The organism is Grylomicrobium aquisgranense (assembly GCF_033971865.1).
Lineage (GTDB): Bacteria > Bacillota_I > Bacilli_A > Erysipelotrichales > Erysipelotrichaceae > Bulleidia > Bulleidia massiliensis.
The window spans coordinates 57,672-107,416 of the sequence record NZ_JALBUR010000004.1 but is presented as its reverse complement, the minus strand read 5'-3'; the positions used below and the strand labels follow the sequence as shown (position 1 = coordinate 107,416).

At 47.3% G+C, this 49,745-nt stretch carries 42 protein-coding genes and 1 tRNA gene (1 of these 43 only partly in view); 12 read left to right on the top strand and 31 right to left on the bottom strand.

The window, feature by feature from the left end:
* The first annotated feature begins 1,617 nt into the window (after nucleotides 1-1,617).
* Nucleotides 1,618-2,838, top strand: a complete 1,221-nt coding sequence (locus tag MOZ60_RS03105) for a Mef(A)/Tet(V) family efflux MFS transporter (protein WP_002575857.1) — start codon at nucleotides 1,618-1,620, stop codon at nucleotides 2,836-2,838.
* A gap of 80 nt (nucleotides 2,839-2,918) precedes the next feature.
* Here the strand turns inward: MOZ60_RS03105 and MOZ60_RS03100 are convergent, their stop codons facing one another.
* From MOZ60_RS03100 to MOZ60_RS03065, 8 genes are all read right to left on the bottom strand, one after another.
* Complete coding sequence (locus MOZ60_RS03100; protein WP_445972109.1) at nucleotides 2,919-3,461, bottom strand: hypothetical protein; 543 nt, start codon at nucleotides 3,459-3,461, stop codon at nucleotides 2,919-2,921.
* A 4-nt stretch (nucleotides 3,462-3,465) separates the two neighbouring features.
* A complete protein-coding gene (gene brxC / locus MOZ60_RS03095; protein ID WP_445972108.1) occupies nucleotides 3,466-4,500 on the bottom strand; it encodes a BREX system P-loop protein BrxC in 1,035 nt (344 codons plus the stop codon).
* Between the two features lie 14 nt (nucleotides 4,501-4,514).
* Nucleotides 4,515-5,144, bottom strand: coding sequence for a DUF1788 domain-containing protein (locus tag MOZ60_RS03090; RefSeq protein ID WP_108775122.1), 630 nt, complete (start codon nucleotides 5,142-5,144; stop codon nucleotides 4,515-4,517).
* A gap of 1 nt (nucleotide 5,145) precedes the next feature.
* Nucleotides 5,146-5,748, bottom strand: coding sequence for a DUF1819 family protein (locus MOZ60_RS03085; protein WP_108775123.1), 603 nt, complete (start codon nucleotides 5,746-5,748; stop codon nucleotides 5,146-5,148).
* A 12-nt stretch (nucleotides 5,749-5,760) separates the two neighbouring features.
* Complete coding sequence (locus tag MOZ60_RS03080; RefSeq protein WP_108775124.1) at nucleotides 5,761-5,976, bottom strand: helix-turn-helix domain-containing protein; 216 nt, start codon at nucleotides 5,974-5,976, stop codon at nucleotides 5,761-5,763.
* Between the two features lie 319 nt (nucleotides 5,977-6,295).
* The gene (locus MOZ60_RS03075; RefSeq protein WP_108775125.1) at nucleotides 6,296-6,628 is read right to left on the bottom strand and encodes a plasmid mobilization protein; all 333 of its coding nucleotides are present in this window, start codon (nucleotides 6,626-6,628) and stop codon (nucleotides 6,296-6,298) included.
* Between the two features lie 2 nt (nucleotides 6,629-6,630).
* Complete coding sequence (locus MOZ60_RS03070) at nucleotides 6,631-7,710, bottom strand: site-specific integrase (RefSeq protein ID WP_370595611.1); 1,080 nt, start codon at nucleotides 7,708-7,710, stop codon at nucleotides 6,631-6,633.
* Nucleotides 7,711-7,712: 2 nt separating this feature from the next.
* A complete protein-coding gene (locus tag MOZ60_RS03065; RefSeq protein WP_108775310.1) occupies nucleotides 7,713-7,913 on the bottom strand; it encodes a hypothetical protein in 201 nt (66 codons plus the stop codon).
* Between the two features lie 157 nt (nucleotides 7,914-8,070).
* Here MOZ60_RS03065 and MOZ60_RS03060 point away from each other — a divergent pair, with 157 nt between their 5' ends.
* Both MOZ60_RS03060 and MOZ60_RS03055 read left to right on the top strand, forming a co-directional pair.
* Complete coding sequence (locus tag MOZ60_RS03060) at nucleotides 8,071-8,301, top strand: helix-turn-helix domain-containing protein (RefSeq protein ID WP_167836302.1); 231 nt, start codon at nucleotides 8,071-8,073, stop codon at nucleotides 8,299-8,301.
* Between the two features lie 21 nt (nucleotides 8,302-8,322).
* Complete coding sequence (locus tag MOZ60_RS03055) at nucleotides 8,323-9,264, top strand: hypothetical protein (RefSeq protein ID WP_108775128.1); 942 nt, start codon at nucleotides 8,323-8,325, stop codon at nucleotides 9,262-9,264.
* Here MOZ60_RS03055 and MOZ60_RS03050 read toward each other — a convergent pair.
* From MOZ60_RS03050 to MOZ60_RS03025, 6 genes are all read right to left on the bottom strand, one after another.
* Nucleotides 9,234-10,661, bottom strand: a complete 1,428-nt coding sequence (locus MOZ60_RS03050; protein WP_370595610.1) for a hypothetical protein — start codon at nucleotides 10,659-10,661, stop codon at nucleotides 9,234-9,236. The genes MOZ60_RS03055 and MOZ60_RS03050 overlap by 31 nt on opposite strands.
* Nucleotides 10,661-12,406, bottom strand: coding sequence for a site-specific integrase (locus MOZ60_RS03045; RefSeq protein ID WP_370595609.1), 1,746 nt, complete (start codon nucleotides 12,404-12,406; stop codon nucleotides 10,661-10,663). The genes MOZ60_RS03050 and MOZ60_RS03045 overlap by 1 nt, the downstream gene beginning before the upstream one ends.
* 1,275 nt (nucleotides 12,407-13,681) lie before the next feature.
* A complete protein-coding gene (guaA, locus tag MOZ60_RS03040; RefSeq protein WP_370595608.1) occupies nucleotides 13,682-15,220 on the bottom strand; it encodes a glutamine-hydrolyzing GMP synthase in 1,539 nt (512 codons plus the stop codon).
* A gap of 18 nt (nucleotides 15,221-15,238) precedes the next feature.
* On the bottom strand, nucleotides 15,239-16,855 hold the full coding sequence (gene pyrG, locus MOZ60_RS03035) for a CTP synthase (protein ID WP_425349072.1): 1,617 nt from the start codon (nucleotides 16,853-16,855) through the stop codon (nucleotides 15,239-15,241).
* A 141-nt stretch (nucleotides 16,856-16,996) separates the two neighbouring features.
* Complete coding sequence (locus MOZ60_RS03030) at nucleotides 16,997-17,851, bottom strand: undecaprenyl-diphosphate phosphatase (protein WP_370595607.1); 855 nt, start codon at nucleotides 17,849-17,851, stop codon at nucleotides 16,997-16,999.
* Between the two features lie 80 nt (nucleotides 17,852-17,931).
* Nucleotides 17,932-18,885 carry a 4-alpha-glucanotransferase gene (locus MOZ60_RS03025; RefSeq protein ID WP_370595606.1) on the bottom strand — a complete coding sequence of 318 codons (954 nt, stop codon included), beginning with the start codon at nucleotides 18,883-18,885 and terminating at the stop codon, nucleotides 17,932-17,934.
* A gap of 71 nt (nucleotides 18,886-18,956) precedes the next feature.
* Between MOZ60_RS03025 and MOZ60_RS03020 the strand changes: the two genes are divergently transcribed.
* Nucleotides 18,957-19,430, top strand: coding sequence for a peptidylprolyl isomerase (locus MOZ60_RS03020; protein ID WP_277655064.1), 474 nt, complete (start codon nucleotides 18,957-18,959; stop codon nucleotides 19,428-19,430).
* Nucleotides 19,431-19,498: 68 nt separating this feature from the next.
* Here MOZ60_RS03020 and MOZ60_RS03015 read toward each other — a convergent pair whose 3' ends face one another.
* The gene (locus MOZ60_RS03015; protein WP_370595605.1) at nucleotides 19,499-20,887 is read right to left on the bottom strand and encodes a 6-phospho-beta-glucosidase; all 1,389 of its coding nucleotides are present in this window, start codon (nucleotides 20,885-20,887) and stop codon (nucleotides 19,499-19,501) included.
* 133 nt (nucleotides 20,888-21,020) lie between these two features.
* Between MOZ60_RS03015 and MOZ60_RS03010 the strand changes: the two genes are divergently transcribed.
* Together MOZ60_RS03010 and MOZ60_RS03005 are read left to right on the top strand one after the other, a co-directional pair.
* On the top strand, nucleotides 21,021-21,839 hold the full coding sequence (locus MOZ60_RS03010) for a MurR/RpiR family transcriptional regulator (RefSeq protein WP_370595604.1): 819 nt from the start codon (nucleotides 21,021-21,023) through the stop codon (nucleotides 21,837-21,839).
* 21 nt (nucleotides 21,840-21,860) lie between these two features.
* Nucleotides 21,861-23,039 (top strand): D-alanyl-D-alanine carboxypeptidase family protein, encoded by a 1,179-nt coding sequence (locus MOZ60_RS03005; protein ID WP_370595603.1) that lies wholly within the window; start codon nucleotides 21,861-21,863, stop codon nucleotides 23,037-23,039.
* On the opposite strand, the gene MOZ60_RS03000 is transcribed toward MOZ60_RS03005, so the two are convergent.
* Nucleotides 23,014-23,775: an SDR family NAD(P)-dependent oxidoreductase gene (locus MOZ60_RS03000; RefSeq protein WP_370595602.1), complete on the bottom strand. Its 762-nt coding sequence runs from the start codon at nucleotides 23,773-23,775 to the stop codon at nucleotides 23,014-23,016. The two genes, MOZ60_RS03005 and MOZ60_RS03000, sit on opposite strands and share 26 nt — an antisense overlap.
* 291 nt (nucleotides 23,776-24,066) lie before the next feature.
* Between MOZ60_RS03000 and MOZ60_RS02995 the strand changes: the two genes are divergently transcribed.
* Both MOZ60_RS02995 and MOZ60_RS02990 read left to right on the top strand, forming a co-directional pair.
* The gene (locus MOZ60_RS02995) at nucleotides 24,067-25,053 is read left to right on the top strand and encodes an LD-carboxypeptidase (protein WP_370595601.1); all 987 of its coding nucleotides are present in this window, start codon (nucleotides 24,067-24,069) and stop codon (nucleotides 25,051-25,053) included.
* Nucleotides 25,054-25,081: 28 nt separating this feature from the next.
* Nucleotides 25,082-25,157, top strand: a tRNA-Ala gene (locus MOZ60_RS02990).
* A 252-nt stretch (nucleotides 25,158-25,409) separates the two neighbouring features.
* On the opposite strand, the gene MOZ60_RS02985 is transcribed toward MOZ60_RS02990, so the two are convergent.
* The 7 genes from MOZ60_RS02985 to MOZ60_RS02955 form a co-directional block, all read right to left on the bottom strand.
* A complete protein-coding gene (locus MOZ60_RS02985) occupies nucleotides 25,410-26,621 on the bottom strand; it encodes a MalY/PatB family protein (protein ID WP_370595600.1) in 1,212 nt (403 codons plus the stop codon).
* Nucleotides 26,622-26,732: 111 nt separating this feature from the next.
* Nucleotides 26,733-27,665 carry a lactonase family protein gene (locus tag MOZ60_RS02980; protein WP_370595599.1) on the bottom strand — a complete coding sequence of 311 codons (933 nt, stop codon included), beginning with the start codon at nucleotides 27,663-27,665 and terminating at the stop codon, nucleotides 26,733-26,735.
* Nucleotides 27,666-27,681: 16 nt separating this feature from the next.
* On the bottom strand, nucleotides 27,682-28,380 hold the full coding sequence (locus MOZ60_RS02975) for a CBS domain-containing protein (RefSeq protein ID WP_370595598.1): 699 nt from the start codon (nucleotides 28,378-28,380) through the stop codon (nucleotides 27,682-27,684).
* The gene (locus MOZ60_RS02970; RefSeq protein ID WP_277635666.1) at nucleotides 28,367-29,197 is read right to left on the bottom strand and encodes a haloacid dehalogenase-like hydrolase; all 831 of its coding nucleotides are present in this window, start codon (nucleotides 29,195-29,197) and stop codon (nucleotides 28,367-28,369) included. The genes MOZ60_RS02975 and MOZ60_RS02970 overlap by 14 nt, the downstream gene beginning before the upstream one ends.
* A 97-nt stretch (nucleotides 29,198-29,294) precedes the next feature.
* Complete coding sequence (locus MOZ60_RS02965) at nucleotides 29,295-30,656, bottom strand: Sapep family Mn(2+)-dependent dipeptidase (protein ID WP_108775151.1); 1,362 nt, start codon at nucleotides 30,654-30,656, stop codon at nucleotides 29,295-29,297.
* Nucleotides 30,657-30,701: 45 nt separating this feature from the next.
* Complete coding sequence (locus MOZ60_RS02960; protein WP_370595612.1) at nucleotides 30,702-31,457, bottom strand: exodeoxyribonuclease III; 756 nt, start codon at nucleotides 31,455-31,457, stop codon at nucleotides 30,702-30,704.
* Complete coding sequence (locus MOZ60_RS02955; RefSeq protein WP_370595597.1) at nucleotides 31,454-33,256, bottom strand: aminopeptidase P family protein; 1,803 nt, start codon at nucleotides 33,254-33,256, stop codon at nucleotides 31,454-31,456. The genes MOZ60_RS02960 and MOZ60_RS02955 overlap by 4 nt, the downstream gene beginning before the upstream one ends.
* A 112-nt stretch (nucleotides 33,257-33,368) precedes the next feature.
* Between MOZ60_RS02955 and MOZ60_RS02950 the strand changes: the two genes are divergently transcribed.
* Complete coding sequence (locus tag MOZ60_RS02950; RefSeq protein ID WP_370595596.1) at nucleotides 33,369-35,426, top strand: P-type ATPase actuator domain-containing protein; 2,058 nt, start codon at nucleotides 33,369-33,371, stop codon at nucleotides 35,424-35,426.
* A gap of 504 nt (nucleotides 35,427-35,930) precedes the next feature.
* Nucleotides 35,931-36,761, top strand: a complete 831-nt coding sequence (locus MOZ60_RS02945; RefSeq protein ID WP_370595595.1) for an NAD(+) diphosphatase — start codon at nucleotides 35,931-35,933, stop codon at nucleotides 36,759-36,761.
* Here the strand turns inward: MOZ60_RS02945 and tnpA are convergent.
* Nucleotides 36,747-37,223: an IS200/IS605 family transposase gene (tnpA, locus tag MOZ60_RS02940; RefSeq protein ID WP_108775154.1), complete on the bottom strand. Its 477-nt coding sequence runs from the start codon at nucleotides 37,221-37,223 to the stop codon at nucleotides 36,747-36,749. The genes MOZ60_RS02945 and tnpA overlap by 15 nt on opposite strands.
* Before the next feature lie 127 nt (nucleotides 37,224-37,350).
* Between tnpA and MOZ60_RS02935 the strand changes: the two genes are divergently transcribed.
* Both MOZ60_RS02935 and MOZ60_RS02930 read left to right on the top strand, forming a co-directional pair.
* Nucleotides 37,351-39,003 (top strand): hypothetical protein, encoded by a 1,653-nt coding sequence (locus MOZ60_RS02935; RefSeq protein ID WP_370595594.1) that lies wholly within the window; start codon nucleotides 37,351-37,353, stop codon nucleotides 39,001-39,003.
* Nucleotides 39,004-39,277: 274 nt separating this feature from the next.
* Nucleotides 39,278-40,588 (top strand): alpha-amylase family glycosyl hydrolase, encoded by a 1,311-nt coding sequence (locus MOZ60_RS02930; RefSeq protein WP_370595593.1) that lies wholly within the window; start codon nucleotides 39,278-39,280, stop codon nucleotides 40,586-40,588.
* 9 nt (nucleotides 40,589-40,597) lie between these two features.
* Here MOZ60_RS02930 and MOZ60_RS02925 read toward each other — a convergent pair whose 3' ends face one another.
* From MOZ60_RS02925 to MOZ60_RS02895, 7 genes are all read right to left on the bottom strand, one after another.
* Entirely contained in the window at nucleotides 40,598-41,476 is an 879-nt protein-coding gene (locus MOZ60_RS02925) for an RluA family pseudouridine synthase (protein ID WP_370595592.1), read from the bottom strand.
* A 1-nt stretch (nucleotide 41,477) separates the two neighbouring features.
* Nucleotides 41,478-42,585, bottom strand: a protein-coding gene (prfB, locus tag MOZ60_RS02920; RefSeq protein ID WP_370595591.1) for a peptide chain release factor 2 whose coding sequence is annotated in 2 segments (ribosomal slippage) — nucleotides 41,478-42,518 and nucleotides 42,520-42,585 — 1,107 coding nt in all. Because the reading frame shifts where the segments join, the coding sequence is not laid out codon by codon here.
* Nucleotides 42,585-44,954 carry a preprotein translocase subunit SecA gene (gene secA, locus MOZ60_RS02915; RefSeq protein WP_277634322.1) on the bottom strand — a complete coding sequence of 790 codons (2,370 nt, stop codon included), beginning with the start codon at nucleotides 44,952-44,954 and terminating at the stop codon, nucleotides 42,585-42,587. The genes prfB and secA overlap by 1 nt, the downstream gene beginning before the upstream one ends.
* 69 nt (nucleotides 44,955-45,023) lie before the next feature.
* On the bottom strand, nucleotides 45,024-45,656 hold the full coding sequence (locus tag MOZ60_RS02910) for a ComF family protein (protein ID WP_370595590.1): 633 nt from the start codon (nucleotides 45,654-45,656) through the stop codon (nucleotides 45,024-45,026).
* Complete coding sequence (locus tag MOZ60_RS02905; RefSeq protein WP_370595589.1) at nucleotides 45,634-46,245, bottom strand: helicase-related protein; 612 nt, start codon at nucleotides 46,243-46,245, stop codon at nucleotides 45,634-45,636. Before MOZ60_RS02905 ends, MOZ60_RS02910 begins: the two co-directional genes overlap by 23 nt.
* Before the next feature lie 627 nt (nucleotides 46,246-46,872).
* Nucleotides 46,873-49,455, bottom strand: a complete 2,583-nt coding sequence (locus MOZ60_RS02900; protein WP_370595588.1) for an InlB B-repeat-containing protein — start codon at nucleotides 49,453-49,455, stop codon at nucleotides 46,873-46,875.
* 53 nt (nucleotides 49,456-49,508) lie between these two features.
* A protein-coding gene (locus tag MOZ60_RS02895) for a DUF6273 domain-containing protein (protein WP_370595587.1) crosses the window boundary here: on the bottom strand, nucleotides 49,509-49,745 show its 3' portion. It continues 1,200 nt past the right edge of the window; the window shows 237 of its 1,437 coding nt (coding positions 1,201-1,437); the start codon falls outside the window, past its right edge; the stop codon is at nucleotides 49,509-49,511.

The window sequence follows — 49,745 nt, the reverse complement described above, 5'->3', positions numbered from 1 at the left end:
ACTCACGCCTAGGATGGTATCGGAGGAGTGGAATGGATGTGGTAAATTACGCTCTCAGCCCAAAAGTACTGGCCCTGCCAAGTAGGAAAACAGGTCGACCAGGACTGGTCAACCCGTTGGAATACTACCTCAATAATCGTAAGTAAATACAAACGTAGCGCCGTATACGGAAAACCGTACGTACGGTGCAACGGGAGGGTCGAGCCGCTAACGCGGCTCACTCTACCCTATTATTACACAAATTGTATATATTTCTATTCCAGCTCGATTGTATCAACTGTAAATATCATGCTTTTCAATTTTTTTCGTCGTGGTCAGTCCCACAAAAAGCACGGATTGCCGTGTTTTCCATCACGTCCACATCTTTTGTGGGGTCAAAATGGGGTCAGGAGTATGTCTTGTCAATAACGAGTTTTTTCTCATTATTGGTTTGAGCGTCAGAAGTCCTTTCTCCGACCGACACATTTGTTTTTATTTATGATTTTTCCTTCAGCATGTGAATATTGATTGGTATTCACATACTTCAACCGGATATCTCACAGAAGTGATATTAAACCGGCTGTTTAGGTCAGTTTACAAGGAACTACACGCAGACCGTGAAACGGGCTGCTGACAACAAACGGCGCTATGCTCCCGGCTGGGTGCATAGCACCTGTTTGTTGCGGGGGTTTCCAAAGGGGGCAGCGCCCCATTTGGCACACGACTTTGCGGAGCAAAGTGTAGTGTGTTATACGCTCTGTCGGCGTTGCCCTGAAAATACCGTTGCCGCCGGGGAGGGCAAGGGCATTTGACGCGGCAGGAAAGCAGGGCTTTGTTTGGGGCTGGTAAGCCGGAAACAAAGGGCTGATTTCAGCAGCAGACAGGGCGTATTATGAAAGCCCCCGTCCCTCGTCCTCCGCCCCCGGCCTATGGGACAAAAAGTACCAAAGCTCTGGACACCGTGACCAGATGTGTGGCCACACTCCGGGAAAAGTAGCAGGACGGCAGGAAACCGTCAAGGCTGAAATGAATGGGCTGACGCCCGGCCTTGACCGTTCCCCGCCGCCCCGCTGGATGGGTGGACAAGGTGGCCAATCCCTAAAAGTGTTTGGCCGCACTCGTTCATTTTGGGGCCTTTCTTCTCCCAAAATTGAAATGGGCGGGAAAGCCCTAAAATGGCTTTCCCGCCTTGATTACCCATTAGCAAAGACGGGCGAGACTGTCAACGGCGGCGCTGAAAGCGCCGTTCATCTTGACCGTTGACTGGCTCGCCTGGCTTTGCTACTGCCCGTAAGAGATGGAAAAACAAGATGGAAAACAAGGTTAAAAATGGTTGACAAGTCTATCGGATGTGTGTTATACTGTGCGACAGTTTGAGATTGGAAGGAGGCTTACGTGTGTTAATTTGTGTACGCTAATAAGCAATAAAAAGTAGAAGTACCTTTCCACATGATGGTGGGCTATTTTTGCGTGCGTATGCAAAGGAACACGTAGGTTTGACACGAGCAGTCTTTGAACTGTATCGTGGTGTTTTTTCGTGCTTTGTTGTTATGCAGGCGTCTGCCCTCTCTGTGGGACAACGCCTGCTTTTTATTGCAGAAACAAAGGAACAATGCAATAAAAAAGGAGGTTCGCATTATGACCCAAAACAACAATTCATGGAGAAAAACTTATTTTACACTTCTTGCCGGACAAGCAATATCCTTTATTAGCAGCGGTATTTTGCAAATGGCCATTATCTTTTATTTGGTTGCGAAAACTAATTCTGCAATCATATTGACGGCGGCAACACTGATTGGATTTTTGCCGCAAGCCTGTTTAGGCCCGTTTGCAGGTGCTTTTGTTGACCGGCACAGCCGTAAAAGCGTAATGATTGGTGCGGATTTGATAATTGCCGCCGCTGGCGGTATTCTGGCGCTGGTGGCGTTTTACATGGAATTGCCCGTATGGTCTATTATGGTTGTCCTGTTAATCCGAAGTGCGGGAACTGCTTTTCATTCTCCAGCATTCAGCGCAGCAACACCTATGATTGTGCCAAAAGAGGAACTTACAAAATGCGCTGGTTACACGCAGACCATGCAAGCAGTAAGTGCGATTATCAGTCCAGCTGCCGCAGCGTTTTTATATGCTGTTTGGCCTCTTAATGCAATTATATTGTTAGATATTGTGGGTGCAATCCTTGCCTGTGTGACTGTTGCGATTTCGTCCATACCAACGCCTGAACTATGTCCAGAAACGAAAAGACAACAGTTTTTACAGGATATGAAAGAGGGGTATGTGGTATTAAAGCAAAACAGGGGCCTCTTTGCTCTGCTCTGGATTGGTGTAATTTATATGTTCTTTTATATGCCAATCAGTACGCTTTTTCCTCTCATCTGTATGTCATACTTCAAAGGAACACCGGCCCATGCCTCTGCCGCTGAAATTGCTTTTGCGGTTGGTATGCTGCTTGGCGGAGTCATTCTGAGCATTTGGGGCGGTTTTAAGAAACGGCGGTACACCATCGGTCTTTCCGTTCTCCTGATGGGCGTTAGCAATATGCTCTCCGGGCTTTTGCCGCCAGACGCATTTCTTGTCTTTGTTGTGTGCTGTACTGTTATGGGAATTTCCGCTCCATTTTACGGTGTGCAAGATGCGATTTTTCAAGAAACGGTCAAACCAGAATATCTGGGGAGAGTTTTTTCTCTACTGACAAGCGCCGCTTCCCTCGCCATGCCGTTTGGCCTTGTCATTTCCGGGCCTCTGGCGGAGCGGCTGGGAGTTGAGAAATGGTTTGTCATTTGCGGAATTGGCATTATCATCGTTGCGCTTGCCGTATTTTTACTACCCGGTTTGAGAGAGATTGACAATACGCAATAATCAACTGCACCTTTTTCTATTACTAAACAAAATGCCTGGATGGTGGTTCTGAAAAACCAGAACCGCCGTTCAGGCATTTTTTATCTTCGTCCTCTCTGCGGTTTTGGATTCTTCAGCAAGTCGGATTTTTCCGCAATCTTTTTCAGCCACTTCCGTTCTTCTACTGACAGCTTCCTAAAATTCAGCTTGAGCCGTTTGCAGATAAACGCCAAGTACGCTTGTTCCGTGTCGCTGTCCTGGCTGACGATTTCACCAGCAGTTTCCAGCATTTCTTTTAGCGGGTTATCCTCTGGGACGCTGAAAAAATCGTCCTTGTGTGTTTCCCGCAGAGCAAGGGCAATCCCGTTTATGTCCCGTTGTATCACATAGCGGCAAAACTCGTCCTCATCAATATGGGCGGTGATAAGCTGTCTTAACTGCGTATCACTCATGCCAGGATTATGCTTTTTTATAACAGTTGCGCTCATCGTGTCCACTATGGCGTTTGCACCCTGCGCCTGTTTCAGTGCCGTTCCGTTCACATAGATTTCAAGGTCAGCCATCAGCCGGGGGAAATCCGGGTGCGCCGCCAGCTCACACAGCAGGGTATTGTCTATCCTCCCGCTTTTCAGCAGGTCAATCATTTCATCACTCAAACGCAGGTCTGTTGATGACGGCATCTACGTTTGCAGAAGACAGGGAAAGCCTCGTATCGAAACGTCCCTGAATCTTGGAAAAATCATTGCCGATAACCTTCACGACAGAGTCGATATCCTGCTGGGAAGTCACGATGATCCATGCCTTGCCCATGCACTCTCTGCCGAGATCTTCTTCCAGTGTCTGCAGGTTCAGCATCAGCGCACGGTTGTCACCGATATACTGGCCGACTTCATCCACAGCGAAGACAACATGATGGCTATTGCCCTTGCTGTCGATGTACTTCTTAACACGCTTGGCAAAGTCTTCAATGCTGATCTGATAGGTGCCGGACGCCTTCTCGCACCAGTTCCTTGCCGCATCTTCACTCATGAAGCCCATGTCAGCGAGAACATCGACGATATCATCCTGAATGAAGTCAAAGTCATTGCGGGAACTCTCCCAGGAATCCCCGGTGGCGTCCTCAAATTTCTGCTTAAATTCCTCATATCTTCCCTTATCAGAGAGCTGTTTTTCCAGATCTGCCAGATACGGGATCGAACCGCAGAATTCCTGCATCTCATTGAAGACTTTCAGGAAGACATTGACGATCGCATCCTTGTTCTCTTTACCATTCGACTCGCTCTTGGAATCGATATTAAACAGCACGACGTCCGTGGGTGTCTGCGCTGCCAGCTGCATGTCTGCCAATACAGAAGCATCGGAGATCTTGTTGTCATCGATGAAGTAATCGATCGCATGCTTGCCGGCGATCTCCTTATTTTCCAGAAGATAAGAAAGGATCTTCAGCAAGTGTGATTTACCGGATCCGAAGAAGCCGGAAATCCAGACACCGGTCTTTGTGGTATTTCCGATGATTCCCTGTTTATAAGCGGAGAAGAAGTCCGCGAAATGCTTCTGCAGTTCCCTGGTAACGACATACTCCTCGAGTTCCTGCTTCACATTGGCATTTTCATCCTGACCTACGATAATGACACCCTGAAGATCACGGTCAATATTCTTCAGAAACATATCTCTGATCTGCATATTCTTCTTCCTCTCTATCTTGCAATCCGGAATGCCCGGTAATAGTTGTCTTCCTTGCGTTCATCGAATACGACGAGTTCCTGCTCCGTATAGGTTCCAGGATAGAACAGAACCATCGGTGTGGAAGCGAATTCCTTCGGCATGTTATAGAAGACCTTGTTAAAGACCTCCGGTGCCTCCAGAAGCGGATAGCATTTACCGATACCGGTGATGAAAACCACGGCATTTTCCGGCGTATGATCCACGATATACTGCACCAGGTAGTTGTCCTTATCGGTAATGCGAAGTGTACGCTGTACGGCCTTTACAACGCGCTCCAGTCCATTCCGCTCTTCCATTTTTTCTGTCTTCTCGATGAAGTTCTTGGATTCCAGATAGTCAATGATGATGTCATAGAGATCGAAGACGATCAGTTCAAATCCTTCGGTCCCTTTTTCATTCCGCTTTTTCATCTGGCTGATCCGGTTGCGGACCTTCAGTTCTTCTTCCGGTTCGTAATCGAAGACCCAGTAATTGACTTCATTTGCCTTGCCATCCGCCCGGCGGAAAGTCGGCCGATGAATCTTCTCGTCCATCTCATCAAGACGCACATTCAGGTTTCTTCTGGATGAACGAAGGCGGCGAATTCTCTCTTCCTCTGCCATGTCAAGCCTCCCCCGTCAGTGCTTTGACGATCACTGCCATCTCATGATCCTGCAGCCAATGTTCTAATGATGGATCCAAAATCGGTTTCAGAATCTTACGTTCTTTCTTACCGTCACCCGACATTCCTGCATTCAGTAAATACTGTTTGTAAGTGGCTCCAAGCCTTCCTAATGTCTGATCCGTCCACTTTGCGACTTCTTCATCCTGTATCTGTTTATTGTGGAAGAAAACTCGGATATCCGCATCGTAAAACGAATTACTTCCTATTAACATCTTTTCTCTGATCACTTCATACATGAAGTCAAAGAACAAGGTATCATTTGCCATGATGCTGGACAGCACGAACAACTTCTGTGTAGCAATATCTGACTCCAGAAACAGATCATAGAAATCATTGCCAAGTGCTTTGATCCATCTGGTAACCGTACTGTAGATCATCTTTGATCTTGCCGGTGTCTGCGCACCAAACAGATTTCCCTGTGTATTGAGCACTTTGATCTCTTCAAAGGATTTTCCGCTCTGAAGCAGTTCCACTTCCTTCCGGAACTCCATGAACCAGAAGGCAAATTTCACTGCACCTGCACTGTATTTATTTCGCTTCATCTATTGCCTCCGTTATTCTTCCTTGCAGTGAATCACCTCGGCAACATCACCGAGATCACAGTCCAGCACATCGCATATTTTGACCAGTACCTCAAGAGATACGATCTCATTCCTGCCCATTCTGGCAACCGTATTGGAACTGATTCCCGTTGCCTCACGAAGATCCTTCTTCTTCATACCCTTGTCAATCAGAAGCTTCCAGAGTCTGTTGTAACTGATAGTAGCCATAGCCGATTCCTCTATATGATCATTCTTCCAGATAAAGTATTTCTGGGGTAATCATAACATCAGTCATACTGATCAACAATGACAGAAGCTTGCAGAAAATACATTTTTCATTCTCAATAAAGGAGTAATTAATGATAACCTGCATAATTTCTTTCAATGGCGAAACTCCGAAATGTCAAGGATGGCATCACCCCTAAGAGCAACAAAAAGCTTCGCAATAAGTATGGATGAACATGAACAAGCTTCATTCACCGGCATACATCATTACGAAGCATTTCTCAGAATATTATTATTGAGACATAACTATTCACGACTATTTTCATTTATCTTCTGACAGTTCTGCCAGTTCTGAATACAGTTTAAGCACCGTGTTCATCAGTTCAATTTGCTCATCACTCAACTGATCTAGAGTCTGCAGTCTTTTCACTTCATCGAGAAGCTCTTTGACCTGTGCATTCATCTGGTAAAACACACGTGGATTGCCCTGAACCACGACCCCATGGTTAAGAACGCACTGCATAATGTAGTCCTGCTTGCTCAGACCGGAGAGTTTCACAAGCTTATCCAATTGCTCATTTTCTTCTTCGGACATGCGGATACCGATGAATTTGGTACGCCATCTGCCTTTCTGATCAACATTTTTTGCTGACATTGTCACTCACCTCCTTTCTTCAGCTCATCCAGTGAATCAGCAAGCTTTTGCTGATCATCTGGGAACATATGTGCATAGTGATATGTGATGTAAACACTGCTGTGACCGACTCGCTGACCGATCGTAAGTGGAGACCACCCCATATGAATCAGTAAACTGACATGAGAATGTCTCAGATCATGAATGCGGATCCTGGGCAGCCCGGCACTTGCAGATCCCCTGTCCATTGCCCTTGAAAGCATAGATTTTGTCAGTGGAAACATGCGCTCATTTTGTTCAGGTTTATAGAGCATTTTCAGATAATCCTGCAGATCATGCACAAGGAAATCAGGCATTGAAACCTGCCGGATACTGTTTAAGGTCTTGGGTTTTGTAATGTATTCCTTACCCTTCAGTACGTAGTATGTCTTTGTGACATTGATGATTTTCTTGTCAAAATCAATGTCATCCGGTGTCAGAGCCAGCATTTCACCTTCACGCAAACCACACCAATAAAGGATCTGAAAGGCATAGTAATAGATGGGTTCAGCTTTCATTTCTTCAGAAAATGCAAGGTATTGTTCCTTGGTCCAGAAGCTGTTTTTCACTTCTTTGTCCGTCCCCATATTTCCCGCCAAGGCTGCAGGATTGGACTTTAGTTCGTAATATTTCATGCCGTGATTGAACATTGCCGATAACTGGTTATGGATTGTCTTCAGATAGCTCTTAGACAGCCCTTTTCCATTGGAATTCTCATAAGAAATCAGTCTGTTCTGCCACTGCATGACATCCCTTGTCGTGATCTCATTCATCGGCAATTTTCCGAGATACGGAACAATCCAGGTATCAATAAGGGATTGCTTCATCACGCATGTATCAGGCTTCAGACGGCCCTTCATGTCCTCCATGTACTTCTCGGAAAACATCTTCAGTGTCATGCCGGAGCTACCACTGTTCTTCATCTTGAACGCCTGTTCCCATTCAACTGCTTCTCTCTTGGTTGAAAAACCACGTTTGGTCTTGTAAATGGTCTTTCCGTCAAAATCCTTGTAGCGGAACTTACAGAACCACGGATTCTTACCCTTTCCCTTATAAGCCGGCATAATCAGTCCGCCTCCCTTTCTGATGACTTTCCTGTGTAAGTCTTCTCCTCAAAATAGATACGGCTTACCTTCCCCGGAACCGTCAGGTAACCCTGCGCTTCCAGCTGATCATTCAATTCTTTGATGATCTTGTATGCCATTGACCGAGATACTTCCATATACATGCAGACATCTTTTGCGGTCAGAAATCTTTTGTTACTCATAGGTACATTTTCCATGTGTTACCTCATAGCACGGTTTTCCGTGCTTCTATTATTAGTATAGCACGGTTTTCCGTGTTGTCGACACGATTTCCCGTGCTGTCTAAAAATGTTTTGTGGCTTTCATCAAAACGTGCTAACTTATTGGAAGAGGTTACTCATGATTGAATATAAGATTGATGTTATTGAAGCATTGAAAGATGCTGGCTATCCGGTACAGCGGATCCGTAATGAAAAGCTTTTGTCACAAAGCACTCTTAGTTCATTACGCAAAAATGCCTATATTTCTATGGACGCTTTGAACACAATCTGTATCCTTATTCATTGCCAGCCTGGTGATGTTATCCAAATGAATCTGTCTGAAGAAGAAAAAGAACAGTTTGCAAAGTAAACCGTTCATTCTGAGGTGATTATGAGTAGAAAAGCAGATATTGTTACACAGCCCGAAGAAAGTAAGCTTGAATCTCTGGATGCGGAGGAAATACGATCAGAAAAAGGATATCAGTATTACAGAGATCATTTTACTTTTAAGTGCCATGAATGCGGATGCCCGATGATTCTTACCAAAAGCTCAAAGAAATATACAACATATTACTTTCGACACAATGAATCAGATCCGGAAAAACGTTTTTCAAATTGCAAAGATTACAAACAAGGTATCAAGAAACTTAGCCGAAGTTCCGTAGCAGTCGGCGATAAGGTGTTTGATCCTTTCAAGAAAACGAATCCTACAGCAACTACCACAAGCGCTACGCATGCTTCCAGAGTCAGCAATTTATCAGACTCTGATGAAGATGAAAACGAAGAAAATACTTATGACCAGAGAAAGAACAGTAAGTATTACAAACTGGAAGCTCTATATTATGGCCTGAAGGATTCCCCTTCCTATGCCGAATGCAAGATCAATGATATTCACGGGAAAATACGCAGTTATCGTGTGGGTGATACTTTGATTGACGGAGAGACATACGAGAGACTCTCTGACATCAACATGTCGGATCCTCATGTCTTTACCTGCCGAGTTATTTCGCAGCCGGAAAGGAACGCAATAGCTCAACAGCTGAAAAATATGGGTGATAGGTATTTCAACAACCATATTTTTCTCAAAGCCAGCTACTCTGTAGAAAACAGTAATACTAAGCCGGTTTATATTGTGTTTAATTTGTATCCAAAGGAAAGAAGCGAGTATTTTGACGAATATAATGCGAAGAAAGAAAAATTTGGCGGGACTGTCGATATCGTTGTGTTTTCTACACGAAGTAAACTTATTTATGATGAAAATGACAAAGCAATTGTCGACATCACTGTCTATGACACTCCTCGCTATTGTTTTGTACCAGCTTCTGAAATTTGATAAGCTTTCCGGATTTCATCTGTCACATTCACTTCAGACTGTTCCGTTCTGGATGAATGCTTCTCAAGGACATCCAAGTTTGTTTGATCATCAGAGATATTCTCAATGCGAAGGGTATCTCTTTTTTCTCTGTTTCTCACATCAATGTACAGGTCTGCAGAACCCGATATTTCCAGATTTACAAACGGTTCATTATCAATGTGCAGACTTGAATTCAGCTTATAAGTATGATCCTCAGCTTGATTCAACGGATGCTTATTCATGATTTTCAAAAGTCTGTACAGGTACTCTTCATCAGCAAAGTCCACACGTTTTAAGGGCGTATTCTCAATGCAATGTCCCATAATGTACTGGGAATCCAGCATACTCATACCGAGTGTATAAAGATGTGTCGCCATGTTTCTGCGCAGAAGATAGGTAGTCACATCCTTCTCAACAAGTCCGTCTTCCGCATCATTTTCCTGTCTCAGTAAATATGAAAGACCCGCATACTCCTTTTCAGACATCTTAACTTTTTCTCTCAGAAGATTTTTACTGGCATCACTTAGGTTTCTGCTTGTGCACCGGATTCCATATGATGATCCGTGACAGGCAACCGGCATTTCATCAATACTCCTGTAAACAGTTCCGTCTTCCGCCGTGTACGGAAATGATATGTTCTCTGTCAGAAATGATTTTCTTTTCTGCAGAAGATCAAGAAGACAGTCAATCACCGGAATCTGCCTGGGTGCGTTATAAGTTTTTCCACCCAGTTTCAATGCATTGCTTGCGATCTTTGTTGTCTGATAAATCTGCATGTAATAGCATCCGGGATGATCCTGCATTTCACGGATACCGCCCCAATTTAAGCCGCAGGCTTCGTTATTACGGACAGCCGAGCAAAACATCAAGGTAAGTCCGATCAGCTCTCCTTGGCTTGTTTCCGGGTCTTTCAGAGCGTCACAGACAAGCAGTTCTTCCTTCACAGACAATGATCTGCGGATCAGCATTGCCGCAGCATTGACATCCTCCTTGGCATCCTTTCTCTTTTCAAAATCGTATCCGTTTCCCCACATTCTGTAATGATCAATATCCAGGTTCTGCAGATCTTTGAAGAACGCTTCACATGGATCATATACAAGATGACGGATATCGGTATTGATACTGAGACGGCTGTAGTTTGTTTCCTCTCCGATAACGGAAAGCAGTTCTTCCAGGTTTTCTTCCGAATATTCACTCATTGGGAAAGCCGTGTTGACATACGGAAAGATCATGGTTTCATACCGGTTGATATACGTGTCACGGGTTGTCTGATTGATTCCCTGTGTATAAGAATCAAAGTATTTATGCACCGCACCAATGAAATTCATCTTGCCTTTTGGTGTCAGTGTTTCTCTTTTCATATCAAAAAACAGCATTACTTTTCTCTCTTTCCACCGGTTACTTCCAGTTCAAAACCATACTTTGAACTGATTCTGATCTTTGCGTTTTCCCCCTTGATCCGTGCATGTATGCTCAGATCCGTGAGGTGGCAGTCATCTTCTTCTGTTTCACAGAAAACGTGACTTCCATCCAGTTGTCTAAAGACCACATACGTGTCCGTTTGTTTCTGCACCAGTCTGGCAATTCTTTCCTGCTTTAGTTTCAGGATCATCTGTGAGGCAGGATTACCAAAATCACAGTAATTTCTGGCAAAGGTCATATCCGGAACATTGCCCAAAAGATAATCCGTTTCACACTCTTCAAAAGCACATTCTTCAAGTGCCCAGTGTCTGTAATTTGATTTGAAATTGTCACCACTATAACCATTAAGATCAATGATTCTCTCTTCCTGGTCACTGGAAGACAGATCAATTTCATTTTTCTTCAGATATTTCCGAAGGACTTTACGGCACAGTTCATTCAGATTTGACGGTGTCACCACCCTTGTAAATCCGTTCAAGACAACCGTGCCATTACCAACAACCGACTGTTCAGCCAATTCACTGGCATCACTCAGATTGTATGCGGTCAGTTGTTTCTGCTGTTCTTCCTTCAGAAGATCCGCCAACAAATCCGGTATCGGAACCAGTCTGTAAGACTCTTTTTTTGAAAACGGTTGGTAAGTCTTTCCGTTGAAAGAAACCTTTCTCCGTATCACAAACTGATAAAATTTTTCTTCCGGAAATGACGGTACACGAACAATGTCCTTCCACTTCAATGCACAGACAGCACTTGTATCAATACCGGTCAGCAGCTTGATCAGAATGCCAAGATAACGTGAATCATCTTTGTAATTACGCAATGCCGTTTTGTAAATGCCGGTCATTTCTTTTAAAGAAAAGTGCCGTTTCACAAGGCTGTTACGGACTTCATAGTAACGACGGTCAAAGTTGCTGATCTGTCTCGCCGCCTTCTTCAAAGGATTCTCTTCCATCAGTTTCTGTTCCACCGCACGGTCAAAAACACCGGAAAGAGAATAAACAATGAATGACTTTACTTTCAGACTTTCAAAGCCTTCGAACAATTCTTCAACTGCATTGTTGATGATTTCATCCGTCACATACAAAGGTGGCAGGTCTCCGATCTTATTCAAAGCCTTCCTCATCCACTCCGGATGCTCCGCATACAACACATCGTATTCCGAATGAATATACAGGAATGTTTTCAACGAAATCTGTGAATTATTGTTTTCAAAAAGTTCTGTTGCTTTGTCACGAATCGAAAATATTTCTTCTTTTGTTTCTACGGTTGAGTACGGGTAAACAGAATCAAGCCAGTTAATAATTCCGTCTTCCGAAACACTGCGGACACTCTTTTCCGTTCCGGGAACCATTGATTTTCCGTCTGACGGATTAACGATGTAGGCATCAATTCGGAACAGGTCTTTGTTCTTTCTCAGCTTATAAGCAATCGTAATTTCATTTGAAAATGAATATAGCTGTGGCTTACGGCGCTGCCTTCCGGTTTTCAACAATGTGTCATATTCAGCACCGTGATAGAAAGATCTGTACGAAGAAATAACAGAACGATCTGCTGTAATGACAAACGGTTTCCTTTCAAGATACTGATCCTGATATTGTGTGACAGTCTTATACTGAATGATCTTTGTTTCTGTTGCGACACGATCATTACCGGAGAACCAGACAAACATTTTCCGCTTCGGATTTGTGTTGTAATTCATGTCTGGCGGAAGTAACTGCACCTGACATTGTGAGAATTGATTTTCCGAAACGATGACTTTGGTCACGTCATTTATCTGTGTATCGCTTCCGAAGATCATAAGATTTTTGATTGGCAAATACATCTGCCGGTACGTTTCCGCAATCAGTTTCACATCACTTTCCGCAGAAAATTTTCTGTCAAAGTAAAGAATGTTTGTATGATTTCTTCCGTATCTTTGAATGAAGTCCGTCAGCTTTTTCGATGAAATCCAGGAAACATTTTCCGGATAAACACCGGATTGATACAGAGAGAGTTCATTCATTTCCGATACCGCAAACGTAACTTTCTGTCTGGAAATTGAGCGATCATCCAACCACTTTCTCACAAAAAACGGTGATGGATTTATTACAAGTGCACCATCATTGTCACCGAATTTTGATGTGAAATCATAAAACAATTTATTGTTCTCGAGCACATAAGTGTTTTCACTTTCATCACTTTTCAGGCACGAAACGATCTCCGGAAATGAATATTTGATTGCCGGAATTTTATTTCTGATCGCAGCTAAATTTTTAATGTCTGTGTTAGTAACATCCGGATTTTTGCTTTTGATCAGCCCTATGAATCTGTTAAAGTCATTCACAAAAAATCTGATCAGATTGATTTTTGCTTCATCATCCGGAGAGAAATCCGTGATCAGACCAACAGCACTTTTCAGATTTTTTCCGACGGAAAATTCATTCCCGTGTGTAAGTTTCACACAACAAACCGCCTTATAAAATTCTCCAAATTGTTCAGCTGACACTTTCGAAAGTTTGGGACTTTTCGCATAGGAAGTTTTGAAATTCTGTAATGCTGTCTTTCTTCCGTCCACATTATGCGGACGATTCATTTCAACTTTCAGCCGAATAGAATACGCCGCCACGATCAAATTGGCCTGTGTCTCAATCGGTAGTTTATACCGAAGCAAACAGGATTCTGCCTCTTGGTAATCTTCAATGATTCCGTAACCTTCAAAGCGCAAAAACTTCCGCAGATCCTCACCATGGTGTTCCTGCATAAAAGTACGGATTTTCATTACCAGTTCTTTCAAAAGATCATCTTGATTTTCCATACCAGTAATATACCATATCTGTTGAAATGGCGTTAGCGTGCTTTGAATTAAATATTATTTATTTGATATTAAACGCCACTTTGAAAGAATATTTGTGGTCAAAATGGGATCAAAGAAAAAACAGGTATCCGGAAAACGCCTTGTTTAAGTCGTTTCCGGACACCTGTAAGCCACACGGTATTATTCCAGCTCGATGGTTCCGGGAGGCTTTGAGGTAAGATCATACATGACACGGTTGACACCTTTTACCTCATTGATAATTCTGTTCATGCATGTCTGCAGCAGCTTCCAGTCAAGGTTGGCTGCTTCGGCGGTCATGAAATCAGATGTCAGTACACCTCTTAGTACAACGGCATAGTCATAGGTTCTGTGATCACCCATGACACCGACGGAGCGCATATTGGACAGAGCTGCAAAAAACTGTCCTTTGCCGGTATCCACACCTGCTTTTTCAAGTTCCTGGCGGAAGATGGCATCTGCCTCCTGGACAATTCTGACCTTTTCTGCCGTCACCTCACCAACAATGCGGATGCCAAGCCCTGGTCCCGGGAATGGCTGTCTGAAGACCAGCTTTCCGGGAATGCCAAGTTCCAGGCCAACCTGTCTGACTTCATCCTTGAACAGCGTTCTTAACGGCTCCACGATTTCCTTGAAATCAACATGATCCGGCAGACCGCCGACATTGTGATGGGACTTGATGACTGCACCCTTGCCAATGCCGGATTCTACAACATCCGGATAAATGGTTCCCTGGGCAAGGAAATCCACCTTCCCGATTTTCTTTGCTTCTTTTTCAAAGACATTGATGAACTCAGCACCGATGATCTTTCTCTTCTGCTCAGGATCGGATACACCCTTGAGCTTTTCATAGAAGTAATCCTGAGCATTGACTCTGACAAAGTTGAGCTCATAGGGACCATTGGGGCCAAAGACTGCTTCGACTTCATCGCCTTCATCTTTGCGCAGCAGGCCGTGGTCCACAAAGACACAGGTCAGCTGCTTGCCTACTGCCTTTGACAGCAGGACCGCGCATACAGAAGAATCTACGCCGCCGGACAGAGCACACAGCACTTTGCCATTGCCGATCTTCTTACGCAGTTCCTGTACAGATGTTTCCACAAAGGAATCCATCTTCCAGTCACCGGCACAGTGGCAGATGTCATACACAAATGAATGGAACAGCTTCTGTCCTTCTTCGGTATGGACAACTTCCGGATGGAACTGCACAGCATACAGCTTCTTTTCCGGATTCTCCATGGCTGCGACCGGGCATACCTGGGTATGGGCAGTTACCGTAAAGCCTTCCGGTGCCTTGGCAATGTAATCTGTATGAGACATCCAGACGGTAGAAGTTTCCTTCCAATCATGCAGCAATACCGACTTTTCTGTATCCGCATGGACTTCTGTATGGCCATATTCTGAGACCGGTGCTGTTTTGACTTCACCTTTGAGAAGATATGCCATCAGCTGGGCACCATAGCAGATGCCAAGCACCGGAATGCCAAGTTCAAACAGCTTTGGATCATAGGACAAAGAATCTTCCAGGTAGACACTGTCTGGTCCACCGGTCAGAATAATGCCCTTCGGATTCATTTCCTTCAGCTTTTCCAGCGGTGTTGTATAGGGATGAATCTCACAGTATACGTGATTTTCACGGACCCGGCGGGCAATCAGCTGCTTATACTGTCCGCCAAAGTCCAGTACGATAATTTTTTCCATTGATGCATCTCCTGTCAATTAAGCGGCATCTTTTGCCTTTGCATGCTTGGTATCCAGTACTGCCGATACAAAGCCTCGGAACAGCGGATGTGCCTTGTTAGGACGGGACTTGAACTCCGGGTGATACTGCACGCCGACATAGAAGCGGTCAGACGGGCATTCAATTGCCTCAACCAGCTTTCCATCCGGGGATGTACCGACGATGTTCATGCCATTCTTCTCAAAGTCTTCACGATAGTCGTTATTGAACTCATATCTGTGGCGGTGGCGTTCTGAAATCTGGTCAACGCCATAGCACTTCTCCAGCAGAGAACCCTTGCGGATCACACACGGATAGGCACCAAGACGCATTGTGCCGCCCTTATCAATGTCATCACTCTGACCATGCATGAAGTCAATGACCTTATGCCTGGAAGATGGATCAAACTCATTGGAGTTGGCATCCTTGTAGCCAAGAACATCACGGGCAAACTCAATTGTTGCAATCTGCATGCCCAGACACAGACCCAGATACGGCACATTGTGCTCTCTGGCATATTTTGCCGAGGCAATCATGCCTTCAATGCCTCTGTCACCAAAGCCGCCCGGGACAATGATGCCCTGCACATCACGGAAGATTGCCGGTGCACTTTCATCCGTCACATCTTCACTTTCCACCCACTTGATATGGACATGGGCGCCATTCTCATAACCGCCGTGCTTAAGGGATTCCACGACAGAAAGATACGCATCATGCAGAGCCACATACTTACCAACCAGGGCAACTGTGACATCCTCATCTGCCTTGTGGATTCTTTCAAGCATTTCATACCACTCGCTCAGATCGATGGAACCCGGATCAATATGGAGCTCACGGCAGACAATAGAAGACAGGTTCTGCTGTTCCAGCATAACCGGTGCCTCATACAGATCGCCGACGGTTGTATTTTCAATGACGCAGTCCGACTTGACGTTGCAGAACAGGGAAATCTTCTGCTTGACGTTCTGCGGCAGACGGCCGTCGCAGCGGGCAATAATGATGTTCGGACGTACGCCAAGGTTCTGCAGTTCCTTGACGGAGTGCTGGGTCGGCTTGGACTTGTACTCGTTGGAGCCGCTGATATACGGAACCAGAGTGACATGAATGAAGCAGACATCCTGCGGTCTTTCAATCGAGATCTGACGAATCGCTTCAATGAACGGCTGTGACTCGATGTCACCAACCGTGCCGCCAATCTCGGTGATGACGATATCCGCATCGGCACGCTTGCCGACACTATAGATGAAACGCTTGATCTCATTGGTAATATGCGGAATGATCTGGACTGTCTCACCCAGATATTCACCACGGCGCTCCTTCTGCAGTACATTCCAGTACACCTTGCCGGTAGTCAGATTGGAATACTGGTTCAGATTCTCATCGATGAAACGCTCATAGTGGCCCAGATCAAGGTCTGTCTCGGCACCATCTTCTGTGACAAAGACTTCGCCATGCTGATAAGGAGACATCGTACCCGGATCTACATTAATATATGGATCCAGTTTCTGCGAAATAACCTTGAAGCCTCTCTGCTTCAGCAGTCTGCCAAGGGACGCTGCTGTAATGCCTTTGCCAAGTCCTGATACGACACCGCCTGTAACGAAAATATACTTCATGATGTTCAACTCCCATCCTTTCCAACCCGATAAACAAAGAAAAAGGGCACTAAATCCACGCGGCTTCAAAAGCCGTTTTTTTTAATGCCCTTTACGACGCAAAGAATGATAACACTGTGCCCGCCTGAGGGCAACTGTTTTTTAGAGAACTTTGAAGATTGCCAGGATCAATACCAGAATACCAAGTGCAATGCGATACTTGCCGAATACAGTGAAGTCATGCTTGCGGATATAGGCCATCAGATACTTGATGACAGCCACAGATACCACAAATGAAACAAGCATGCCGACCAGCAGGACAAGCCATGCTGCACCGGACATCACAACGCCCTTGGCAAGCATCTTGACAATCTTGAGCAAAGAAGCACCGAACATGACCGGAATAGCCATGTAGAAGGAGAACTCAGCGGCCGTCGGACGGTCAAACTTCAGCAGGGTTGCACCAAGAATCGTAGAACCGGAACGGGAAGTACCCGGAATCAGAGCCAGACACTGGAAGGCACCAACCTCCAGTGCTTTCTTATAGGAAATCTGTCTGATCTCTGTGACTTCATACTGATGCTCTCTCTTCTCCAGGAAGATAAAGGCAACGCCATAAGCGATCAAGGCAATGGCAATGACAATCGGCGTGCTCATTTTGGCATCGATCCAGTCATCCAGCAGGAAGCCGACAATGGCGGCCGGAACCGTTGCCACAATGATCTTGATCCAAAGACGCAGAATACTGCGCTTTTTCTTCTCGGAATAACCCTTTTCAAACGGCCACAGCTTATGCCAGTACAGCAGCATCACGGCAATGATGGAGCCAAACTGAATGACAACTTTATACATATCCCAGAAAGCTGTGTTCGCTGCTGCATCTGCCCCGAACACATTCAGCGGCATGAACTTTTCCAGCAGGATCAGGTGACCGGTTGAACTGATCGGCAGCCATTCGGTCACGCCCTGCACGATGCCAAACACAATGGACTTCAAAATATTCAGTATTACTGACATACGTGTTTCCACCTTTCAAAAACAGACTGGATTATATCACACATCACCATGCATATCCTTAAGATTTATAAACAATGCACTCAATCCTGCCCAGGATCCATGATGATCATCTTTCCGCCGCCATCATCTATGTCCTTCCAGTCTTTCCTGCCGCGCACATCAATGACATCCCCGCCTGGCCAATGATCTTCCAGTACCGCCCCACGCAGATATCCCTGCAGATCATCATGCCTTTCTGTATCCCAGAGGATCATCTCCAGCTCCGGATTCTTCTCTTTCAGCTGCTTCAAAAGACTGGCACCAATCACGCTTTCTTTCTGATGCAGAGAAACCACATTCATGATCCGGCCGGAATAGTTCATATGATCCAGCCAAAGTGCATCTTCATCACTTTCCTCACGATGTGCCCATCTTTCCGCACCGAATCCGCTGATCGTTTCCGGCATTTCGCCAATGATCTCGATCCCTGCATCAGCCGCTTCCTGACGTATGGCATTCCACTGCAGAAACAGTTCATACTGCAGGAATGTCTCATACAGAATGTCATCGGTGAATTCATGCAGATCAATGCTGCCCGTCAGCGGTTCATCCCGATACGCCTGAGGCCATGTCTGCCATGCAGAGCCATTGAATTTCTTTTGAAAGCACGCATAGACCGCTTCATCCCGCAGCCAGTTTTGATAAGCAAAGTTGGCAAAGTTATAATCCGGCTTGAAATTGTGCCACGCCTGAAAAAACCATGGTCCTTTCATGATCCGGATCTGATCTTTTGACAGTCCTTCTTTCATTCTGGCAAAAGGTTCTTCGACCAGTTTCTGCTGGTACAGTGTTTCAATATCAAGATATACCGGATCCAGCGCATAGTACGATGTACAGCTGTCATTCATTGATGCCTGCAGGCAGGGTACATACCATGCATCCACCCCTTTTTCGGCAAGCGTATGGACAAACTGCTTCGTCTCTTTGCCAAAAGTGCCGCAGCCTTCCCGCACCGATATCTTTTCCACTGACATTGCAATCCCTGTTTTTCTCATGTCATTTTCCTTCTTTTTCTTTCCTTTGTAGTGTATCGTTATCACTGTTAAAAGAAAAGCGAGGAGATTTCATGGTAATTATTGAAATGGAAGACGGCAGTCAGATCAAGATTGAGCTCGATGATCAGGCAGCCCCGATTACAGCGGCTAATTTCCGCAAACTGGTCAAGGAAGGCTTCTATGACGGCCTGACCTTCCACCGTATTATCAAAGGATTCATGATCCAGGGCGGCGATCCCTCAGGAAACGGCACTGGCGGTGCCAAAGAGAACATCAAGGGTGAATTTGCCGCCAATGGCGTGAACAATCCTATTCATCATGTCCGCGGTGTGATTTCCATGGCCAGAGCCCAGGATTACAACTCTGCCAGCAGCCAGTTCTTCATCATGCATGATGATGCCCCATATCTGGATGGTCAGTACGCTGCCTTCGGCCATGTTGTAGAAGGCATGGATGTTGTTGATCATATTGCCAACACGCCAACCAACTTCATGGATCGTCCGAATCAGCCGGTCATCATGAAGAAAGTCTGGATTGAAGAATAAAGAACGCAAAAAAGGAACGGTGGGATCCTGCAGAAATCTGCAGATCTCATCGTTCTTTTCATAACTGCTTAAAGTCCCTTCTCACACAGCTGGCGGGCTGTTTCATCCTGCACGGTCACACCAGCCTGCTTAAGTTCCTCAACCTTATCATGAAACTTCGGCAGATACTTCTCATTGGCTACCAGCATCTCATTGAGCAGATCCTGGGCACACTGGCCATGATCCACCAGCGGATTGATCTGGAAAGCCTCCAGTGCCTTGCCATAGTCGCCATGCAGTGCTGCATCGATGATGGTTTCTTCCATGGCCTTCATCAGCTGCACCATACCTCTGACCGCCGGTTCCATCCTGCCAAAGGCAATCGGCTCAGCACCATGACGGGTAATTCTGGCACTGACTTCCACAATGGCCTGTGGATCCAGATCCACAAGCGCACCCTTGTTTTCTGTAGAAACAACCATGACCCTGCCCGTGTCATTATAGATGGCATTGATCGTCTCACAGGCCGCATCGCTGTAATACTTGCCGCCGCGCTTGCCAAGCAGTTCAGGCATTTCATGAAGAGCAGGATCCTTGTACAGCTCAAACAGCTGATGCTCTACTTCCTTGACCATCTCCGCACGTGTCTTATGTTCGGCATAATCCTCCAGCTCCTTCTTTCTCATCTGACTGGTCAGGTAATAATAGCGGTGATAGCCGCACGGCAGGCAGTCCATGCTTAACAGCTGATCCAGCAGGAATTTTTCATTCTGGATATTTGCCATGTTGGACTTGTCATCCTTCATCATGGCACGGGCAATCTCATGGGTTACCTCCTGGCCTGTCTTTTTGTCATAGGCACGGTGGAAGTGGAAATGGTTCAGACCGCCGAACACAAAGTCCAGATCACCTTCCTTTTTGCCAATCATGACCGGCTCATTCTTCATGATATTCACCGGCACATTGCAAAGACCGATGCACTTCTTCCAGCCGCACTGTCTGATGACAGTCTCTGTGATCATGCCGCTGGGATTGGTAAAGTTGATCAGCCATGCATTCGGGCACAGTTCCTTCATATCCTGGATAATCTGGGCAATCACCGGTGCTGTGCGCAGCAGCTTGAACATACCGCCGGCACCATTGGTCTCCTGACCGATCATGCCATGGCTTAACGGAATACGCTCATCCTTGATACGTGCATTGAGCAGGCCGACACGGAACTGTGTTGTCACAAAGTCCGCATCCTTCAAAGCCTCTCTTCTGTCCAGAGTCAGATGCACCTTGACATCATAGCCAGACGCATCCCACATTCTCTGAGCAAGTGCACCAACAATCTCCAGCTTCTTCTTACCATCAGGAATATCCACCAGCCAGATCTCTCTGATGGGCAGTGTGTTATACCGCTTGATAAATCCCTGCATCAATTCCGGCGTATAGCTGGAACCACCGCCAATTGTTACAATCTTAACACCTTTCATTTGATTTCTTCCTCCTGGCTTTGATGATAGGCACACATGAAAAAATGAGAAGAGAGGAAAGAACGGTTGGCATTTTGTGCCGGCATATCTTACTTTTTTGATATTTATTCCGGCATCATGTTACAATACGGTCATGAATCTCAATACAGCGCTCAAAGAAAAAGACGGCTTCAGTGAGAATGAAGCCAGAATCGCAGACTACATTCTTTCCCACAAGGATGCCGTGCTGCAGATGCCGATTCAAAAGCTGGCCAGGGAGACCTACACTTCCACCAGTGCCATCATGCGGCTTTGTGCCAAACTGCAAACAAGCGGCTATCGTCAGTTCAAGATTCTCTATGCCCAGCAGCTGACTGAAAACACCAACGATGCCGTAGATCCCAACTTTCCGTTTTCCCGCTATGATTCCACATCTGAAATTGCAACAAGCCTTGCCAATCTGAGCACGGAAACCCTGCGCGCAGCCAGGAATACACTGTCTCTGGAAGATATGCACAAAGCCTGTCTTGCCATTCACAATGCCAGACAGACAGCGATCTTTGGTGTTGGCGATGCCTACCTTGCCGGTCTGATGTTTCAGGCCCGCATGATCCGGGCAGGCACGGTATGTCTGGCCACGCCGGTATATGGTGAACAGCACCACCTGGCCCAGACTATGCACAAAGAAGACTGTGCCCTGTTTCTGTCCTATTCCGGTACAACAAGAGAAACAGTAAGCTGTGCCCAGGCTGCCCGAGCCAACCATGCCAGACTTGTCTGCATCACGGCCAATGCCAGCTCTCCCCTGGCAAAACTGTGCCATGTGGTGCTGTTGCTGCCGGCAAAAGAAAATAAGTTCCACCGCATTGCCTCGTTCTTTTCTGAAGAAGCGATGACCTATTATCTGAATATCATGTATGCCTGTCTGTATGTCATGGACTATGATGCCCACATCCGTAAGTCCATTGACTGATCTTTCTGCTACAATAGCCCCATGAAAATCACAAATCTGATAGCTGCGGCAGTTCTGTCTGCCAACACAGTGAGTACGCCTGTATCAACTGTCATCCAGAAACAGGATGACAGTGCTTCTTCCCTCCAGCTGGATGTCAGCCTGCAGAGTAATGATGCCTATGTCATCGATGCAGAGAACGGACAGGTCCTGCTGGATCAAAACAGTGAGGCAAAGATTTATCCTGCTTCCATGACCAAGATCATGACGGCAGTTGTTGTGCTGGAATCCGGTCTGTCTCTGGATCAGACCGTAACAATCACGGATGAGATGCTGGACGGGCTGTATGAAGCTGAGGCAGCTGTGGTTGGCTACAGTGCGGGTGATACACCAACAGTGCGTGATCTGCTGTATGGTGCGCTGCTGCCATCAGGTGCAGATGCTGTCAATGCACTTGCCTATGCCGCCAGCGGTTCAATTGACAAGTTTGTGGAAGCCATGAACCAGAAGGCAGAAGAGCTGGGCATGGACAATACCCACTTTGTCAATCCAACCGGCCTGCATGATGATAATCACTACTCCACGTGTAAAGACATCGCCACGCTGACAAACTATGCCGTCCAAAACGAGACGTTCCGGGAAATTTTCTCTTCCTCTTCCTATACGGATACCCTGGGCAATCTGATGTATTCGACGGTGGCAGGGGCCATTGAACGCGATCATATCTCATTGCCAGGCTTTGTCGGAGATAAAACCGGCTATACGGATGATGCCGGCCATTGCATGGCCTCCTACAGTGAGCTTAATGGCATGAAAATCATCATCGTCACCGCCCATGCCATGACCGATATCTATGCCACATCCCATCTGCAGGATGCCTCCACAATACTGAATGCTCTGAACAGCTGGTCAAGAAAGACCGTTGTCAGCACGGGTGATACACTGGGCAGCTATATCGCAGAGAAAGTCATTGGCAGGATGGAAGAAACCATCACAAGCAGTGAAGATATTACTGCCGACGTGCCGGATGATGCCAAGATTGCTGTCACGACAGATCTTGCCAACAGTTACACAGCCACAAATCAAGACCAGACAAAGCAGCTCAACATTACAGTGACAGCCGATGGAAAGACTGTTGCAGAAACAGCACAGACATTCACCATTCCAAAAGCCAATGATTTCTTCAACCGTATTCTTATCTTCTTCCGTGATCTGTTTTAGGCTTCTTCATGAAGGAAAGAAATTTCATCTTCACACCGGAAGGCACCACACAAAGCAGTTTGTTCAAAGAACCGATGACGACAACGGTTCTTTTTTGATATGTGCGCACAATGACATCTGCCACATGCTGGGCACTTGTATGATATGCAGACATGCGGCCGCCGCTTTTTGCATAGAAAGCAGTATCGACAGGGCCCGGGCAGACACAGCATACATGAACGCCATATGGCTTCATTTCCACTTCCAGAGCACGGCTGTAGGAAAGCACAAATGACTTGGAGGCATAGTAGGACGCAATATAAGGACCAGGCTGAAAAGCACCCGTCGAAGACAGATTGATGATTGTACCATGTCCGCGCTCACACATATCTTTTCCAAACAGCTTACACAGATCCATGACAGCTTTGATGTTGAGATCCACCAGGATATCCTCCTTTTCAATATCCTGATCAATGGCTTTTCCAGCAAAGCCAATGCCGGCATTATTCACCAGAATCTCAACACGCTTGTCCTTTACAGTTTCATACAGCCGCATGAGCTGCTCATGGTTGGAAAGATCACAGGCATACACATCCACACAGATGCCATATCTTCCTTCCAGCCTGCTCTTCACTTCTGCCAGGGCATCCTGATGGCGGGCACAAAGCACCAGGTCACTGCCCTCTTTGGCAAACCTTTCAGCAAGCGCACAGCCGATGCCCATCGTAGCCCCGGTAATCAGTACAGTCTTCTTCATCACCGTTATCCTACCAGAATGATGTGATCCATTCACAAAATTGTTCACGTTCTTTTCACTCTGCTTTCAATGTTTCAGCACAGACCGGAAGTACTATAAGACCATCAAAAGAAAGGAGGAACCAATCAATCAGCCGCAGCCATGCTGGCAATCGCATCAAAGTAAACAAAAAACATATAACTTTCCCTCTCAAGAAATACGAAAACGGCCAGAATAATCCCCTTTCAACGGCCGTTTTCATTTTGTCTGCACAAAACAAACCTATGCTAAAATCAGGAAAAGGAGATTGCTATGATTTATCCGTCTTTTCTAAAACCAGGTGATACGATCGGCATCTGTGCTCCCAGCGCAGGTGTTGGTGACAAGCTTGAAAGCTATGATGCTTCCCTTGCCGTATTAAAGCAGCAGGGATACCGAATCAAAGAAACGGCATCGGTCAGAAATGCAGATCAGCGCAGTGCCGATGCAAAAACACGCGGACAGGAGTTCACCCAACTGCTGAAAGATCCTGATGTAAACATGGTTCTTTCGGCTGCGGGCGGTGACTTTCTCAATGAAATGATTCCGTATGCAGACTTTTCTGTGCTGAAGAAACATCCCAAGTGGATCATGGGTGCCTCTGACCCGACTGGCCTTCTGTATCCTGCCACAACCATCTATGATGTGGCATCGCTGTATGGCATGAATGCCGGCAGCTTTGATCTTGGTACAAAATGGGACTACATTGCCAATGCTCTGGAAGTCATGAAAGGAAAAAGGATGGAAGAGCACAGCTTTCCACGCCATATGGCCAAAGCCAAATTTCTGGTAGATACGCCTGCCTATGACAGCGATACGCAATGGCAGAGTGAACAGGATCACTTTGTGGCAAAAGGCCGCTGCATCGGCGGCTGTATTGATGGTCTCAAGGATCTGATCGGCACGCCTTATGAAGATACAAAAGGCTTTGTGGAAAGATACAAAGAAGATGGCCAGATTTTCTACTTTGACAACTTTGCACTGTCGGCAGAAAACTTCTACCGCACATTGAAACAGTTCCGCTATGCCGGCTGGTTTGAACATACAAATGCTGTATTGATCGGCAGAGTGCTGTTTCCGTCTTCTGAAACCGGCATGACCTATGAAGAAGCAGCCAGAATGGCGCTGGAAGGCATTCCGTATGTTCTGGAAGCAGATATCGGCCATACGATCCCATGCATGATCATGATCAATGGCGCCATGTTGGAAGTGCAGTATGACCATGGCCATGCCACTTTGAAATTTGCATGTAAAGAATAAGTGCAGTGTGGTAGAATATCTCATGTATGGGGCCATAGCTCAGCTGGGAGAGCGCATGGTTCGCAATCATGAGGTCGCGAGTTCGATCCTCGTTGGCTCCACCATTCTATGTAAAGTCGAACACGGGAATCTTTGTATTCCAATTCACTTTGCTAAAGATTCAACGTGTCCTGGATATATTTCCGGGCACGCTTTTTTTATATCATCGTCGTCATGATTGCGGCAGTGTGCAATCATGAAGGTCCGATTTCATTGATGTTTCGTCCTATCACATCCGTAATGTACGCGCTCACAGCAGCTGTATAATCAATGATCACACATAAAAAAGCCGCACAGCGGCTTCGTTCATAACTTTCTTACTTGGTAAACACGTACTTCTGCAGACGTCCAAATGCTTCCTGAACGCGGGACAGCGGCAGTGCCAGATTCACACGGATGCCATATTCTCCATGGAATGGTCTGCCATCCTGCCATTCTACGCCAACATCCCATCCTCTGTGCAGAACTTCACCGACATCAATGCCATGGGCTTTGCAGTACTCTGTGCAGTCCAGGAAAAGCATGTAGGTGCCTTCCGGTCTGGCAACAGAAACTCCCGGGAAGTTTTTCTCAATGAAGTCAACGGCGTAGCTGACATTGCCAGTGAGTACCTGACGCAGCTCATCCAGCCATTCCTGTCCTTCTGGCTTATACGCACCAATCAAAGCATGCATGGACAGTACATTCATACTGTTGTAATGGCACAGTGATGCCTCTTTGGCTTCACGCTCACGCAGCCAGTCATTGTAAATGATGTGATAGGACCCGATCAGGCCGGCAAGATTGAATGTCTTGCTCGGCGCATAGAACGCTGCCACATGCTGGCGGGCCCATTCATTGACAGACTGCGTCGGTGTATGATGATAGCCTTCCAGGATCAGATCAGACCAGATCTCATCTGAGATGACCCACACATCATGATCGGCATATACCTGCATGGCCTTTTCAATCTCTTCTTTTGTCCAGACACGGCCGCACGGATTGTGAGGAGAGCAGAAGATAGCCGCATGAATATGATTTTCTTCAATCTTTTTTGCCATGTCTTCATAGTCCATCCGCCAGATGCCATCCTTGTCACGATACAAAGGACTGTGAACAATATGGTAGCCGGCATTGGTCAAACAACCAGTAAAGCCAATATAAGTCGGTGAGTGCAGCAGCACATTGTCGCCTCTTGAACAAATGACATTCAGCACTGAAATCACACCGCCGAGCACACCGTTTTCATAGCCAATGTGCTTCTTCTCGAGGCCTTGAACACCATTGCGCTCTTTCTGCCAGTTGATGATGCTGTTAAAGTATTCATCCGTAGGCATGAAATAGCCATATGCCGGGTGCTGGATACGTTTTTCAAGCTCGGCAGTAATGGAAGGTGCTGTCGGGAAGTTCATATCTGCAACCCACATCGGAATGGCATCAAAGCCGTCTTTCGGCGCAGCTGGTGCACCTTTGCCATCTTTGGAAAGACCATCTACCGCAATGGCATCCTTGCCATGGCGATCCATAATTGAAGTGAAATCGTATTTCATCGCATTCTCCTCCATATAATGCCTAGTATAGAAACCAAAATCTGGATGTAAAACAAAAAAAGGCAGAACTTCATCAATTTTTCAGAAAAAATTCTGTCTTTGCAAAGCTTTTCAGAAAAGCAGAGAGACTGCCTCCGGCACATGCAGACGGCTGGTTTCTTTTCCAAGCGTGCCATCTTCCTGAATCGGGAAGCTGACAAGCTCATTGGAATAGCGGTTGGCAGAGATCAGATATCCGTCACACAGATTGATATCGCGCGGATGTTTGCCACCGCAGGAAACAACCTGCTTCAATACCGGCACATGATCCTTCAGCGCAATCACAGAAATCACATCTTTCGTGCGGGTGGAAACATACAGATACTTCTCATCATCCGACATCCGGATGGCTGCAGTATCGCGCACATGCATTTCACCATTTGCCAATACTGGAATCCGGTAGAGCACTTTCCAGCTGTCACAGGAAATCACAAACAGCTCATTGGAGAGTTCTGAGACAAGATAGAGATATTTTCCATCTTTGGTGAAAACACCATGTCTTGGCCCGGTGCCCTGATCAAAACGGATCGAGCCCTTTGGATGCAGAGTCATCTTGTCATACATCATGACACGGTCCAGAAACAGACATGGCACCAGAATCGTATCATCATGCACCAGTACCTGATGACAGCCGGCGCCATCCCGGATCAATACGGTATCCACCAGCTTCAGGCGGTTATTGATGATCTGCAGCACCGAGAATGTACCGGCATGATAGTTGGCCGTGTACAGACGGTCCCCATCACACGTAATAAAGCATGATGTCCTGTCTTCATAGCTGATGGCATCCAGCAGGTTCCCTGCTTCATCAAACAGAGCCACACCGGAACCATTGGGGAAATCTCCCACACTGGCAATGCCATCCGCCCATCTTGTTACATATTTTGGATTTTCAATCTTCGCAAACAATTCTGCATCCCGCAGAATTCCATCTTCCAGCACAAAGGAATAGATTCCCTGTGCACCGGCACTTGTATACGTGCCCGCATAGCCTTTTCTTTTCATGCCTCTATTATAGCGCTTACACAAGCTCTCTGAGCATTTTCGGCAGATCCTGCACCGTCACAATACCCAGCGGCTGCTGATCCCGTTCCGCATTTTCTGTAATGATGATCGCCATCGCCGCAGCACCAAGACGCAGTGCTTTCTCAAAAGATGCCATAGCATCCATCACCTTTGCCCCGCGGTTTAAAAACACCACGCGCTCCTTACGGCTGCTGGAAAGAACATCCTTCACCTGCAGCAAAGCATCACGTCCATCCATCGCCCAGGCACAGATATCCTCCATCTGCAATAAACCGCGATAGATCCCATTTTCATAGACCGGCACCTTGGAAGAGCCAAGCTTTTTCATCAGCGTATAGGCAGATGGGATCGTATCCTGCAGGGAAACCGTTTTGACCGGTTTGCTGGCATATTGCAGCAATGTATCATCGCCTGTTAACAGTTTTGCAAGCCGTTCAATATCCTGCACAGCCTGATCCGTCGGCTGGGCAATGATCTCATTGCGGCTGTCACGCAGGTGCACAATGGCATTGCGCAGCTCATTGAACTCCCGCAGCTCCTCCTGATGATGCGAAACAACCCAACTGTGCTTTGCACACATCGACAGCAGCTGTGAAAACGGAATATATCTGGTCTCTCTGGCCATTGTACTCAGCTCATGTTCAATAGACGCATAGGCATCCAGAAAGCGTCTGGCATTGTCATTCTGGCTCATGAATACCCTCTCTTTCCTTGAGCAGATCATCTGCCTTCATGTGATCAATGATCATCTTCATCAGTGTTTCCATTTCACCGCCCTCACGATAATCCGCATGAGCCATAAAATTCACACGGCCGTCCCGGATCAGCTTCTCGGCAACTGTTCTACTCTTGTCATAGACTGCAATGGACTTTCCCCCATACAGCTTCACCAGCCGCATACACGGCACATCGGTAAACCCATCCGCCACATAGACCATTCTTTCAAACGGCACCGGCCTCACACGGGGATCCAGATAGTCATTCAGATCCGCATCATTGCTTTCATCCAGCACCTGCTTGTTAATACGGAAGATATATTGCGTCTTGGTCGTGTAATTCACAATCCGGGCCGGCCACTTGGCATCGCCATGTTCATCATAGTAATAGCGGCAGGCATAGATGCGGGTAAACTGATCCGCAATCGGCAGTGCTTCAATAATCTCACTCATGCCGGAACTGATGATGTAGTGCTCGATTGTAAAACCAGCCGCTCTGCCATATGCATTGATGCGGGAAAACCATGTCTCAACACCTGGAAACAGCACCACATCCTTGCCAAGGGACAGAAAGTTCTCCTTCCGCAATGGCATGCCCTCTTCCTCATACTTTCGTTTCAGAAGATACAGGTAAGCAGAAATCGCATCCATGCGGTTGGTGATGGCAAGGCGCGTCACCTCAGCCCAGAAATCCCGGGGATGATCATAGCCAAGCCGCGGAATGAGGGAATACTCCTCCATATCCCGCGGTGACAGTGTTTTATCAAAATCGTATAAAATTGCGGCTTTTTTCATATTCTCTTCCTTTCCCTTCATCATACAAAAGGAAGCAGAGAAAGAAAAGCCAGAAAAAAAGAAGACCACATGACGCGGTCTTCTGAAATGATCCATCTTACAGAGCTAACAGCTTGATGATCGCAGTGGCATAAATCTCTGCCTGTTTCAGCAGTTCATCAATGCGCACCCATTCATTTGTATTGTGAATGCGGTAATCCTCATGAGGGAATGCACAGCCAAACGCAATGGTGTTGTCAATGCCCTTGGCATATGTACCGCCGCCAATGACCAGCGGCTGGCTCTCCGTATCGCCAGTGACTTCACGATAGGCATCCAGCAATGTTGTGACAAGTGGCGAATCTACCGGGAAGAACAGCGGCTCAACTGTATGCTTGATCTCAATCAGGCCATTTTCATCTTCCAGATGCTCACTCCACTGCTTGACAACCTGCTTGGCATTGAAGGTAACCGGGAAGCGGATATCAATCGTTCCCTCAATCACGCCATCCTTCATGCCAATAACACCATTGTTCAGTGTCAATGCACCATATTCATCCTTGCAGGCAACACCGGCAGAAGTACCATCGGTCTCCAGTCCGAAGTGGTCACAATAGAATTCCACAAACGGATCCTGGCAGCCGGCTGCGTGCAGACCGCACATCAGATAGGAAATGGCATTGCGGCCAAGTTCCGGCGTGCTGGCATGAGCAGCCACACCCGTCACACTGATGCGGACATTTTCGCCCTCTTCGTTCATCTCATAGGCAATCGAGTTATTGTTGAAATAATCTTCCAGTGCCTTCTTGGAGAACGTGCACTTCTTCAGAAGAATCATGCAATTCTTGCACACAATGTTGGAAACTGTACCGCCCTTGATGTCCAGAATCTCTGTCTTCTTGGAACGGTAAACGGCGCCAACCATACCCTTTTCACCATAGACAAGCGGAAATTCACCATCTGGTGTAAAGCCATAGTCAACACTGCCTTCCTTCTTGACATAGTAGGCAAGACCCTTGGAGCCGGACTCTTCATTGGTTCCCATGATCAGACGCACACGTTTGTTCATCGGGATGCCAAGGTCACGCACAGCCTTCATGGCAATCATGCTTGCCACCACAGCACCCTTATCATCGGAAACGCCGCGGCCATACAGAATGCCATCCTTCTCCGTCATCTCAAACGGCTCGGTGTCCCAGCCATCGCTCTTTGCGGCCGGTACAACATCCAGATGACCGACAATGCCGATCAGCTTCTCGCCTTCACCCATTTCAGCATATCCAATGTAATTATCCAGATTGACTGTTTTGAAGCCATCCTCTTGCAGAAAGGACAGAGCTGTTTCCAATGCTTTCTTCGGTCCCGGTCCAAACGGTGCGCCATCCTCCGGTGTACCCATGGCAGAATTCACTGCCACAAGACTCCCCAGACGGCTGACCAGTTCATCGCGGTAACCCTCTATGACTGACTTTACGTCCATAACTTTTCCTCCAGAAAATACCCGTATATTATACGCACGAAGCTGTTAAAACTCAATTTGCAGGCCGACCGGGCAGTGGTCAGAGCCAGTCACCGTATCATAAATCAAAGAATCTTTGACATTTCCTGCAATCCGATTGGATACCAGGAAGTAATCGATCCGCCAGCCGGCATTCCTTTCCCTTGCCTTGAATCGATAGCTCCACCAGGAATACTTCACTGCATCCGGATACAGATGCCGGAACGTATCGGTAAAGCCGGCAGCCAGCAGTTCCGTCATCTTCGCACGCTCTTCATCAGAGAAACCGGCATTATGATGATTAGATGCCGGATTTTTGATATCGATCTCTTCATGGGCAACATTGAGATCACCGGTATAAATCACTGGTTTTGTCTGATCCAGCTTCAAAAGATGTGCTTTCAGATATCCTTCCCATTCCATACGGTAATCCAGCCGGGCAAGCTGTTCCTTGGAATTGGGCACATAGGCACATACAAACCAGAAATCCGGATATTCCAGCGTAATCACACGCCCTTCTTTGGTTGTATCGCCGTCAATATCATAAATGACCTGCAGCGGCTCTTTCTTTGCATAAACCATTGTGCCGGAATACCCTTTTCTTTCTGCACTGTTCATATAACGGAAATAGCCGTCAAAGGACATCGAATCATCAAGCTGATCCGGCTGCATCTTGGTCTCCTGAATCGCAAACAGATCTGCATCCGCCTGTGCAAAGAAGTCAGAAAACCCCTTCTTCATGCATGAGCGCAGGCCATTCACATTCCAGGAAACAAGTTTCACAGCTCTCTTGTCTGTTTCCATAGCCATTGTTTTTCCTCCTCATTTAAATATGGAGAAAGCGTATCATACACATGCTGGTGATAGACATTGATTTGCTCAATCTCTTTCTTTTCCAGCAGGCTGACATCAATCGCATCCCGATCATACGGACACAGTGTCAGGTCCTCAAAGTACAGCCACTGACCATAGAAGTTATGCGTGCCTTTGCGCACCAGCAGTTCATTCTCGATACGGATGCCAACCTTATGCGGCAGATACACGCCAGGCTCATCCGTCACAACCATGCCGTCTTCCAGCACTGAGGAAGGACGGGCAGCACTTGGCACACCCCAGCGCACAGCCTGAGGACCTTCATGGACGCCAAGCACATGGCCAACCCCATGACCGGTGCCGCACTGATAGTCAATATCCTCATCCCATAACGGTCCTCTGGCCAGAATATCCAGATTGTTGCCGCAGGTGCCATACAGGAAACGGGCACGTGCCAATGCCAGATGTCCCTTTAATACAAGCGTATACAGCTTCTTCTCTTCCGCAGTCAATTTGCCAAGTGAGATCGTACGGGTAATATCGGTCGAACCATCACGGTATGTACCGCCGCTGTCCACCAGCAGAAAGCCCTGCGGCTTACACATGGCATACTGCTTTTCAGTTGCCACATAGTGCATCATGGCACCATTGGCCTGATATGCGGAAATCGTCGGAAAACTTGGTTCCAGATAGTCCGGCTGTGCAGCCCGCAGCGCATACAGATGATTCTGGGCAGACAGTTCACTCATCGTACCAGATGCCGCATGATCCTTGACCCACTTGACAAACTTCACCATGGCAATGCCATCTTTCAGATGAGCATGGTGGATATTTGCAATTTCCGTTTCATTCTTCATGGCACGGAACAGTTCCACTGGAGAATGGGCATTGAGAATACGGTTATGGCCGGCACGCAAAGCATCATATAATTCCGCATTCAAACCGGAAAGATCTGCCCAGACAACCTGATTAGACAAGGAAGAAAGATCTGCCTGCAGACTGCCATATGGCTTTACAGACACATGCCAGCCGGCAAGATAGGCAGCCACTTCTGATGAGACAGCCTTTTCTGCCACATAGTAAGATGCCTGATCCTTTTCAATCAAGGCAAAGGCATATGGCACCGGCGTACACGGAATATCATCCCCGCGCACATTCAATACCCAGCACGGATCTTCCAATGCCGTCAGCACCAGCACATCCGCACCTTTTTCAGCCATTGCCTTTCTGACTCTGGCCAGACGCTCACCGGCACTTTCACCGGTATACTTTTCATCCATCAAAAACAATGGCTTTTCAGGCATGGCCGGACGGTCCTTCCAGATCATGCCAACCAGATCCTCACGCATATGCAGGGACGCATGGCGCATAGAAAGTGCACGGCTCAAAGTAAGGGCAGCCTGCGCAGATACCACATGGCCGTCAAAGCCAAGAATACCGTTATCCGGTGTGTTCTGAATCAGAAAATCCAATGGATTGGGCACACCCTCCTGGCGCAGCCGCATCAGTGTCACACCGGTGCCAGCCAGCTCCATCTCTGCCTGGGTAAAGTAGCGTCCATCCGTCCAGAGGCCGGCAAAGTCTCTGGTGACAATGGCACAGCCGGCATCACCGGTAAAACCGGTCAGCCATGACTTGCACTTGAAATGATCAGCCGTATATTCCTGAGACAGATGGTCATCCTCATTGGGAACATAATACACATCAATGTTTCTGGCCTGCATCAATGCACGCAGAGCCGCAATTCTTTCCTGTATTTCCATTTTCATTTAACCTCGTAACGTACTCCATTATATGCAAAACAAAGCAGAAGGAACAACAACACACCCATTGTCACGCCATTCAAAACAGCATATGATAAGGAACGCAAAGGAGAACATTGTGCCATCCCGTACTGAAATATTCGCTGTTCATGCACTGTCCGTTGCGGCAAGTGCAGATACGATACAAAACCATCTTTCATCCATGCCGGGCATCCAGCAGGTCACCGTCAACACTGCGATCCGCACCATGGATGTCACTTTTGATGATGCTAAAATCACCAAAGAAGATATCCTCAAAGCCATCCAGGCATGCGGCTATGATGCCTGCCTGCGCCATGAAGCACTTCCCTGCATGCCAGAAGCAGGAAACAGCAGAAATCTGAAAACAAGACTCTCTTTCAGCATCTCTCTGCTGACACCACTGGCTCTCATCCTGCCATGCAGCACTCTTTTTTTCATTGGCTTACTGGCAGCCATTCTCTGCCTGCAGAAAGAACAGGCCGTCACATGCCTTCATCATCTGAAACACAGGCAGTGGGATGATCAGGCCGTCACTGCATGTCTCTTCATTGCGTTTCTGCCAGTGATCTGTCTGCTTTTCATCACAAAGAACCAGATTCATGCCACAGCAGCTGCCTGGACTGCTGTCACAGGCATCCGCCTTTCTCTTCTGGCATCTGCAGAAAGAAAAGAAAACCAGGAAAAGCAGAGATTTGTCCCGGCAGAAGTCAGGGAAAAAGCACACTTGCTGAAAGGCAGTCAGGAAATGACCATCAGCCCGGATGAATTGCAGCCAGGTGATCTTCTCGTCCTGCGGAAAGGAGATACCATCCCGGCAGATGGCACAATCAGGGAAGGCGCGGTCCGGATTGAAAACAGTCAGGGTGAAAAGCATGTCAGGGATGATCTGTTTGCCGGTGAAAAAGTCTGCCATGGTTACTGCACATGCCGTGTTGAAAAGGCTGGCAGTCAGACTGCCATCGCAAGCCTCTGGCACAAGGCGCTGCAGAATACGGACACTGTTCCTGACGGTATCCTTGCAAAAAAGAAAAAGGATATCCAGATCAGCGCCGGCATCATGGCGGCAGTCTTTGTCATTGCCCTTTTGATTACCGGACAGTTGAGCGCTGCATTTGTCAGTGCCCTTGCCATTCCAGCATCCATCTATCCCTGCGCAATGGCAGCATTCACAGCAAAGACCCAAAGATCCTTCAGTCTGGATCTTGCCAGACAGAATCTCTTTTTACAGACACGCCGCAGTCTGGAAGATCAGAAGATTGAGACCATCTTTCTCGAGCAGGATGATATTGTCACAAGCCGCGAACTGACAGTCTGTGACTTTTTACCTGGCAAAGACATTGATATCCATATCATGGAGATGAATGCCGGTGATGCCATTACCCATCGCAAAGATCACTTTGCCAAAGCATTGCAGCGCTATCTGCGCAGTCAGAAGCTGACCAGTGAAAGCGCCGGCGCCTTCTGTGCCATCAGGAATGACAGCTGCGGGAAAACGATGAAGCTGGAAACACCTGCAGATGTCAAAAAAGCAAGGCTCGATACAGCATCCTGGGATGAAGCGATCAAGGCAATGGAAACAGAAGGCAAAGAGATACGCCTATTGCATGATGGTTCCCATATCATCGGTCTGGTTTCTGCCCGCAAGGAAATTCTGCCGCATGCAAAAGATGCCATATTATCATTGAAACAGCAGGACATGCATGTTGTACTGCTCGCTCATGGCACCAAAAGTCCTGCCGGATATCTGCAGAAAGAAACCGGTGTGGATGAGGTGAAATGGAATGTGTCCTGGAATCAGAAGGAAGAACTTCTGAAAAAGGAAACAGAAAATGGAAAGGCATGTGCTTTTGTCTGCAGCACAGACATGGCCAGCCACAGTGCCTCTTTACAAATCCGCATGCACAGCATGCAGGATGATACAAGCGACATCATCATCCCAGGCAATGATCCTGCCTCTTTGCCTGTCATCTTCAAATACCAGAGACAGATGTCTGATACCCTGCTTGCAAAGCAGAATCGCATACAGCTTTATCATACGACTGTCATGGTGATCTGCCTTGTGTCTGCCATCTTTGTGCACAGCCTGTTTGTGCCATATCTTCTCAGCATTGCCAGTGTCATTTTTCAGTTTTTAAATTACAATGCACGCAGATGAAAAGACCCGCATCACACAATGCAGGTCTTTTTAATCTGGAATGATGTAGAAGACGGATTTCTGTATCCGCAGAAGAATCTTCTTCTGTTTTTTCCAACTGTGCAGCTGCTCTCGATCTCAGCCTTGATCTGCCTGCTGTCACACTGATTGTTTGCTAATCTCAGTCACTCATGACACTTGCGTGCCACTCTAACAAATGCATCAATTGTCAGACGAACCTGTCCATCGGTCTGTCCTCATGCAGACTTTCACTTTCTTTCATCCGGCTTTTCCGGTCCATGATACCCGTATTCCGAAACCTTTCTGCACTGTTTCGAAATACTCGGACTAATATTCGAGGAGCACCTTCTTCATAAGCATTACCTCCGTTTCAATTGGGAATCCTGCTTGATTTCTCTTGGTACTTTTATAATAGCTTCTGCCCCCTTCTTTACCAGTCTTGTTTTGCATTTTTTATTCGTCTATTATATATATGTTGGCAGTACGTAAGAGATGGAGGCATGAATGATACAGGATATCGCTCCGCATGTCATGCATAATGAATACAAGCCCAGAGACCCCCGGGCAGATGACTATGTCTTTTCCTTTGATGGCAATAATGTCCATCTCAACCATGACAATCTTTTTTTCCAGGTAAAAGACCTGCCGGATCAGCGGCATCTGGACTATCTGTTCCGGATTGATGATACGGCCTTTTTTCTGAGTGATCTCAAAGATCTTGCAGTATCTTCCATCAATACGTACAACCTGCGTACCTTGGAACCAAAGTGGCTGTCCTTTGCGGCCATCACTGGCTGGCAGATTGATGCCTGGATGCAGATCAATAAGAGATGTGGAAGATGCGGCCACCTGATGGTCAAGGATACCAGAGAGCGGGCAATGCGCTGTCCCAGCTGCGGCAATCTTGTCTATCCCCGCATCATGCCCGCTGTCATTGTCGCTGTGATCAATGACAAAGGCGAGCTGCTGGTGACCAAATATGCGCATGGACGCTATCAGAAATACGCCCTTGTGGCAGGATACAATGAGATTGGTGAAAGCATTGAACAGACCGCGATCCGTGAAGTCAAGGAAGAGACCGGTCTGGATGTTGGCTCTTTGACGTATTACAAATCACAGCCATGGGGCTTTACTTCCACATTGCTGTTTGGCTTTTATGCCCATGTGATCGGCAGTGATGCCATCACCATGGACTCAAATGAGCTGCGGGTGGCCCGCTGGGTCAAGCCAACCGATGACATTGATACCGGCGGCAATGCCTCCCTCACCAGTGAAATGATTCATAACTTTATCGAAGATAGCGCAAGAAGACCCCTTACTTCAGGCAGGGGATGAATTGCGCCTCTTTTTATGATATTTGCCGTACTTCCCGGATTTCACGTACTTTCGTTTGTGCTCTTCTGTAGGCTGAGACTGCACATACGCTTTCAGCTTTTCGATGGTAACGCCGCCTGTGGTTGAAATATAGTAGCTGTCGCTCCATAAAGAGTCTCCATGCAGAAGACGGCTGATCTCAGGGAGATGATCCCTCCTCAGAATGCGGGAGGTGACTCCCTTCAGAGAATTAATGATTTCAACCACCGAATAGCAGGGTGACAGATCTGCAAGGATATGCACATGGTCTTCGTCTGTCTCGATCTCCTGTACGTGTCCCTTCTTGTCTTCGATCAGACGAATGCATTCTGACTTGAGCTGGTCTGCCACATCGCCAGTCAGCACTTTCCGGCGGTACTTGGTCACCAGTACAATATGGTAAGACAGGCTGTATACGGCATGGGCGCTGTGATATTCGTTCATGGATTGTCTCCTTTCAAATATAACCAATATTGAATATTACAGTCTAAGTATACGGAAAAAGTGCATAATATGCGGTATAATAAGACTGTAAAATATAAATTTAAACCAAATAGAAAGGGGCGCTGTTATGGCAGTCAGAACACTGTTTTCCAGACACATCAGTAAAGGCAGTCTCGATCCGGAAGAGCTGAATGCGCTGCTGTGCGATATCGCTCTTTTCAATCAGATCAAGCACACTGCGACCGCTATGCAGGAAATACAGAATACTTCTGCCCGCGAAGCGACAGGTGTCCCTGACCGCCGGAAGAAAGAAAACCGCACAAAGGAGCACCCTGTTTCTGCGCATGTGCAGCTGAAGCAGAAATACCATGCGGACGATCATTTTGTGAACAGCGCCATCACTGAGGCAAAAGGTGCTCTTCAGTCCGCAAAGGAACTGAAGAAACAGAATATTTCGGAATGGCAGGAACAACTGAAAGATAATAAAAACAAGATTAGGAGCACAAAGCAGCAGCTCACGCGAATGCAAAACCTGCGGAAGAAACTGAAAAGCTGGTCAAAGAAGAAAGATCCTGCATATGAGCTGTCCGGTGTTAAAGAGCGCTATGATAAGGAGACCGAGTGCTTTGAAGTCATGAACCTGCGCACCTATAAAGCAATGCAGAGCTATGAGAATGCGTACCTCTTCGAGGTACAGTACATCATTCCACGCATCCATGAGCTGAAGAACAGACTGGCCCACCTGGAACAGAGGAAGGAACTTCTGAAAGACCGTATTGCCAGAGAAAATGAGCCCGCGTCTGTCTGCTATGGGGGCAAAAAGCTCTTCCGCCAGCAGAACAATGGCAAATATCCGAACCATGCGACATGGAAACGGGCTTGGCAGAAGAAGCGTTCTCATGCATTGATGATTACAGGCAGAAAGGACGCTTCCCAGGGAAACTTCCGCTTCTCCTATAGCACAGAAACCAGAGGGCTGATATACCGCTCACAGCAGATGAAAAACGGGGAACCCGTTCTCGTGCATCTGAAAAACGTGGTGTTCCCCTATAAACAGGAATTCGTGAACCAGGCTGTCGGACTGCCGGCACATGAAAGGCACGCTGTCTCGTGGCGCATCATTGAGACGAGCGGATCCTTCCTGATCCAATGCATCGTCACCGTTCCCGAGAAGAGAATGGTCGAATTCATAGGCGATGGCTGTATTGGCATGGATACCAACTATGACAATCTGTCGATCAGCGAGACCGACGGAAGCGGCAACATTCTGCGTCACAAAGTCATCCGATTCGATCTGGAAGGTGCTTCTTCCGGTCATGCAGAACAGATCATCTCGTCTGCATTGGATGAGGCATACTGCTGGTGTCGTAAATCTGCAAAACCGCTTGTGATGGAGTGCCTGAAGCTGAAGCATACTGCAAACCGTTATGGCAGTAAAAAGAAAAACTTTGTCACTTCACGGTTTGCGTATTCGACCGTCACTGCACTTGCGGAATCCAAAAGCTATAAGTACGGCATCGCCCTGAAGAAGGTGCATCCTGCATATACATCCCAGGCAGGAAAGCTCATCTTCATGAAGCGGTATGGCATGTCTGTCCATGAAGGCGCTTCTGCCGCCATTGCAAGACGCGGCATGGGCATCCAGGAAAAAGTGCCTCTTCTCATCAAAGTCATTGATCCCAGCATCAATTGGAATCAGCCACGCAGACAGCAATGGTCTGCTGCATATAAGATCACAAAACAGCTCCGTGCATCAGAAATGTATGCACTTGCGATATAGACAGCATCACCGCAGCAGGATAACCGCTTCGGCAGCCGTGGAACCAGAGGAAGAAACGGAACCGGGCGGATGAAATATCCTGCTGCGGATAAAGCTCTGAAGGTATCAGAAACGCGTGCTTCTGAGAAGCTGCGCTCCGCAGAAGCCTCAGCTTCAAAATACCCTGGAGCCAGGAAGCCCCATAGTGAATCGGGGGAGTTCCGCTGCCGTAAGGCAGTCAGAGGCCCTATCCTTCAGGGTAGGGAGAATTCACCAATGGAAAGGTCGGATGAACATGGATTTCAATCAGATTTTCTATCAGATCTACCCGCTTGGACTCTGCGATTGTCCTCATGAAAATGATGGTGTTGTTTCTCACAGAGTTTTGCATGTGCTGGACTTTGTGCCGCATCTGCAGAAACTTGGCGTAACAGCTGTATGGTTTGCACCGGTCTTTGATTCTGACCGGCATGGCTATGATACCCGTGACTACCATAAGATTGATGTGCGCCTTGGCACCAATGAAGATTTCAGGCAAGTCTGTGATGCTCTGCATCAAGCAGGCATCAAAGTCGTGCTGGATGGTGTATTCAACCATGTCGGCAGAGGTTTCTGGGCATTCCGTGATGTCCAGGAGAAAAAGTGGGACAGCCCCTATTCCGACTGGTTCTATATCAACTACAACGATACGTGGGCAAAGGACGGCTTTACGTATCAGAACTGGGAAGGCCATGATGAACTCGTCAAGCTCAACCTGCAGAACCCGGAAGTATGTAAATACCTGCTGGACAGTATCGATCTGTGGGAACAGGAGTTCCACATTGACGGTCTGCGGCTGGACGTCGCCTACATGGTAGATCGAAACTTCCTGCGGCAGCTTCATGACCATGTGCAGAACTACGGCAAAGATTTCCTGCTGTTAGGAGAAATGATCGGCGGCGACTACAATGTCCTGCTCAATGACTGCCACCTCGATTCGGTGACCAACTATGAATGCCGCAAGGGCATTTATTCCTCTTTGAACAGCCACAATCTGTTTGAGATTGCCTATTCCTATAACCGCCAGTTCGGTAATGATCCCTGGACGCTGTACCGCGGCAGGCATCTTCTGTCCTTTGTGGATAACCACGATGTTAACCGTATCGCCTCCGTTCTGCAGGATCCACGTGATCTGCCCCTGGCTTATGCCCTTGTCTATGCAATGCCTGGCATGCCATGCATCTACTATGGCTCGGAGTGGGGTGCACAGGGAAAGAAGACGAATGACAGTGACGATCCCCTGCGGCCATATTTTGACAAGCCAGAGTGGAATGCACTGACAGATACCATCGCTGCCATGTCAAAGATGCGGCTGTCACACCGTGTCTTTGCGGATGGTGACTACGAGCAGATCATGGTTAAAAATGAACAGCTGATCTTTGCAAGACACAGTGAAGAAGGACAGCTCACCTTTGCCATCAATATTTCTGATGCACCCATTCACCTGGATGCAGACTTCAAAGTGCAGGAAGGCACGGAACTTCTGACAAACAAAAAGATCAACTTCCAGAATGGGGTTGATCTTGATGGCAAAGCTGCATATTTCTGGTTTACGCCAAATCACTGAGAACGCTGATCAGCGTTCTTTTTCTTTTAGCAAAGCTTCCATATCCTCACGCAATGGCGCTTCGGCATGAATCTTCTGATGGGTAAAGGGCTGTTCCAGCTGAATGCTGGCACAGTGCAGAGCAGGAAAAGACAGCAGGTCCAATCCCCCATACAGCCGGTCTCCCACCAAAGGATGACCGCACCAGGCAAAGCCAGCACGGATCTGATGTGTTCTGCCCGTTAAAAGATGTACTTTCACCAGGCTGAAATCATCTGTTTCGCGGATCACTTCATAACATGTCTGACAAAGCTGGCCATCGGCACTGACCACACGGTCCTTGCGGCCTTCCACTTTCTTCAGACGATATTCCAGCATGCCGCTTTTCTGATCCATATGTCCCTGGATGATCGCCAGATATTCCTTGTGCAGAATATCCTGTTCCCGCTGCTTTGAAAGACGGGCAGCAGCAGGCTGGCTGCGGGCATAAACCATGACCCCGGAAACATCTTTATCCAGTCTGCCGATGGCCCGGATCGTAAACCTGCCATGGTACCAGCTTTGCAACAGCGTACCCATATCATCATCCAGATGTTCATGGGAAGGATGAGCCGGCATGCCGGCAGGCTTGTTTACAATGACAAGATCTTCATCTTCATACAGAATATCCGGTTTGCCCAGAATTCTCTGTGCATGGGCCGTATCCTTTTCCGCAAAGATCAGATGCACAATATCACCTGTTTTGACCGGCTGGGTTACACGGCAGGAAACATCATTGAGAAAGAGTCCATTGGTGAATTTGAGACGGGAGATTTCTCTTCTGGAAAGATGAAGAGACTTAGATAAAACGGTCTTGACTGCAAGACCGTTTTCTTTGTCTGTAATGGTATATGTCAGTTGTTTTGCCATATCAGTCACTGGTGATCTGCGAACGCAGATAGCTGTCAATGAAACCATCCAGATCGCCATCCATGACACTCTGGATATTGCCGGTTTCATAGCCGGTACGCAGATCCTTGACCATTGTATATGGTGCAAAGACATAGGAGCGGATCTGAGAGCCCCACTCATTGGCCTTTACCTCACCCCGCACAGCCGCTGCTCTTTCTGCATTTTCCTTGATGCGCAGCTGCAGCAGCTTGGATTTCAGCATATTCAGGCAGGCCTCACGGTTCTGCAGCTGAGATCTCTGTGTCTGGCAGAAAACTGTGATGCCAGTAGGCTTATGCGTCATACGCACAGCAGAGTCAGTCTTGTTGATGTGCTGGCCGCCGGCACCGGAAGAACGCATGGTAATGACTTCCAGATCATTGGGATCAATCTCAATTTCAAGATCATCCTCAAATTCCGGCATGATATCCACACTGGCAAAACTTGTATGCCGTCTGGCATTGGCATCAAACGGGGAAATACGGACCAGTCTGTGGACACCGGCTTCTCCCTTGAGATAGCCATAGGCCATATGGCCCTCGATCTTGAGCGTCACGGACTTGACACCCGCTTCTTCACCCTCTTCATAGTCAAGAAGTGTCAGCTTGTAGCCCTTCTTTTCTGCATAGCGGGTATACATGCGGTACAGCATGCCGGCCCAGTCCATCGCCTCTGTGCCGCCGGCACCAGGATGAATTTCCAGAATGACATTATGGTCATCATAGGGACCGGAAAGAAGCACCTGAATCTCAAAATCAGAAAACTTCTTCATGACATCCTGATACTCTTCCTGAATGAGGTCGTTCATATCCGGGTCAAAGGAAGAGGAAAGCTCATCCACTCCTTCTGCCAGATCCGCAAGTTCATTGGAGATCGCCGTATGCGTATCTACCAATGATTTCATATTGTTTGTTTCACGAATCAGCTTCTGTGCCTTCTTCTGGTCATTCCAGAAATTAGGTGCCTCCATCAGCTGATTATTCTCTTTGATTTTCTCCTGCTTAGACGCGAGGTCAAAGAGAGGAGCCGAGCTGCTCCATTTTTGCTCGGCTTTGGGCAATGCCCTGCTTCATCTCAAATAATTCCATCAGGCTTTCTTCTCCTCTTCTTTCTTCGGACGATTGTCAATGACTCTTACATTCATGCAGAACGCCACAATTTCCTGGGCAATTGTCTGCATCATATCCTGGAACAAAGTATAACCCTCTTCGATATATGCCTGCAGCGGATTGGCAGACGCATACCCTCTCAGGCCGATACCTGTACGCAGCTTCTCCATCGTATCAATATGATTGGACCATGCACGGTCAATCGTACGCAGCGATACTTCCTTCTCCACCGGCTTGATCTGTTCCTTCACCGGTGCAATCTTGTCTTCATAATACGTCCAGGCCTTATCTACCACAAAGCCGGTCATCTCTTCCTGGTCCATCTCACCAAGATCTTCTTCCTTGACCATGTTCTTGAAGCCAATGTTATTCAAAGCCTCAACCACTGCCTTCTTATCCACAGCGCCCTTGTTGTCAGAATCCTGATGAGCACCGATGATATCGGAAATGACACGCTTGAACATATCCTGAATGACTTCATGCACATCTTCATTCTCCAGAATGAAGTTGCGCTGCTGGTACATCACTTCACGCTGCTGCCGCATCACATCATCGTACTGCAGCAATTGCTTACGGGCGTCAAAGTTCACACCCTCAACTCTGCGCTGGGCACTGGAGATTGCCTTGGATACGGCCTTGGACTCCACCGCCTGATCACCCAGAGAGGCAAACAGACCTTCCATACGCTCAGACCCGAATCTGACCATCAGATCATCCTGCACGGATACATAGAAGCGGGACATACCCGGATCGCCCTGACGGCCCGCACGGCCGCGCAGCTGGTTATCAATACGTCTGGATTCATGGCGCTCAGAACCAAGCACACACAGACCGCCCAGTTCACGCACACCCTCGCCAAGCTTGATATCGGTACCACGTCCAGCCATGTTAGTTGCAATGGTCACAGCACCCTTCTGACCTGCCTTGGCAATGATCTGTGCTTCACGCGCATGGTTCTTCGCATTCAGCACTTCATGCGGGATATGACGTTCCTTCAGATACTTGGAAATCAGTTCCGAAGTTTCAACGGCGATGGTGCCAACCAGCACCGGCTGTCCCTTGGCATGACGCTCGGCCACTTCATCCACCAGCGCAGAGAACTTGGCCTTCTTGGTGCCAAAGACCGCATCCGGATAATCCACACGGATGACCGGCTTATTGGTCGGAATCTCAAACACATACATGTTGTAGATTTCCAGGAACTCTTCTTCTTCGGTCTTGGCAGTACCGGTCATACCAGACAGGCGGTTGTACAGACGGAAGAAGTTCTGATAGGTAATTGTTGCCAGTGTGGCTGTTTCCTGCTTGATGGAGATGCCTTCCTTGGCTTCTACTGCCTGATGCAGACCATCAGACCACTGTCTGCCCTTCATCAGACGGCCGGTATTGGGATCGACGATGACGATCTCATCATCCTGCTCATCCACGACATAGTCCACATCGCGGGCCATGACATAGTTGGCTTTCAACGCCGTATTGATATGATGCAGCAATGCCGTGTGCTGCAGATTATACAGATTCTCAACACGGAAAACCTTCTCAGCCTTGGCAATACCCTGCTCTGTCAGCTGGACTGTACGGGTCTTGAGATCCACTTCATAGTCCTCATCCGCCTTCAGTCTCTTGACAAAGCGGTCTGCCTGCAGATACAGGTTGGCCGTCTGTTTCTGACCGCCGGAAATGATCAGCGGTGTACGGGATTCATCAATCAGGATGGAGTCGACCTCATCGATCAGGGCATAGTTCAATCCCCGCATGACACGGTCTTCCACACGTGTGACCATGTTGTCACGCAGATAGTCAAAGCCAAGCTCACTGTTGGTCGTATAGGTAATGTCGCAGGCATAGGCAGCCTTCTTCTGTGCCCTTGTCAACTGGCGCAGGTTCAGACCAACTGTCAGGCCGAGCCACTTGTGAATCTGTCCCATCCACTGGGCATCACGCTGAGAGAGGTATTCATTGACTGTGACGACATGCACGCCCTTGCCGCTTAATGCATTCAGGTAAACAGCCATGACAGAAGTCAGGGTCTTACCTTCACCAGTCTTCATTTCAGCGATATCACCGCCGCACATCACGGCAGCACCCATCAGCTGAACCTTGTATGGGAACTCACCGATCACACGCCGGCAGGCTTCACGCGCCGTCGCAAATGCCTCCGCAAAGATATCATCCTCACTGGCACCATCCGCCAGACGCTGCCTGAGCTTGGGCGTCTCTGCTTTGAGCTCCTCATCACTCATATTTCTGTATTTTTCTTCCAGATCCAGCACCGGCTGAATCTTCTTCTCAATCTGTCTCAGCTTTCTGGCATCCTCATTAAAGAGCTTGGAAATAAAATTTGCCATGGAAACCTCTCTTTCTGTCGTTTTTACAGCCAGTACATTATATTATTCCAACTGTCAAAAGTCCACGCATCATGGCGCTGCAGGCCATTTTCCCACCCTCTTCCCACGATCTTTAACAAAGCGGTGATTCGCCGATGCACACAATATTTCCACATAACGGACAGATCCCAGTGCGCATTGTGCACCACGCAGCGTTGCGCCGGTTGTGACCGTATCGTCCACCAGCAGAATCTTTTTTGCATCAACAGGTTCCTGCAGAAAAAGATTGGAAGCCATCCGCTCTCTCTCAATCCCTTTTGCTTTCTGATCCAGCTGCTCCCTCAGGCCAAATGGCTCATGCACCTCACCAAGCCAGTCATACATCAGGGCAAGATGGCTGAAACCACGCAGTTTTCTCTTTCTTTCCGTGCTTGGCATCGCACAGACATACCAGTTCCGGTATTTTCGCTTCAGTTTCTTTTGATCCAATTGGAAAAATACAGGTGCCAGGGCTTCATCCCCTGCCTCTTTATACTGAATCAAAGCATGTGAAAAATGTTCTTCGTACAGCCATGGGGCATAGGCAGGCACACCGGCAATCTGAAAATGCAGATCAATGCGCTTCCAGCTGCCCCGGCAGGCAGAACACAGGACATCATTGGATACCAGCAGATCATACAGGCTGTCAGAGCCGATCTCTTTATGACACATCAGACATTGCATTGGCATTCTCCAGTGTTTTCCGGCAGGCAATCGCAGCAGCACTTTTCTGCATGCAAAGAAACAGAATATCTCCATACGGATTGAAGAAGTTTCTACCTGCTCTGCCTGCCATCTGAATCAGACTGCTTTCATCAAAGACACCATGATCTGCGTGAAAGACGCACACATCCACATCCGGAAAGGTCACACCGCGCTCCAGAACTGTTGTTGCAACGATCAATCCTGCATTGCTTTGGCGGAACTTTTCGATCACAGCATCTCTGTTTTCTGTTTTGCTTGTTAAAACAAAGCATTCTTCCCGAACAGAAAGCAGACGGCCAAGCCATCCTGCCATTGAAATGGTTGGTACAAACACCATGCGGCCATGTTCAGAATGCTCACGCAGCCAGTGCATCAGAATGCAAAGCGATACAAAAAGTGGAGCAGTGATAATCCTGGGAACGGGGATCGGCTTTCCATGCGGCCTTGTATACAGCCTGAGATGCATAAGGGTTCCTTCCTTCACCCTTCTTTTCAGCTCTTCATCCGGTGTTGCACTGAGATAGATCACATGGCCGGTACAGCTTCTTGCCGCAATGCTGTGCAGCACCGGATCGCCACGATATGGTTATCTGTAGTCCGATTTACCCCGTAAATAACGTAAACAGCGTAGAGGGTTTTCTACCCTATCAATAACGTAGAGAAAGCGCAGAGCCTAACACTTTGAAAGCAGTCATGTAAGAGAAAAAAGAGCAGGTGATTTTTGCTCCAACCAGTTTGCCTTTCTTGGCGTGCATGGCATAAGGCCAAGCCCGTTCAATCCGATTACAAGTACAGTTTTGTTTTTCTGCATGGCCTCACGCCTCACTTTCCAGGCTGATTACGTCAGCCGATCGTGATCTGAAGGCTACATTACTGTGCCTTCCGCCTCACGGCGTCTTCTGCTTTCGCTGCACAACCAGTTACTTACAGTTGCCCTTCGCCAATGTTCGCAATGCTTGAAGATCAGGTCACATGCACATTCTCTTTGTGCGGTATATGTTGCCTGTGCACTTCACCATTAGGGCATCGTGGTTATGTGTAATCACATTGCGGACGCAGCAGAGCTGTTGTGTTCTCTGCTGAGGCTAGTCATCTGCACGTTCTTATGCGTGCTCTACTTGCGGCCTTGCAAGTCAGGGCTGGAAGTCCTGCCATGCTCGGTTACTTGTAGCCGAGAAGGTGACTGACCGAGTAGTTAGCAGTGTTTGCCCGCCATAGAACGGTGCTTAATGTAAATACCGATAGCCATAGCAACTGCCGCAATCGGAACAATCCACCACAATTTTCTAAAAATATCGAAAAGTCCTGTTGGAATGCCTGCCGCCCTATTATTTGTAAAAATAGCAGTTGTATCAGAACTCAGCACCCCGCTTGTGCTCTTGTCGGTCAATTCATAGCCATCCTGTTTGTAGTCACTTTCCGTGATACTGTAAGATGTGCCGTTATAAAGTGGCGTAATGACAGCCTTGTCGCCGCTCTGGAGACTAAGCTCTATCTGTCCTTTGTCGTCAAAAGAGAGATTCTGCCTTTTACCATTTATCAGGACCGCCAACTTATCACCAGTAATCGGATGATCCGCTCCTTTGGTCATCTTTACAGTAAATTTGAACGGCTTATCACGACTGCCAAGGTTTCCAGTCACATGGTTTTCAATCGTCAGTGATGAAGTTATATTCTTGTTTATGATAGTCACCTCATCATCTTTGATTTCAGCTGGGTTACTGCTGTCGTTTGACGATTCATAATAGTCCGGATCATTCTCATAGATCTTTGTAACATCATAGCTATTTTCAGCCGTATCAGTCGGCAGATCAACAGAACGACTCCAGGTGTTCTTATCGTCCGAGGCTTCATTGCTCTTGCTCAGAGTAATGTTGTACGTTCCTGCGCCTTCTGAGCCATCCTGTAATGTTTTCAGCGGTGCCCACTGTGCATAAAGATTGATTCCCTGATCGGAATGAGTGTTCTCCGTAAACGAAGCCATATTTCCATAATCAACCGTATATGGATCAGCATTCTCATAGACAATCTTTCCATCCTTTTCATTGCCAATCTTCCAGCCAATGAACACATAGCCTTTCTTTGTAAACAGATTGGCTATCAGAGCGGCTGTCTCATTTCTGGCAAAATACTGAGGAACCGGCATACCGTCGGCATCATTATCTGCACCATTTCCGTGGAAATAAACAGGAAACTTCTTGTCATTGGTAATGGTCAACTGGTCTTTATTATCGCCTGTCAGATCATTGTCTGTCTTTGGGTTCCATTTTGCCGCATCACTGGAATATCTTAATTGTAACGATTCATAGAATTTTGCAGAATAGGTATCTGAATCACTTGGAACAACCAAAGACCCGCTTGATACCTTTGTCCATGTGGAATCCGTTTTGTTTGTATCATAAGTGATCTTTTCAGACTGCTTTAATGGAACCCACTGTGCATAAAGCGTTATATCATCGCCAAATGAATGTAGCTGCTTCGGATCATACGCATCACCAGTTCCGTCCGGCTTCGTGTTCCATCCAGCGAACATATAGCCGTCTCTGGTATAAGGATTATCATTCAGAACCGTCGGCTGATTCAGCGGCGCCTGCTGTAAAACACCATCGCCCGAAGCATCATCTGCGTTCTTATCAAATGTAACAACGGCCACTCTTGTGTTTGTCACAGTTAAGCCATCCTGAAGGTCGGACAAATCATATACTTTTCCGTTGCCGACAGAGGAAACATAATGTGGGAAATAATTCTTTTCGGTAATCTTATACTGATAGTTTTTCAAAGTGTTGTTTACAATTGTAAATGCACCGCCATTAGCTGCCTGATCAATAGTCTGTTTTTGAGGAACCCACTGTGCGTAAAGTGTTGTGTTACCAGAAAGACTGACATTCTGATCCTCCTGATACGCTGTACCGGTACCGTTTGCGGCGGTATTCCACCCGGCAAATACATATCCGTCTTTTACATATGTGTTTGATGTCAACGAGAATGGCTTTGCTGGATCAAATGTATATACCGGCATCGGATAATCAGTTGTTCCGCCATTTCCGTCATAGTGGAGAACAGACGCTTTCACCCACTGTGCATGAAGTGTAAGATCTTTGCCGCCAACATACTTATCAAGATTCCAGTATGTACCATCATTTGCATTTTTACCGTATGGGCGATAGAGCATTATTCCATCATCCGTAAACCATCCATCAAAGATATAAGCGTCTGTGCTGTCATGACTCACTTCATACTGGTTTAATGTATCAAGTTCATCTGAGTCTGGTTTCAGGCCATCTGTAATGGTAAGTGTTTTCTGATCGGACGAAAGTGTTCCGGCCGCAGTATTGTTTTTCTTTGAAATTGTTCCATCGTCGTTCTGAAGGGTCAATGTGAATGCGCCACTGGCACTGCTGACTGCTAAGGCTTTCAAAATAGCTTTCTTTGGTGCTGGATCTGGTGATTCAGTGCTCGAATCTGCTTTTTCATCTTTTTGAGAGCTGCCTGGAGAAGGAGATGCTGTCAATGCCGAATCTGACGATTCATCTGCATTATCTTCTTTTTCAGTACTGTCCAACTTTGATGCCTCATCACTATCTGAAATGCCGGCTTTTCTTTCTTCACCGGCACCAGCGTTCTCAGCCGTGCCATCATCTGCAACTGCATCGGCAGGCGCAGATGGCTCTGGAGAAGCATTTGGTGCACCATCTTCGCCGTACACCGTCAAAGATGACGGCAACAGACACGTCATACTGATCAAAACTGCAGCCATTGTATTTAAACATTTCTTCACCAAAACATGCCTCCTTCTCCTTTCTTGGGTAAATCTCAAACTTAACGATGCACTTATCGGGCAAGACTAAAGCCAGGAGCAAGCGACCCACGGTAAAAAGGGCCGGGGGCACTACCCAAGGAACCACTATAATATACGTAGCCTGCGAGGTTTGAATCGTCCGTACCAGTCGAACGCAGCCAGCACCAGCGGCTTGAGCCATATTTAATCTGGAACTTTGACTGAACATAGTTCCATGTAACCCAGTGAGCGCGTGCCTTGTCCTGGCTTTCGCCGTTTTTAAGTCCAAG

Coding starts and splice junctions, on each gene's coding strand:
- MOZ60_RS02975 (WP_370595598.1), bottom strand. CDS start 28,380: ATGAGCCAGAATGACAATGCCAGACGCTTTCTGGATGCCTATGCGTCT.
- MOZ60_RS03050 (WP_370595610.1), bottom strand. CDS start 10,661: ATGCTGTTTTTTGATATGAAAAGAGAAACACTGACACCAAAAGGCAAG.
- MOZ60_RS03055 (WP_108775128.1), top strand. CDS start 8,323: ATGAGTAGAAAAGCAGATATTGTTACACAGCCCGAAGAAAGTAAGCTT.
- MOZ60_RS03060 (WP_167836302.1), top strand. CDS start 8,071: ATGATTGAATATAAGATTGATGTTATTGAAGCATTGAAAGATGCTGGC.
- MOZ60_RS02985 (WP_370595600.1), bottom strand. CDS start 26,621: ATGAAATACGATTTCACTTCAATTATGGATCGCCATGGCAAGGATGCC.
- MOZ60_RS03045 (WP_370595609.1), bottom strand. CDS start 12,406: ATGAATTACAACACAAATCCGAAGCGGAAAATGTTTGTCTGGTTCTCC.
- MOZ60_RS03065 (WP_108775310.1), bottom strand. CDS start 7,913: ATGAGTAACAAAAGATTTCTGACCGCAAAAGATGTCTGCATGTATATG.
- MOZ60_RS03070 (WP_370595611.1), bottom strand. CDS start 7,710: ATGCCGGCTTATAAGGGAAAGGGTAAGAATCCGTGGTTCTGTAAGTTC.
- MOZ60_RS03020 (WP_277655064.1), top strand. CDS start 18,957: ATGGTAATTATTGAAATGGAAGACGGCAGTCAGATCAAGATTGAGCTC.
- tnpA (WP_108775154.1), bottom strand. CDS start 37,223: ATGAACGAATATCACAGCGCCCATGCCGTATACAGCCTGTCTTACCAT.
- MOZ60_RS02935 (WP_370595594.1), top strand. CDS start 37,351: ATGGCAGTCAGAACACTGTTTTCCAGACACATCAGTAAAGGCAGTCTC.
- MOZ60_RS03100 (WP_445972109.1), bottom strand. CDS start 3,461: ATGATTGACCTGCTGAAAAGCGGGAGGATAGACAATACCCTGCTGTGT.
- MOZ60_RS02925 (WP_370595592.1), bottom strand. CDS start 41,476: ATGGCAAAACAACTGACATATACCATTACAGACAAAGAAAACGGTCTT.
- MOZ60_RS03025 (WP_370595606.1), bottom strand. CDS start 18,885: ATGAGAAAAACAGGGATTGCAATGTCAGTGGAAAAGATATCGGTGCGG.
- MOZ60_RS02995 (WP_370595601.1), top strand. CDS start 24,067: ATGATTTATCCGTCTTTTCTAAAACCAGGTGATACGATCGGCATCTGT.
- MOZ60_RS02945 (WP_370595595.1), top strand. CDS start 35,931: ATGATACAGGATATCGCTCCGCATGTCATGCATAATGAATACAAGCCC.
- MOZ60_RS03085 (WP_108775123.1), bottom strand. CDS start 5,748: ATGAAGCGAAATAAATACAGTGCAGGTGCAGTGAAATTTGCCTTCTGG.
- MOZ60_RS02980 (WP_370595599.1), bottom strand. CDS start 27,665: ATGAAAAGAAAAGGCTATGCGGGCACGTATACAAGTGCCGGTGCACAG.
- MOZ60_RS03015 (WP_370595605.1), bottom strand. CDS start 20,887: ATGAAAGGTGTTAAGATTGTAACAATTGGCGGTGGTTCCAGCTATACG.
- MOZ60_RS02965 (WP_108775151.1), bottom strand. CDS start 30,656: ATGGACGTAAAGTCAGTCATAGAGGGTTACCGCGATGAACTGGTCAGC.
- MOZ60_RS03080 (WP_108775124.1), bottom strand. CDS start 5,976: ATGGCTACTATCAGTTACAACAGACTCTGGAAGCTTCTGATTGACAAG.
- MOZ60_RS03105 (WP_002575857.1), top strand. CDS start 1,618: ATGACCCAAAACAACAATTCATGGAGAAAAACTTATTTTACACTTCTT.
- MOZ60_RS03075 (WP_108775125.1), bottom strand. CDS start 6,628: ATGTCAGCAAAAAATGTTGATCAGAAAGGCAGATGGCGTACCAAATTC.
- pyrG (WP_425349072.1), bottom strand. CDS start 16,855: ATGAAGTATATTTTCGTTACAGGCGGTGTCGTATCAGGACTTGGCAAA.
- MOZ60_RS03030 (WP_370595607.1), bottom strand. CDS start 17,851: ATGTCAGTAATACTGAATATTTTGAAGTCCATTGTGTTTGGCATCGTG.
- MOZ60_RS03005 (WP_370595603.1), top strand. CDS start 21,861: ATGAAAATCACAAATCTGATAGCTGCGGCAGTTCTGTCTGCCAACACA.
- MOZ60_RS02910 (WP_370595590.1), bottom strand. CDS start 45,656: ATGCAATGTCTGATGTGTCATAAAGAGATCGGCTCTGACAGCCTGTAT.
- MOZ60_RS02955 (WP_370595597.1), bottom strand. CDS start 33,256: ATGAAAATGGAAATACAGGAAAGAATTGCGGCTCTGCGTGCATTGATG.
- MOZ60_RS02970 (WP_277635666.1), bottom strand. CDS start 29,197: ATGAAAAAAGCCGCAATTTTATACGATTTTGATAAAACACTGTCACCG.
- MOZ60_RS02930 (WP_370595593.1), top strand. CDS start 39,278: ATGGATTTCAATCAGATTTTCTATCAGATCTACCCGCTTGGACTCTGC.
- MOZ60_RS03010 (WP_370595604.1), top strand. CDS start 21,021: ATGAATCTCAATACAGCGCTCAAAGAAAAAGACGGCTTCAGTGAGAAT.
- guaA (WP_370595608.1), bottom strand. CDS start 15,220: ATGGAAAAAATTATCGTACTGGACTTTGGCGGACAGTATAAGCAGCTG.
- MOZ60_RS03090 (WP_108775122.1), bottom strand. CDS start 5,144: ATGGCAGAGGAAGAGAGAATTCGCCGCCTTCGTTCATCCAGAAGAAAC.
- MOZ60_RS03000 (WP_370595602.1), bottom strand. CDS start 23,775: ATGAAGAAGACTGTACTGATTACCGGGGCTACGATGGGCATCGGCTGT.
- brxC (WP_445972108.1), bottom strand. CDS start 4,500: ATGCAGATCAGAGATATGTTTCTGAAGAATATTGACCGTGATCTTCAG.
- secA (WP_277634322.1), bottom strand. CDS start 44,954: ATGGCAAATTTTATTTCCAAGCTCTTTAATGAGGATGCCAGAAAGCTG.